The sequence below is a fragment of the Pseudomonas sp. HS-18 genome (genome assembly GCF_020401845.1).
GTDB classification, from domain to species: Bacteria; Pseudomonadota; Gammaproteobacteria; order Pseudomonadales; family Pseudomonadaceae; genus Pseudomonas; species Pseudomonas nitroreducens.
This window is the reverse complement of sequence record NZ_CP084413.1, coordinates 619,491-675,267: the sequence shown is the minus strand read 5'-3', so window position 1 is coordinate 675,267 and position 55,777 is coordinate 619,491. Positions and strand designations below refer to the sequence as shown.

At 63.4% G+C, this 55,777-nt stretch carries 55 protein-coding genes, 2 tRNA genes and 3 rRNA genes (2 of these 60 only partly in view); 13 read left to right on the top strand and 47 right to left on the bottom strand.

The window, feature by feature from the left end; all coding sequences use genetic code 11:
- The 6 genes from rrf to tyrS all read right to left on the bottom strand — a co-directional run.
- A 5S ribosomal RNA gene (rrf, locus tag LDJ84_RS03165) occupies positions 1–28 on the bottom strand; it reaches 88 nt to the left of the window's first position.
- Positions 29–162: 134 nt separating this feature from the next.
- Positions 163–3,054 (bottom strand): 23S ribosomal RNA (locus LDJ84_RS03160).
- 229 nt (positions 3,055–3,283) lie between these two features.
- Positions 3,284–3,359 (bottom strand) — tRNA-Ala (locus LDJ84_RS03155).
- Positions 3,360–3,388: 29 nt separating this feature from the next.
- Positions 3,389–3,465, bottom strand: a tRNA-Ile gene (locus tag LDJ84_RS03150).
- Positions 3,466–3,529: 64 nt separating this feature from the next.
- Positions 3,530–5,066: ribosomal RNA gene (locus LDJ84_RS03145) — 16S ribosomal RNA — on the bottom strand.
- The 16S, 23S and 5S rRNA genes sit together here with 2 tRNA genes alongside, the layout of an rRNA operon.
- Before the next feature lie 545 nt (positions 5,067–5,611).
- Entirely contained in the window at positions 5,612–6,811 is a 1,200-nt protein-coding gene (tyrS, locus tag LDJ84_RS03140; RefSeq protein WP_024763553.1) for a tyrosine--tRNA ligase, read from the bottom strand.
- 182 nt (positions 6,812–6,993) lie between these two features.
- Between tyrS and LDJ84_RS03135 the strand changes: the two genes are divergently transcribed.
- Complete coding sequence (locus LDJ84_RS03135) at positions 6,994–8,439, top strand: peptidoglycan DD-metalloendopeptidase family protein (RefSeq protein WP_065085719.1); 1,446 nt, start codon at positions 6,994–6,996, stop codon at positions 8,437–8,439.
- Between the two features lie 3 nt (positions 8,440–8,442).
- The gene (locus LDJ84_RS03130; protein WP_084359431.1) at positions 8,443–9,534 is read left to right on the top strand and encodes an anhydro-N-acetylmuramic acid kinase; all 1,092 of its coding nucleotides are present in this window, start codon (positions 8,443–8,445) and stop codon (positions 9,532–9,534) included.
- A 56-nt stretch (positions 9,535–9,590) separates the two neighbouring features.
- Here the strand turns inward: LDJ84_RS03130 and erpA are convergent, their stop codons facing one another.
- Both erpA and argC read right to left on the bottom strand, forming a co-directional pair.
- A complete protein-coding gene (gene erpA / locus LDJ84_RS03125; protein ID WP_024763556.1) occupies positions 9,591–9,941 on the bottom strand; it encodes an iron-sulfur cluster insertion protein ErpA in 351 nt (116 codons plus the stop codon).
- 135 nt (positions 9,942–10,076) lie between these two features.
- Positions 10,077–11,111, bottom strand: a complete 1,035-nt coding sequence (gene argC, locus LDJ84_RS03120) for an N-acetyl-gamma-glutamyl-phosphate reductase (RefSeq protein WP_045212607.1) — start codon at positions 11,109–11,111, stop codon at positions 10,077–10,079.
- A gap of 259 nt (positions 11,112–11,370) precedes the next feature.
- On the opposite strand from argC, the gene hemJ reads away from it, so the two are divergent.
- From hemJ to LDJ84_RS03100, 4 genes are all read left to right on the top strand, one after another.
- Positions 11,371–11,796 carry a protoporphyrinogen oxidase HemJ gene (gene hemJ, locus LDJ84_RS03115; RefSeq protein ID WP_024763558.1) on the top strand — a complete coding sequence of 142 codons (426 nt, stop codon included), beginning with the start codon at positions 11,371–11,373 and terminating at the stop codon, positions 11,794–11,796.
- A gap of 19 nt (positions 11,797–11,815) precedes the next feature.
- Positions 11,816–12,784: an NAD(P)H-dependent flavin oxidoreductase gene (locus LDJ84_RS03110; protein ID WP_024763559.1), complete on the top strand. Its 969-nt coding sequence runs from the start codon at positions 11,816–11,818 to the stop codon at positions 12,782–12,784.
- Positions 12,785–12,889: 105 nt separating this feature from the next.
- Entirely contained in the window at positions 12,890–13,987 is a 1,098-nt protein-coding gene (locus LDJ84_RS03105) for a DUF805 domain-containing protein (RefSeq protein ID WP_024763560.1), read from the top strand.
- A gap of 55 nt (positions 13,988–14,042) precedes the next feature.
- Entirely contained in the window at positions 14,043–14,831 is a 789-nt protein-coding gene (locus LDJ84_RS03100; protein WP_226045894.1) for an SDR family NAD(P)-dependent oxidoreductase, read from the top strand.
- Positions 14,832–14,837: 6 nt separating this feature from the next.
- Here LDJ84_RS03100 and LDJ84_RS03095 read toward each other — a convergent pair whose 3' ends face one another.
- Complete coding sequence (locus LDJ84_RS03095; protein ID WP_024763562.1) at positions 14,838–16,319, bottom strand: AAA family ATPase; 1,482 nt, start codon at positions 16,317–16,319, stop codon at positions 14,838–14,840.
- 93 nt (positions 16,320–16,412) lie between these two features.
- Between LDJ84_RS03095 and LDJ84_RS03090 the strand changes: the two genes are divergently transcribed.
- On the top strand, positions 16,413–16,751 hold the full coding sequence (locus LDJ84_RS03090) for a histidine triad nucleotide-binding protein (protein ID WP_024763563.1): 339 nt from the start codon (positions 16,413–16,415) through the stop codon (positions 16,749–16,751).
- A gap of 102 nt (positions 16,752–16,853) precedes the next feature.
- Complete coding sequence (coq7, locus tag LDJ84_RS03085; RefSeq protein WP_024763564.1) at positions 16,854–17,501, top strand: 2-polyprenyl-3-methyl-6-methoxy-1,4-benzoquinone monooxygenase; 648 nt, start codon at positions 16,854–16,856, stop codon at positions 17,499–17,501.
- Between the two features lie 177 nt (positions 17,502–17,678).
- On the opposite strand, the gene speD is transcribed toward coq7, so the two are convergent.
- Positions 17,679–18,473 carry an adenosylmethionine decarboxylase gene (gene speD, locus LDJ84_RS03080; protein WP_024763565.1) on the bottom strand — a complete coding sequence of 265 codons (795 nt, stop codon included), beginning with the start codon at positions 18,471–18,473 and terminating at the stop codon, positions 17,679–17,681.
- 223 nt (positions 18,474–18,696) lie between these two features.
- The gene (locus LDJ84_RS03075) at positions 18,697–19,119 is read right to left on the bottom strand and encodes an OsmC family protein (protein ID WP_015475289.1); all 423 of its coding nucleotides are present in this window, start codon (positions 19,117–19,119) and stop codon (positions 18,697–18,699) included.
- Positions 19,120–19,493: 374 nt separating this feature from the next.
- Here LDJ84_RS03075 and crp point away from each other — a divergent pair, with 374 nt between their 5' ends.
- Positions 19,494–20,141 (top strand): cAMP-activated global transcriptional regulator CRP, encoded by a 648-nt coding sequence (gene crp, locus LDJ84_RS03070; RefSeq protein WP_024763566.1) that lies wholly within the window; start codon positions 19,494–19,496, stop codon positions 20,139–20,141.
- A 68-nt stretch (positions 20,142–20,209) separates the two neighbouring features.
- Here crp and trpC read toward each other — a convergent pair whose 3' ends face one another.
- From trpC to LDJ84_RS02955, 23 genes are all read right to left on the bottom strand, one after another.
- Entirely contained in the window at positions 20,210–21,046 is an 837-nt protein-coding gene (gene trpC, locus LDJ84_RS03065; protein WP_226045893.1) for an indole-3-glycerol phosphate synthase TrpC, read from the bottom strand.
- The gene (gene trpD / locus LDJ84_RS03060) at positions 21,043–22,092 is read right to left on the bottom strand and encodes an anthranilate phosphoribosyltransferase (protein WP_054908057.1); all 1,050 of its coding nucleotides are present in this window, start codon (positions 22,090–22,092) and stop codon (positions 21,043–21,045) included. Before trpD ends, trpC begins: the two co-directional genes overlap by 4 nt.
- A complete protein-coding gene (locus LDJ84_RS03055; RefSeq protein ID WP_170857950.1) occupies positions 22,089–22,685 on the bottom strand; it encodes an aminodeoxychorismate/anthranilate synthase component II in 597 nt (198 codons plus the stop codon). The genes trpD and LDJ84_RS03055 overlap by 4 nt, the downstream gene beginning before the upstream one ends.
- Before the next feature lie 317 nt (positions 22,686–23,002).
- On the bottom strand, positions 23,003–23,254 hold the full coding sequence (locus LDJ84_RS03050) for a hypothetical protein (protein ID WP_170857951.1): 252 nt from the start codon (positions 23,252–23,254) through the stop codon (positions 23,003–23,005).
- Positions 23,251–23,607 (bottom strand): hypothetical protein, encoded by a 357-nt coding sequence (locus LDJ84_RS03045; protein ID WP_170857952.1) that lies wholly within the window; start codon positions 23,605–23,607, stop codon positions 23,251–23,253. Before LDJ84_RS03045 ends, LDJ84_RS03050 begins: the two co-directional genes overlap by 4 nt.
- Positions 23,604–24,233, bottom strand: coding sequence for a glycoside hydrolase family 19 protein (locus LDJ84_RS03040; protein ID WP_226045892.1), 630 nt, complete (start codon positions 24,231–24,233; stop codon positions 23,604–23,606). The genes LDJ84_RS03045 and LDJ84_RS03040 overlap by 4 nt, the downstream gene beginning before the upstream one ends.
- A 1-nt stretch (position 24,234) precedes the next feature.
- Positions 24,235–25,239 (bottom strand): phage late control D family protein, encoded by a 1,005-nt coding sequence (locus LDJ84_RS03035; RefSeq protein ID WP_226045891.1) that lies wholly within the window; start codon positions 25,237–25,239, stop codon positions 24,235–24,237.
- A gap of 64 nt (positions 25,240–25,303) precedes the next feature.
- Positions 25,304–25,513, bottom strand: coding sequence for a tail protein X (locus LDJ84_RS03030; protein WP_024763574.1), 210 nt, complete (start codon positions 25,511–25,513; stop codon positions 25,304–25,306).
- On the bottom strand, positions 25,485–26,390 hold the full coding sequence (locus LDJ84_RS03025; RefSeq protein ID WP_226045890.1) for a phage tail protein: 906 nt from the start codon (positions 26,388–26,390) through the stop codon (positions 25,485–25,487). Before LDJ84_RS03025 ends, LDJ84_RS03030 begins: the two co-directional genes overlap by 29 nt.
- A 9-nt stretch (positions 26,391–26,399) precedes the next feature.
- The gene (locus LDJ84_RS03020) at positions 26,400–28,355 is read right to left on the bottom strand and encodes a glycine zipper domain-containing protein (RefSeq protein ID WP_226045889.1); all 1,956 of its coding nucleotides are present in this window, start codon (positions 28,353–28,355) and stop codon (positions 26,400–26,402) included.
- A 155-nt stretch (positions 28,356–28,510) separates the two neighbouring features.
- The gene (locus tag LDJ84_RS03015; RefSeq protein ID WP_024763577.1) at positions 28,511–28,852 is read right to left on the bottom strand and encodes a phage tail assembly protein; all 342 of its coding nucleotides are present in this window, start codon (positions 28,850–28,852) and stop codon (positions 28,511–28,513) included.
- Between the two features lie 11 nt (positions 28,853–28,863).
- On the bottom strand, positions 28,864–29,367 hold the full coding sequence (locus LDJ84_RS03010; RefSeq protein WP_024763578.1) for a phage major tail tube protein: 504 nt from the start codon (positions 29,365–29,367) through the stop codon (positions 28,864–28,866).
- A 12-nt stretch (positions 29,368–29,379) separates the two neighbouring features.
- Positions 29,380–30,540, bottom strand: coding sequence for a phage tail sheath family protein (locus tag LDJ84_RS03005; RefSeq protein WP_226045888.1), 1,161 nt, complete (start codon positions 30,538–30,540; stop codon positions 29,380–29,382).
- Between the two features lie 162 nt (positions 30,541–30,702).
- Complete coding sequence (locus LDJ84_RS03000; protein WP_226045887.1) at positions 30,703–32,253, bottom strand: phage tail protein; 1,551 nt, start codon at positions 32,251–32,253, stop codon at positions 30,703–30,705.
- A complete protein-coding gene (locus tag LDJ84_RS02995) occupies positions 32,244–32,858 on the bottom strand; it encodes a phage tail protein I (RefSeq protein WP_024763581.1) in 615 nt (204 codons plus the stop codon). The genes LDJ84_RS03000 and LDJ84_RS02995 overlap by 10 nt, the downstream gene beginning before the upstream one ends.
- Positions 32,851–33,741 carry a baseplate J/gp47 family protein gene (locus LDJ84_RS02990; protein ID WP_169890112.1) on the bottom strand — a complete coding sequence of 297 codons (891 nt, stop codon included), beginning with the start codon at positions 33,739–33,741 and terminating at the stop codon, positions 32,851–32,853. Before LDJ84_RS02990 ends, LDJ84_RS02995 begins: the two co-directional genes overlap by 8 nt.
- Positions 33,738–34,064 (bottom strand): GPW/gp25 family protein, encoded by a 327-nt coding sequence (locus LDJ84_RS02985; RefSeq protein WP_024763583.1) that lies wholly within the window; start codon positions 34,062–34,064, stop codon positions 33,738–33,740. The genes LDJ84_RS02990 and LDJ84_RS02985 overlap by 4 nt, the downstream gene beginning before the upstream one ends.
- Positions 34,065–34,173: 109 nt before the next feature.
- Complete coding sequence (locus tag LDJ84_RS02980) at positions 34,174–34,737, bottom strand: phage baseplate assembly protein V (protein ID WP_024763584.1); 564 nt, start codon at positions 34,735–34,737, stop codon at positions 34,174–34,176.
- Positions 34,734–35,264, bottom strand: a complete 531-nt coding sequence (locus tag LDJ84_RS02975) for a hypothetical protein (RefSeq protein ID WP_226045886.1) — start codon at positions 35,262–35,264, stop codon at positions 34,734–34,736. Before LDJ84_RS02975 ends, LDJ84_RS02980 begins: the two co-directional genes overlap by 4 nt.
- Positions 35,265–35,281: 17 nt before the next feature.
- Entirely contained in the window at positions 35,282–35,626 is a 345-nt protein-coding gene (locus LDJ84_RS02970) for a phage holin family protein (protein WP_024763586.1), read from the bottom strand.
- 315 nt (positions 35,627–35,941) lie between these two features.
- Positions 35,942–36,415 (bottom strand): GNAT family N-acetyltransferase, encoded by a 474-nt coding sequence (locus LDJ84_RS02965; RefSeq protein ID WP_024763587.1) that lies wholly within the window; start codon positions 36,413–36,415, stop codon positions 35,942–35,944.
- 81 nt (positions 36,416–36,496) lie between these two features.
- Entirely contained in the window at positions 36,497–36,856 is a 360-nt protein-coding gene (locus LDJ84_RS02960; RefSeq protein WP_024763588.1) for a hypothetical protein, read from the bottom strand.
- Positions 36,857–36,875: 19 nt separating this feature from the next.
- Positions 36,876–37,085 (bottom strand): TraR/DksA C4-type zinc finger protein, encoded by a 210-nt coding sequence (locus LDJ84_RS02955; RefSeq protein WP_226045885.1) that lies wholly within the window; start codon positions 37,083–37,085, stop codon positions 36,876–36,878.
- Positions 37,086–37,498: 413 nt separating this feature from the next.
- On the opposite strand from LDJ84_RS02955, the gene LDJ84_RS02950 reads away from it, so the two are divergent.
- Complete coding sequence (locus LDJ84_RS02950; RefSeq protein ID WP_024763590.1) at positions 37,499–38,269, top strand: XRE family transcriptional regulator; 771 nt, start codon at positions 37,499–37,501, stop codon at positions 38,267–38,269.
- A gap of 121 nt (positions 38,270–38,390) precedes the next feature.
- Positions 38,391–38,717 carry a pyocin activator PrtN family protein gene (locus LDJ84_RS02945; RefSeq protein WP_024763591.1) on the top strand — a complete coding sequence of 109 codons (327 nt, stop codon included), beginning with the start codon at positions 38,391–38,393 and terminating at the stop codon, positions 38,715–38,717.
- A 173-nt stretch (positions 38,718–38,890) separates the two neighbouring features.
- On the opposite strand, the gene trpE is transcribed toward LDJ84_RS02945, so the two are convergent.
- From trpE to LDJ84_RS02895, 10 genes are all read right to left on the bottom strand, one after another.
- The gene (gene trpE, locus LDJ84_RS02940; RefSeq protein ID WP_226045884.1) at positions 38,891–40,384 is read right to left on the bottom strand and encodes an anthranilate synthase component I; all 1,494 of its coding nucleotides are present in this window, start codon (positions 40,382–40,384) and stop codon (positions 38,891–38,893) included.
- Between the two features lie 213 nt (positions 40,385–40,597).
- The gene (locus LDJ84_RS02935; protein ID WP_038803513.1) at positions 40,598–41,416 is read right to left on the bottom strand and encodes a phosphoglycolate phosphatase; all 819 of its coding nucleotides are present in this window, start codon (positions 41,414–41,416) and stop codon (positions 40,598–40,600) included.
- Entirely contained in the window at positions 41,416–42,090 is a 675-nt protein-coding gene (gene rpe / locus LDJ84_RS02930) for a ribulose-phosphate 3-epimerase (protein ID WP_038803512.1), read from the bottom strand. The genes LDJ84_RS02935 and rpe overlap by 1 nt, the downstream gene beginning before the upstream one ends.
- A 192-nt stretch (positions 42,091–42,282) precedes the next feature.
- A complete protein-coding gene (locus LDJ84_RS02925; RefSeq protein WP_024763592.1) occupies positions 42,283–43,110 on the bottom strand; it encodes an ABC transporter permease in 828 nt (275 codons plus the stop codon).
- A 13-nt stretch (positions 43,111–43,123) separates the two neighbouring features.
- Complete coding sequence (locus LDJ84_RS02920) at positions 43,124–44,371, bottom strand: ABC transporter permease (protein ID WP_024763593.1); 1,248 nt, start codon at positions 44,369–44,371, stop codon at positions 43,124–43,126.
- Between the two features lie 229 nt (positions 44,372–44,600).
- The gene (locus tag LDJ84_RS02915) at positions 44,601–45,650 is read right to left on the bottom strand and encodes an ABC transporter substrate-binding protein (protein WP_024763594.1); all 1,050 of its coding nucleotides are present in this window, start codon (positions 45,648–45,650) and stop codon (positions 44,601–44,603) included.
- A 68-nt stretch (positions 45,651–45,718) separates the two neighbouring features.
- On the bottom strand, positions 45,719–46,828 hold the full coding sequence (locus LDJ84_RS02910) for an ABC transporter ATP-binding protein (protein WP_024763595.1): 1,110 nt from the start codon (positions 46,826–46,828) through the stop codon (positions 45,719–45,721).
- 180 nt (positions 46,829–47,008) lie between these two features.
- A complete protein-coding gene (locus LDJ84_RS02905) occupies positions 47,009–48,046 on the bottom strand; it encodes an ABC transporter substrate-binding protein (protein WP_226045883.1) in 1,038 nt (345 codons plus the stop codon).
- Positions 48,047–48,210: 164 nt separating this feature from the next.
- On the bottom strand, positions 48,211–48,840 hold the full coding sequence (locus tag LDJ84_RS02900; protein ID WP_024763597.1) for a response regulator transcription factor: 630 nt from the start codon (positions 48,838–48,840) through the stop codon (positions 48,211–48,213).
- Between the two features lie 68 nt (positions 48,841–48,908).
- Positions 48,909–51,320: a PAS domain S-box protein gene (locus tag LDJ84_RS02895; protein WP_226045882.1), complete on the bottom strand. Its 2,412-nt coding sequence runs from the start codon at positions 51,318–51,320 to the stop codon at positions 48,909–48,911.
- A 167-nt stretch (positions 51,321–51,487) separates the two neighbouring features.
- Here LDJ84_RS02895 and LDJ84_RS02890 point away from each other — a divergent pair, with 167 nt between their 5' ends.
- Positions 51,488–52,540 (top strand): alpha/beta hydrolase family protein, encoded by a 1,053-nt coding sequence (locus LDJ84_RS02890; RefSeq protein ID WP_226045881.1) that lies wholly within the window; start codon positions 51,488–51,490, stop codon positions 52,538–52,540.
- A 1-nt stretch (position 52,541) separates the two neighbouring features.
- Here LDJ84_RS02890 and LDJ84_RS02885 read toward each other — a convergent pair whose 3' ends face one another.
- From LDJ84_RS02885 to LDJ84_RS02875, 3 genes are read right to left on the bottom strand one after another with little or no spacing between them, the layout of a single operon-like run.
- Positions 52,542–53,306 (bottom strand): DnaJ domain-containing protein, encoded by a 765-nt coding sequence (locus LDJ84_RS02885; RefSeq protein WP_065085705.1) that lies wholly within the window; start codon positions 53,304–53,306, stop codon positions 52,542–52,544.
- A 1-nt stretch (position 53,307) separates the two neighbouring features.
- Positions 53,308–53,982, bottom strand: a complete 675-nt coding sequence (murU, locus tag LDJ84_RS02880; RefSeq protein ID WP_024763601.1) for an N-acetylmuramate alpha-1-phosphate uridylyltransferase MurU — start codon at positions 53,980–53,982, stop codon at positions 53,308–53,310.
- Complete coding sequence (locus LDJ84_RS02875) at positions 53,979–55,001, bottom strand: aminoglycoside phosphotransferase family protein (protein ID WP_024763602.1); 1,023 nt, start codon at positions 54,999–55,001, stop codon at positions 53,979–53,981. Before LDJ84_RS02875 ends, murU begins: the two co-directional genes overlap by 4 nt.
- A gap of 129 nt (positions 55,002–55,130) precedes the next feature.
- Between LDJ84_RS02875 and LDJ84_RS02870 the strand changes: the two genes are divergently transcribed.
- Positions 55,131–55,777, top strand: the 5' portion of a protein-coding gene (locus LDJ84_RS02870) for an LPS-assembly protein LptD (protein WP_226045880.1). The gene runs 2,122 nt beyond the window's last position; the window shows 647 of its 2,769 coding nt (coding positions 1–647); it begins with the start codon at positions 55,131–55,133; the stop codon falls past the right edge of the window.

The window sequence follows — 55,777 nt, the reverse complement described above, 5'->3', positions numbered from 1 at the left end:
GTGGTTCCAACGCTCTATGGTCGTCAAGCAATTCTTTATGGACGCTCGTGGCACTTGCACACGCTCATCCAGATTCGGGTATGTGACAGGTATTTGCGGTTCACACGAACTTTCGGTTCGTTACGTCTTCACCGTACAACACGCAAATTGTTTGGGTGTTATATGGTCAAGCCTCACGGGCAATTAGTATCGGTTAGCTCAACGCCTCACAGCGCTTACACACCCGACCTATCAACGTCGTAGTCTTCGACGGCCCTTCAGGGGAATCAAGTTCCCAGTGAGATCTCATCTTGAGGCTAGTTTCCCGCTTAGATGCTTTCAGCGGTTATCTATTCCGAACATAGCTACCCGGCAATGCCACTGGCGTGACAACCGGAACACCAGAGGTTCGTCCACTCCGGTCCTCTCGTACTAGGAGCAGCCCCTCTCAAATCTCAAACGTCCACGGCAGATAGGGACCGAACTGTCTCACGACGTTCTAAACCCAGCTCGCGTACCACTTTAAATGGCGAACAGCCATACCCTTGGGACCGGCTTCAGCCCCAGGATGTGATGAGCCGACATCGAGGTGCCAAACACCGCCGTCGATATGAACTCTTGGGCGGTATCAGCCTGTTATCCCCGGAGTACCTTTTATCCGTTGAGCGATGGCCCTTCCATACAGAACCACCGGATCACTAAGACCTACTTTCGTACCTGCTCGACGTGTCTGTCTCGCAGTCAAGCGCGCTTTTGCCTTTATACTCTACGACCGATTTCCGACCGGTCTGAGCGCACCTTCGTACTCCTCCGTTACTCTTTAGGAGGAGACCGCCCCAGTCAAACTGCCCACCATACACTGTCCTCGATCCGGATAACGGACCAGAGTTAGAACCTCAAGCATGCCAGGGTGGTATTTCAAGGATGGCTCCACGCAGACTGGCGTCCACGCTTCAAAGCCTCCCACCTATCCTACACAAGCAGGCTCAAAGTCCAGTGCAAAGCTACAGTAAAGGTTCACGGGGTCTTTCCGTCTAGCCGCGGATACACTGCATCTTCACAGCGATTTCAATTTCACTGAGTCTCGGGTGGAGACAGCGCCGCCATCGTTACGCCATTCGTGCAGGTCGGAACTTACCCGACAAGGAATTTCGCTACCTTAGGACCGTTATAGTTACGGCCGCCGTTTACCGGGGCTTCGATCAAGAGCTTCGCTTTCGCTAACCCCATCAATTAACCTTCCGGCACCGGGCAGGCGTCACACCCTATACGTCCACTTTCGTGTTTGCAGAGTGCTGTGTTTTTAATAAACAGTCGCAGCGGCCTGGTATCTTCGACCGGCATGGGCTTACGCAGTAAATACTTCACCCTCGCCGGCGCACCTTCTCCCGAAGTTACGGTGCCATTTTGCCTAGTTCCTTCACCCGAGTTCTCTCAAGCGCCTTGGTATTCTCTACCCAACCACCTGTGTCGGTTTGGGGTACGGTTCCTAGTTACCTGAAGCTTAGAAGCTTTTCCTGGAAGCATGGCATCAACCACTTCATCATCTGAAAGATGACTCGTCATCAGCTCTCGGCATTAAGACCCCGGATTTACCTAAGATCTCTGCCTACCACCTTAAACTTGGACAACCAACGCCAAGCTGGCCTAGCCTTCTCCGTCCCTCCATCGCAGTAACTAGAAGTACAGGAATATTAACCTGTTTCCCATCGACTACGCTCTTCAGCCTCGCCTTAGGGACCGACTAACCCTGCGTCGATTAACGTTGCGCAGGAACCCTTGGTCTTTCGGCGTGGGAGTTTTTCACTCCCATTGTCGTTACTCATGTCAGCATTCGCACTTCTGATACCTCCAGCAAGCTTCTCAACTCACCTTCACAGGCTTACAGAACGCTCCTCTACCGCGCATCTTGCGATGCACCCGTAGCTTCGGTGTATGGTTTGAGCCCCGTTACATCTTCCGCGCAGGCCGACTCGACTAGTGAGCTATTACGCTTTCTTTAAAGGGTGGCTGCTTCTAAGCCAACCTCCTAGCTGTCTAAGCCTTCCCACATCGTTTACCACTTAACCATAACTTTGGGACCTTAGCTGACGGTCTGGGTTGTTTCCCTTTTCACGACGGACGTTAGCACCCGCCGTGTGTCTCCCACGCTGACACTTCCAGGTATTCGGAGTTTGCATCGGTTTGGTAAGTCGGGATGACCCCCTAGCCGAAACAGTGCTCTACCCCCTGGAGTGATACGTGAGGCGCTACCTAAATAGCTTTCGAGGAGAACCAGCTATCTCCGAGCTTGATTAGCCTTTCACTCCGATCCACAAGTCATCCCCTACCTTTTCAACGGGAGTGGGTTCGGTCCTCCAGTCAGTGTTACCTAACCTTCAACCTGCTCATGGATAGATCGCCCGGTTTCGGGTCTATACCCAGCGACTAAAACGCCCTATTAAGACTCGCTTTCGCTACGCCTTCCCTATTCGGTTAAGCTCGCCACTGAATATAAGTCGCTGACCCATTATACAAAAGGTACGCAGTCACCTAACAAAGTAGGCTCCCACTGCTTGTACGCATACGGTTTCAGGTTCTATTTCACTCCCCTCTCCGGGGTTCTTTTCGCCTTTCCCTCACGGTACTGGTTCACTATCGGTCAGTCAGTAGTATTTAGCCTTGGAGGATGGTCCCCCCATATTCAGACAAAGTTTCTCGTGCTCCGTCCTACTCGATTTCACTTCAAAGAACCTTTCACATACGGGGCTATCACCCACTATGGCCGCACTTTCCAGAGCGTTCTGTTAGATTCAAAGAAGCTTAAGGGCTAGTCCCCGTTCGCTCGCCACTACTAAGGGAATCTCGGTTGATTTCTTTTCCTCAGGGTACTTAGATGTTTCAGTTCCCCTGGTTCGCCTCTTACACCTATGTATTCAGTGCAAGATACCTGGCTTATGCCAAGTGGGTTTCCCCATTCAGAGATCTCCGGATCAAAGTCTGTTTGCCGACTCCCCGAAGCTTATCGCAGGCTACCACGTCTTTCATCGCCTCTGACTGCCAAGGCATCCACCGTATGCGCTTCTTCACTTGACCATATAACCCCAAGCAATCTGGTTATTGTCTCTAACGTGAAGACGACATTCGCCGAAAATTCGCGCTTGAACTCGCAAATTTTACCTTGACTTGAATAATCACCAGTGAAAGAGATTATTCAGTCTACTTCTATCACATACCCAAATTTTTAAAGAACGGTTCTGGCACAAAGACCAGACATCAATGTTCGTTCAACTTGAACATTCATGTCTGAGCTTTCGACGATTAATGGTGGAGCCAAGGAGGATCGAACTCCTGACCTCCTGCGTGCAAAGCAGGCGCTCTCCCAGCTGAGCTATGGCCCCTTATCGGATCAGCAGCACACCACAACAATTGGTGGGTCTGGGCAGATTCGAACTGCCGACCTCACCCTTATCAGGGGTGCGCTCTAACCAACTGAGCTACAGACCCAATCGTCTAACCAGTGAATCAAGCAATTCGTGTGGGAGCTTATGAAGAAGCTGAGATCTTCGATTAAGGAGGTGATCCAGCCGCAGGTTCCCCTACGGCTACCTTGTTACGACTTCACCCCAGTCATGAATCACTCCGTGGTAACCGTCCCCCTTGCGGTTAGACTAGCTACTTCTGGAGCAACCCACTCCCATGGTGTGACGGGCGGTGTGTACAAGGCCCGGGAACGTATTCACCGTGACATTCTGATTCACGATTACTAGCGATTCCGACTTCACGCAGTCGAGTTGCAGACTGCGATCCGGACTACGATCGGTTTTATGGGATTAGCTCCACCTCGCGGCTTGGCAACCCTCTGTACCGACCATTGTAGCACGTGTGTAGCCCTGGCCGTAAGGGCCATGATGACTTGACGTCATCCCCACCTTCCTCCGGTTTGTCACCGGCAGTCTCCTTAGAGTGCCCACCATAACGTGCTGGTAACTAAGGACAAGGGTTGCGCTCGTTACGGGACTTAACCCAACATCTCACGACACGAGCTGACGACAGCCATGCAGCACCTGTGTTCCGATTCCCGAAGGCACCCTCGCATCTCTGCAAGGTTCCGGACATGTCAAGGCCAGGTAAGGTTCTTCGCGTTGCTTCGAATTAAACCACATGCTCCACCGCTTGTGCGGGCCCCCGTCAATTCATTTGAGTTTTAACCTTGCGGCCGTACTCCCCAGGCGGTCGACTTATCGCGTTAGCTGCGCCACTAAGATCTCAAGGATCCCAACGGCTAGTCGACATCGTTTACGGCGTGGACTACCAGGGTATCTAATCCTGTTTGCTCCCCACGCTTTCGCACCTCAGTGTCAGTATCAGTCCAGGTGGTCGCCTTCGCCACTGGTGTTCCTTCCTATATCTACGCATTTCACCGCTACACAGGAAATTCCACCACCCTCTACCGTACTCTAGTCAGGCAGTTATGGATGCAGTTCCCAGGTTGAGCCCGGGGATTTCACATCCATCTTACCAAACCACCTACGCGCGCTTTACGCCCAGTAATTCCGATTAACGCTTGCACCCTTCGTATTACCGCGGCTGCTGGCACGAAGTTAGCCGGTGCTTATTCTGTTGGTAACGTCAAAACAGCAAGGTATTAACTTACTGCCCTTCCTCCCAACTTAAAGTGCTTTACAATCCGAAGACCTTCTTCACACACGCGGCATGGCTGGATCAGGCTTTCGCCCATTGTCCAATATTCCCCACTGCTGCCTCCCGTAGGAGTCTGGACCGTGTCTCAGTTCCAGTGTGACTGATCATCCTCTCAGACCAGTTACGGATCGTCGCCTTGGTAGGCCTTTACCCCACCAACTAGCTAATCCGACCTAGGCTCATCTGATAGCGCAAGGCCCGAAGGTCCCCTGCTTTCTCCCGTAGGACGTATGCGGTATTAGCGTTCCTTTCGAAACGTTGTCCCCCACTACCAGGCAGATTCCTAGGCATTACTCACCCGTCCGCCGCTGAATCCGGGAGCAAGCTCCCATCATCCGCTCGACTTGCATGTGTTAGGCCTGCCGCCAGCGTTCAATCTGAGCCATGATCAAACTCTTCAGTTCAATACTGCTTGGGTTTTGAGAAAACCCTAAACTTGGCTCAGCAATCGCATGCTCAACTTAATGAGCTAAAACTCTCGAATTCACGAGTGTTACTTGCGTTGCTGATAATCAGTCGATCACCAGTCTTACATCACAAGCACCCACACGAATTGCTTGATTCAACTTGTTAAAGAGCAGTTGGTTAAGGCTTTCGTCTCAACCGAGGCGCGCATTCTACGCTAACCTCATCTTTCGTCAAGCTTTATTTTTCGAAAATTTCTTTTCTACTCAATCGCTTGGGCTTCCGAGAAGTCAAACCTCTCATCAGCGGGACGCGCATTCTACAGCAATCAAACTCGCTGTCAAGCACCTCGGCAACCTTCTTTTCAGCTCGCTGCCGGAGCAGCTAATGAAGAGCGACAAGTGAATCACCTGCCTGATCGCCACCCCCAACCTCTAATCTCTGTAAGTACTTGATTTTCAAGTTCTTTCAGCGCTTCGTCGCTGGGAGTGGTGCGCATTATAGGGAGTTTAAATTGGTCGTCAACGACTAATTTAAACTTTCTTCACTCAGCGACCAGGGAAACACGAGCGAAGGCCTTCTTGCCGGCCTGCAGCACGTGAGTAGCGCCGACTTTGAAGACAAAGCTGCGATCCACCACGTCGCCATCCACACGCACGCCACCAGAAGACAGCAGGTCGCGAGCGACTGCAGAGTTCTTCACCAGCCCTGCCTTATTAAGGACGGCACCGATGGGCAGGTCTTCTGCCGCCGCCACTTCCACTTCCGGCAGATCTTCCGGCAACTCGCCTTCCTTAAGACGGTTACCAGCGGACTTGTGCGCCGAAGCAGCAGCTTCTTCGCCATGGAAGCGAGCGACGATCTCTTCGGCCAGCTTGATCTTGATGTCACGCGGGTTGGCGCCAGCCTCTACATCCTTGCGGAAACCATCGATCTCCTCCATGGAGCGGAAGCTGAGCAGCTCGAAGTAACGCCACATCAAGGTGTCAGGAATGGAGACCAGCTTGCTGTACATGACACCCGGCGCTTCCTGGATACCGATGTAGTTGCCCAGGGACTTGGACATCTTCTTCACGCCATCCAGACCTTCAAGCAGCGGCATGGTCAGGATGCACTGCGGCTCCTGCTCATAGGCACGCTGGAGCTCGCGCCCCATCAGCAGGTTGAATTTCTGATCGGTGCCGCCGAGCTCGACGTCCGCCCGCAGCGCTACCGAGTCGTAGCCCTGAACCAGCGGGTAAAGGAACTCGTGAATGGCGATGGACTGGTTGCTGGCATAGCGTTTGCTAAAGTCATCGCGTTCCAGCATACGAGCAACGGTGTACTGGGAAGCCAGACGAATGAAATCAGCGGGGGAAAGCTGGTCCATCCAGGTGGAATTGAACGCCACCTCGGTCTTCGCGGGGTCGAGAATCTTGAAGACCTGGGCTTTGTACGTCTCGGCGTTGTCGAGAACCTGCTCGCGAGTGAGGGGTGGACGGGTAACACTCTTACCGCTCGGGTCACCGATCATCCCAGTGAAGTCGCCGATCAGGAAGATCACCTGATGGCCCAGCTCCTGGAATTGGCGCAGCTTATTAATAAGGACGGTATGCCCCAGGTGCAGGTCAGGAGCGGTCGGGTCGAAGCCGGCCTTGATACGCAGGGGCTGGCCGCGCTTGAGCTTTTCGATCAGCTCGGCCTCCACGAGAATTTCGTCTGCTCCGCGCTTGATCAGCGCCAGCTGCTCTTCGACCGACTTCATTGCAGTTTCCTGTACGTTGCGAATTGCGAAAGGGAACCAACGATACAAGAACAGGCACTAAAAACAAGTTTTGCCCAGCGCCAGAGGACAGGACGTCAGAAGCCCGACATCAGGGTTGCTTCAGAGGGAATTTGGTTATATTTTAGGCAGTTATTTCACATTCCAAAAACACCACTCACGCCATGACGCAATCCGATCAGAAAGCGCCGTACTACCCGAAGAGCCATCTGCTGGCCGCAAGCGGTGTAGCAGCGCTCCTCAGCCTGGCTCTGCTGGTGTTCCCCTCGGCCGAGGTCGAGGCGAAGAAGACCACGCTCAATCTCGAGCTGGAAAACGGCACCGAGCAGATTCTCCAGGAAAAAGACGACCTTCGACCCGCTCCGGTCACGGAAGACGGCAGCTCCTCCCCTTTCGCGCAGATAGAAGGGCAGCCCGACAACCAGAACAGCGCCGGAAAAGACGCAGAAAAGAAGAACGATCTCGCCGATTCGAACCAGCAACCCTCCCCCTCCGCTTCCGCAGAACCTGCGTGGAAAAGCGTGACCGTGGGCAAGGGCGACACTCTTTCCAACGTGTTCGCGAAGGCCGGCCTGCCGGCGAACGCCGTGCACGACATGCTTGCCGCCAACAAGGACGCCAAGCAGTTCACCCGTCTTGATGTCGGCCAGGACGTGGACTTCCTTATCGATTCCAAGGGCGAGTTGCAGGGCCTCAAGGTCAAGCGCAGCGATCTGGAGACCATCAGCCTGGCGAAGTCTGCCAAGGGCTATGACTTCAAGCGCGACCTGGTCAAACCTTCAGTCCACGCCAACTATGCCCACGGCCGCATCGACAGCTCGCTGTTCGTCGCAGGCCGCAACGCCGGGCTGTCTCACGACCTGATCATGTCGATGGCCAACGTCCTGGGCTACGACATCGACTTCGCCCAGGATATTCGCCAGGGTGACGAGTTCGACGTGATCTACGAATCCCAGCAGGTGAAGGGCAAGCAGGTCGGCACCGGCAGTATCCTCGCGGTGCGCTTCGTCAACCGCGGCAAGGAATACACCGCGGTGCGCTACACCAACAAGCAGGGCAACACCAGCTACCTGCGCGCGGATGGCAGCAGCATGCGCAAGGCGTTCATCCGCACCCCGGTGGACTTCGCCCGTATCAGTTCGCGCTTCTCTATTGGGCGCTTCCATCCCATCCTGAACAAGATTCGAGCACACAAGGGCGTGGACTACGCAGCGCCGATCGGCACCCCGATCAAGGCGACCGGCGACGGCAAGATCCTCGAAGCCGGCCGCAAGGGTGGCTACGGTAACGCCGTGGTGATCCAGCACGGCCAGCGCTATCGCACCGTTTACGGCCACATGAGCCGCTTCGCCAAGGGCATCCGCTCCGGCGTGGCAGTGAAGCAGGGCCAGATTATCGGTTACGTCGGCATGACCGGGCTGGCCACCGGCCCGCACCTGCATTACGAGTTCCAGGTCAACGGCCAGCACGTCGATCCGCTGAGTGCCAAGCTGCCGACCGCCGACCCGCTGACCGGTCCGGAGCGCAAGCGCTTCATGGCTCAGGCGCAACCGCTGATCGCGCGCATGGACCAGGAGAAGGCAACCTTCCTGGCCCTGAACAAGCGCTGATCGATGCCGCTCTATCTGGGGGTAATGTCCGGGACCAGTCTCGATGGACTGGACATCGCCCTGATCGAGCAAGGCGCGCAGACCACTCTGCTCGCCTCCCACTACCTTCCCATGCCTGCGGCGCTGCGTGCCGATCTCCTGGCACTCTGCTCTCCCGGCCCTGACGAAATCGCCCGCAGCGCTCTCGCGGAAAACCGCTGGGTGCGTCTCGCCGCACAAGGCATCAACGACCTCTTGGCTCGCGAGAATCTGGCCGCAAGCGCCGTTCGCGCGATTGGCAGCCACGGCCAGACCATTCGCCATGAACCGCACCTGGGCTTCACCGTGCAGATCGGCAACCCGGCGCTGCTCGCCGAGCTGAGCGGCATCGATGTGGTGGCCGACTTCCGTCGTCGTGACGTCGCCGCCGGCGGCCAGGGCGCACCGCTGGTGCCCGCTTTCCACCGCGCGCTGTTCGGCAGCGATGGCCGCGAGTGCGCCATCCTAAACGTGGGCGGCTTCAGCAACGTTTCGCTGCTGAGCCCCGGCGAACCGGTTCGCGGATTCGACTGCGGCCCCGGCAACGTGCTGCTGGATGCCTGGATTCAGGAGCAGCGCGGCGAAACCTATGACCGGGACGGCGCCTGGGCTGCCAGCGGCAGCATCGATCAGGCGCTACTGCAGAAGATGCTGTCCGATGAGTTCTTTGCCGCGAAAGGCCCGAAGAGCACCGGACGCGAACGCTTCAACCTGAATTGGCTGAACGCGGTCCTGGCCAAGCACGACCCGGTCAAGGACGAAGATGTGCAGGCGACCCTGCTGGAGCTGACCGCGCAAAGCATCGCCACAGCGCTGCTGGAAGCGCAGCCCGGCTGCGAGGAAGTAGTGGTTTGCGGCGGGGGCGCCTTCAACGTCACGTTGATGCAGCGTCTGGCCGCCCATATGCCCGGCGCCAGCGTGATCAGCAGCATCGACCGCGGCGTGCCGCCAGAGTGGATGGAGGCCATGGCGTTCGCCTGGCTGGCCCACCGCTTCCTGGAGCGTGAGCCTGGCAACTGCCCGGAAGTCACGGCCGCACAAGGTCCTCGAATCCTAGGCGCGCTCTACCCCGCCTGAACCCATCCACAAACAAAAACGCCGCGCATCGGCGCGGCGTTTTCGCTTTTACGGCATCAGATCGAGAAGGACTGACCGCAGCCGCAGGTGGTCGCTGCGTTCGGGTTCTTGATGACGAACCGCGAACCTTCGAGACCTTCCTGGTAGTCCACTTCCGCACCGGCGAGATACTGGAAGCTCATCGGATCGACCACGAGGTTGACGCCGTCGCGCTCGACGATGGTGTCGTCCTCCGCGGTGTCTTCATCGAAGGTGAACCCGTACTGGAAGCCCGAACAGCCACCGCCCGTGACGAAAACCCGCAGCTTGAGGCGCGGATTGCCTTCTTCGTCGATCAGGTTCTTCACCTTGTTCGCAGCGCCTTGCGAGAACATCAGCGGAGTGGGGGTGAAGGTTTCGATGGTCATGGTGACAACTCTCCCGGCCGAAGCCGTACGTTACAACATTGCGGACTATTATCCGCTTACCCCAGAAAAACGGTCAACTAATCCGACTCATCCATTGGTCCAGATCAATCGACCGCCTTCCAGGGCAATCTTTCCTTACGGCAGCAGCGCGACGTTGGACAGGCCCAGGTGCTCGTCCAGACCGAAGAGGATGTTCATGTTCTGGATCGCCTGGCCGGACGCGCCCTTCACCAGGTTGTCGATGACCGACAGGATCACCACCAGGTCGCCACCCTGGGGACGGTGCACCGCGATGCGGCAGACGTTGGCGCCACGCACGCTGCGGGTTTCCGGATGGCTGCCAGCGGGCATCACGTCGACGAACGGCTCATTGGCGTAACGCTCTTCATAGAGCTTCTGCAGATCGACACCACGGTCAGCGACGCGTGCGTAAAGCGTCGCATGGATGCCGCGGATCATCGGGGTCAGGTGCGGCACGAAGGTCAGGCCGACATCGCCCTTGGCCGCGCGACGCAGGCCCTGGCTGATTTCCGGCAAGTGCCGGTGACCTTTCACCGAGTACGCCATCATGCTTTCGCCGGCCTCGCAGAACAGCGAGCCGACCTTGGCGCCACGACCGGCGCCGCTGACACCGGACTTGCAGTCGGCGATCAGCTGGCTGGCGTCGGCCAGGCCATTCTCCAGCAGCGGAATGAAGCCGAGTTGAGTGGCGGTCGGGTAGCAGCCGGGAACGGCGATCAGGCGTGCGGACTTGATGGCCTCACGATTCACTTCCGGCAAGCCGTAGACGGCCTCGGGCAGCAGCTCCGGCGCGCCGTGCGGCTGGCCGTACCACTTGGCCCACTCCTCGGCGTCCTGCAGGCGGAAGTCCGCGGACAGGTCGATCACCCGGGTACCGGTGGCCAGCAGTTCGCCGGCCAGCGCGTGGGCCACGCCATGGGGAGTAGCGAAGAACACCACGTCGCACTCGCCCAGACGTTTCACATCCGGCACGCTGAAGGCCAGGCCGTCGTAGTGGCCTCGCAGGTTCGGGTACATGTCGGCGACTTTCACGCCCTCCTCGGAGCGCGAGGTGATCACCTCGACGCGCGCCTGGGGATGCTGTGCCAGCAGGCGCAGCAGTTCCACGCCCGTATAACCCGTACCGCCTACGATACCGACCTTGATCATCTGCCTGTCACTCCACCTATGGGGCCAAATTCAGGGGCAGTCATGATATGAGCCACCGCCCCCGCTGAACAGAGCGAATCCGCCTGAATTGAGGGTACGCGGCGCAAGAGTTTCCGCTTTCCGATCACGGGCCTGATCGGCGCCTGGCGATACCGATTGCCGCAGTCGAACGAACTTTCCCACACTGCAGCCGCCACAGGGATGACGGCATTGCACGGCGCCACTACTATCGGCTCAACCGTGATCCGAGGACGTCCCGATGCTTTACCTGTGGTTGAAAGCCTTTCACATCATTGCCGTAGTCTGCTGGTTCGCCGGCCTCTTCTATCTCCCGCGCCTGTTCGTCTACCACGCCATGAGCGAGGACGCCGCCAGCCGCGAACGCTTCTGCGTCATGGAGCGCAAGCTGTACCGCGGCATCATGGGCCCGTCGATGATCCTCAGCATCGTCCTCGGTGCCTGGATGCTCTATCTCAACCCCGCCTGGCTGACCCAGGGCTGGATGCACGCCAAGCTCACGCTGGTGGTGCTGCTGATCGGCTACCACCACGCCTGCGGCGCCATGCTCAAGCGCTTCGCGCGTGGCGAGAACGGGCGCAGCCATGTGTTCTACCGCTGGTTCAACGAAGTGCCGGTACTGTTCCTGATCGCCATCGTGATCCTGGTGGTCGTCAAACCCTTCTGACCCCGACAAGGAGACTGTCATGTCCCTGCCCGCCCTGCTCGACCGCCGCCTGCGCATTCCCCTGGTGGCGGCACCGATGTTCCTGGTCTCCACCCCGCAACTGGTGCTGGCGTGCTGCAAGAGCGGCATCGTCGGCAGTTTCCCCGCACTGAACCAGCGCGAGAGCAGCGGTTTCAAGGCCTGGCTGGAAGAGATCGAAGCCGGGCTGGCAGCCGACCCGCAGGCAGCGCCCTATGCGGTCAACCTGATCGTCCACAACACCAATCCGCGGCTGCAGGCCGACCTGAAACTGTGCGTCGAGCACAAGGTGCCCATCGTGATCACCAGCCTGGGCGCGGTGCGCGAGGTGGTCGACGCCGTGCACAGCTATGGCGGCCTGGTGTTCCATGACGTCACCACCCGTCGCCACGCCGAGAAGGCGGCGGAAGCTGGGGTCGACGGCTTGATCGCGGTGGCCGCAGGTGCCGGCGGCCATGCCGGTACCTGGAGCCCCTTCGCGCTGGTCGCGGAGATTCGCCAGTTCTTCGACAAGACCCTGCTGCTGGCCGGCTGCATCAACCATGGCCACGAGATCCTTGCCGCCCAGGTGCTGGGCGCCGACCTCGCCTACCTCGGCACCCGCTTCATCGCCACCCGCGAAAGCGCGGCCTCGGAGGCCTACAAGCACATGCTGCTCGACGCCCGCGCCGCCGATATCATCCACACCCCTGCCGTTTCCGGCGTACCGGCCAGCTTCATGCGCCAGAGTCTGGAGGCTGCCGGCTTCGACATGCAGCGGCTGAATGACAAGGGCGCGCTCAACTACGGCGAGAAACTCAAGCCGGTGAGCGACGAGGCCAAGGCCTGGAAGACCGTGTGGTCCGCCGGCCAGGGCGTCGGCGATATCCGCGACCTGCCGGCCGTGGGCGAGCTGATCGCGCGCCTGGACCATGAATACCGCCAGGCCCTGACCCGCAGCGCCGGCCTGTCCAACCAACTGCTGGTCTGAGCTGCGGCACCGCTCACGAGATATCCGCCGAGGCCGCTTGTTGGCCTTCGGCGGCCCGATTACGCTGTAGCGATTCCAACATAGCCAGAAGACAAGGATGCCCCTATGGACCAATCCCGCTTCAAGATCGTGTTCGACGGCGCGCTGATGCCCCAGACGCCACTGGAGACCGCCAAGGAAAACCTCGCCCGCCTGTTCAAGAGCGATGCCGCGAAGATCGAAGCGCTGTTCAGCGGCCAGCCGGTCGTGCTCAAGCGCGACCTGTCCGGCGACGAGGCCGACAAGTACTTGCGCGCGCTCCATGGCGCTGGTGCCAACGCCCGCAAGGAAGCCGAAGGCGTCGCGGGCCTCAGCCTGGTGGAAACCGATGACCACCCCAGCGAAGCGACCCTGGCCGCCCGCGCGGCCGGTGAAGCGGCCAGCAATGAGCGGATGACCTGCCCCAAGTGCGGGCATGAGCAAGCCAGCGCCATCGAGTGCAGTGCCTGCGGCATCGTCATCGAGAAATACCTGGCGCGCCAGGCTGAGCTCGCAGCCAACCCGGCCCCCACCGCGGCGCCCCCCACTCCGAACACCGCAACATCGCCCTATGCGCCGCCCCAGGCACAGGTTGGCGACGACCTGCCAGAATTCGGCGAGCTGAAAGTCCGTAGCCTGTCCGGCCGGATCGGCCGCGTGCGCTACCTTGGCTGGTCAGCGGCACTGTCCTTCATCGTTTTCGGCGCCTACCTGGTCGCCAGCCTGCTGATGGCCGTTTCGCTGCCCCTGGGCGTAGCCGCCATTGCCGCGGTGGTCATTGCCGCCATGGTCTTCAGCGTGCCGATCGGCGTGCAGCGCCTGCATGACTTGGGCTGGTCCGGCTGGCTCTGGCTCGCGCTGCTGGTGCCCTTCGTCAACGTGGTCCTCAGCCTGCTGCTGCTGTTCATGCCCGGCGAGCAGTCCGCCAACCGCTTCGGTCCGCCGCCGCCGCCCAACAGCACCGGCGTCAAGGTCCTGGCCTTCTCCTGGCTGCTGTTCCCGGTGTTTGGCGGTATCCTCGCCGCCATCGCGATCCCGGCCTACCAGAGCTACATCGAGCGCGCCCAGGCTGCGCAGGCGCAGTCCCAGCAGGGCGACGAAGCTGCCGACCCGGCAGCCACCGCGGAGCCCTCCGACGGCGACTTCAGCAGTGGCGACACCGAAGGCGGCGACTCGGATCAGTAATGCAACAACCCGTGGCGGGCGTGGTCGAACGCCACCCCGCCACAGAGACTCCTGAATGCCTCGTTTTGCCCTCATCACCGGCGCCTCCAGCGGTATCGGCCTGGCCCTGGCCGAAGCCCTCGCACGTCGCGGCCAGGCGCTGATCCTGGTGGCGCGCAAGCGCGACGCGCTGGACAGCATCGCCTGCGAACTGTCCCAGCGTTTCGGGGTGGAGGTGCTATTCCGCGTCTGCGACCTCTCCGAACCGCTGCAGATATCCGGACTGCTCCACGAGTTGGAACAGAGCGGGCGGCAGATCGAACTGCTGGTGAACAACGCCGGTGTCGGCACCTCCGGCACCTTCATCGACCAGGACTGGTCCCGCGAGCAGGAACTGCTGGAGCTCAATGTGCTGGCCCTGGCGCGCCTGTGCCACGGCATCGGAGCGATGATGGAGCGCAGCGGCGGCGGGCGGATTCTCAACGTCGCCTCCATGGCGAGCCTCCTGCCCGGCCCCTGGATGAGCAGCTACTACGCCAGCAAGGCGTTCGTGCTGCACTTCTCCGAGGGGTTGCGCGAGGAGCTCAAAAGCCGTGGCATCAAGGTTTCCGTGCTCTGCCCAGGCCCAACCCGCACGGCGTTCTACCGCAACGCCGACATGCACCTGGGCAAGCTCGACAATGGCAAGCGGATCATGTCGCCCGAGGAAGTCGCCTTCCTCGCGGTGAAGGCACTGCGCCGCGCACCGGCGATCATCATCCCCGGCTGGCGCAACCGACTCTTCGCCTGCGCGGTGCGCCTGCTGCCGCGCTGGGCCCTGCGCAAGCTGGCCGGCCGGGTCAATCGCCTGGCCCTGGCCGGCTAGCCAGGTTCAGTCCGCGCGCACCGTGCGGCCATCGGCCCACGCGCGCAGGGCTGCCAACTCCTCGGCCATCACCACCGACAGCGGCGCTGTGCGGCGGATTTCCTCCAGCAGCAACGCCTGGTCCACGGACTTCTGCCGAGCCTGCGCGGCATAGAACGCGCCGACGACTGCCTGCTCGATCTCCGCACCGGAGAACCCCTCGGTGGCAGCGGCCAGCTCGCCCAGTTCGAACTGGGCGGCGTCCAATTCACGACGCTGCAGATGGATGCGGAAGATATCCTGGCGTACCTCGTCGTCCGGCAGGTCGACGAAGAACAGCTCGTCGAAGCGCCCCTTGCGCACCAGTTCCGGCGGCAGGCGCTCGATGGCGTTGGCGGTGGCGACCATGAATACCGGCGCCTTGCGCTCGGCCATCCAGGTCAACAGCGTGGCCAGAACGCGCTGGCTGACGCCATTATCCTGATCTCCGGTAGCCACGCCTTTTTCGATTTCATCCGCCCAGAGCACGCAGGGCGCCATGCTGTCCGCGAGGCGCAACGCCTCGCGCAGGTTACGCTCGGTCTCACCGAAGTACTTGTTGTAGAGGCTGCCGAAGTCCAGGCGCAGCAGTGGCAGGCCCCAAAGGCCGGCGATTGCCTTGGCCGCCAGGCTCTTGCCGCCACCCTGCACCCCCACCAGCAGCACGCCCTTGGGCAGGTCCTTGTCCTTGCCCTCGGTGAACGCGCTCTGCCGCTCGCCCAGCCAGCGCTTGAGGCTGGCCAGCCCGCCCACTTCAGCGAAACGCGCGGTATCGTGCTCGAAGCTGAGCACGCCATCGAGGTTGAGCAGCTCGAACTTGGTGCGGTTGAGCTCCGGCAGGTCTTCCTGGGTGATCGCCCCGTCATTGCAGATCACGCTGCGCGCCAGCAGCCGCGCCTCACCGTGAGTGAGTCCGCGAAGGTTCTTCACCACCTGGCGCAGCGTGCGGTTGTCCGTACGTACCCGCGCGCCCCGGTTACGCTCGCTCCAGCGGGTCGCTTCCTCGCGGACCAGCCCCACCAGTTCATCCTCGGACGGCAACGATAGGGCAAAGCGCGCCGCGAAGCGCTGGACCTCAGCGGGCAGCTTCAGTGCATGGGAAACCAGCACCACCGTGGGGCGGAAATTCCCCTCGGCCATGGCGATCTCCTTGAGCAGGCGCACGGCACGCGGGTTGTCCGCCAGATAGGGATGCAGATCGCAGAGCACATAGAGGTTCGGCTGCGGATCGGCCTTGATCAGCCGCAGGGCATTCTCCGCCTCACGGCTGTCGTCCTCGCCCAAGGGCTCGCCGCCGAACCCCAGGCGCTGCAAGCCTTCGGTCGCCGACCAGAATTGCAAGTTGAGCCCGCGCCGTACCGCCAGGCCGGTCAGGGTTTCCAGGACCCTGGGCTCGTCCCAGGATTCGATCACGATCAGTTTGACCCTGGAGTCGAGCACCAGGCCCAGGTCATGGATATCGTTCTGCACGCTCGCTCCTTGCGCTGGCCGGCCCGGAACTGGGCGCGGCGGTCGACGGCCGCTAAACTGCTGCTCCTGCCCATATGACTGGAGGTGCATTTCGTGGACTGTCTGTTCTGCAAGATCGTCGCCGGGGAAATTCCCGCGCGCAAGCTCTATGAGGATGACCAGGTCATCGCCTTCCACGACATCGGCCCGCAGGCGCCCGTGCATTTCCTGGTGATCCCGAAGAAGCACGTCTCCACCCTCAATGACCTGACCGAGGCAGACAAGCCGTTGGCCGGGCACATCCTTTTCACCGCCCAGCGGCTGGCAAAGGAGCAGGGTTGCGACGAGGGCTTCCGCGTGGTGATGAACTGCAACGACCTGGGCGGCCAGACCGTGCACCACATCCACATGCATGTGCTGGGTCAGCGCCAGATGCACTGGCCGCCGGGTTGATCGGCGCCCCGTCGATAAAAGGAAGCTGCGCGCACCTCGGCAAGACCTGTCATCCGCCATCCGGTAAACTGCCGGGCGAATGTTCCTACTCGGAGGTGCGCCATGTCCGCCGACCGTCACTACTCTCCCGCCGACCGCTTCCTGCTGCAGGCCGATGCTGCACTGCGCACCCTGCTGCCGTTCAGCGGCCATCCGGGGCGCCCGTCCCCTGCCATCGTCCAGCCCGACGCCGAGCTCAGCGAGACTGATGCCCGCCACGTGGCCGGCCTGATGCGCATCAACCACACCGGCGAAGTCTGCGCCCAGGCGCTGTACCAGGGCCAGGCGCTGACCGCCAAGCTGCCGAAGGTACGCAAGGCCATGGAGGAAGCGGCCGACGAAGAGGTCGACCATCTTGCCTGGTGTGAGCAGCGCATCCGTGAACTGGGCAGTCGTCCGAGTGTGCTCAACCCGCTCTTCTACGGGCTGTCCTTCGGCGTCGGCGCCGCCGCCGGGCTGATCAGCGACCGCGTCAGCCTGGGCTTCGTCGCCGCCACCGAAGACCAGGTGTGCAAGCATCTGGACGAACACCTGGCGGAAATCCCCGCCGAGGACCAGAAGTCCCGCGCCATCCTCGAGCAGATGCGCGAGGACGAGGAGCACCACGCCACCAGCGCCATCGAGGCTGGCGGCCTGCGCTTCCCGGCGCCGGTGAAGTTCGGCATGACGCTGTTGTCCAAGGTGATGACCAAGTCCACCTACCGGATCTGATCCGGCCGGCAAGGAAAAAGGGGCGCCCACTGGGCGCCCCTTTTTCGTTTCTACTATCGAGCGTTACGAGCGCAGGGGAGACAAGGCGGAAAGTCGGGATGAAAGCGGAGTCTGCTTGAGCAAATGAGCATTTCAGCCCGGCCTTTCAATGCCGTATCTCCCAGCGCAGTAGCTCGATCAGCGCGGCATGTTGCGCGCGTAGAAGATCTCCAGCATCTCGTGCCGAACACGCTCTTCCACCTGCTTGCGCTGCTCGGGCGAGAGATTGCTCGTGGCATCGCCGAACAGGTAGTTGTCCAGGTCGAACTCCTTGAGCAGCATCTTGGTGTGGAACAGGTTCTCCTGGTACACGTTCACGTCGGTCATCTGATAGGCCTCGTACGTGTCGTCGGAGAGGTAGTTCTGGATCGAGTTGATCTCGTGGTCGATGAAGTGCTTCCTGCCTTCCACGTCACGGGTGAAACCGCGCACGCGGTAATCCACGGTGACGATGTCCGAGTCGAACTGGTGGATGAGGTAGTTGAGCGCCTTGAGCGGCGAGATGACGCCGCAGGTCGACACATCGATATCCACACGGAAGGTCGCGATGCCTTCCACCGGATGAATCTCCGGATAGGTGTGCACGGTGATATGGCTCTTGTCGAGGTGCGCCAGGATGGTTTCCGGTAGCGGCCCCGGGGATTCCTCGATCTGGCTGTCGGTCGGGGTGACCGGCTGCTCGGAGATCAGGATGGTTACGCTGGCGCCTTGCGGATCGTAATCCTGACGGGCGATGTTCAGGATGTTTGCGCCAATGATGTCGACAACATCGGTGAGGATCTGCGTGAGACGCTCGGCATCGTACTCTTCGTCGATGTACTGCACGTAGGCCTGCTGGTCTTCAGGCGTCTCGGCGTAGCAGATGTCATAGATGTTGAAGCTCAAGGTCTTCGTCAGGTTGTTGAACCCGTGGAGCTTGAGTTTGCTTTTCACCGTGGGAGAACTCTCATCAAATGCGGCTCTGCCGCGTGGTTGAGCATGCCCGTCAGATGCGTACGGCGCACCTGCGTAGGACGGTTTACACCTCTTCGCGATGGCGATTGTGGTTTCTGGTTTCGGGCGGAAGGCCCTGAAAAAAGGTGGCGCATTATGCAGAGGTCAGGCGACCTCTGCCAGAATTTGCGCACCCTTGATGATGAAAGGATGAAGGAAGCTGTCAGCCCAGTTCCACGATTTCGTAATCGTGGGTGATCTCCACGCCGGCGCGGCCGAGCATGATCGAGGCGGAGCAGTATTTCTCGGCCGACAGTTCGACCGCACGCTTGACCTGCGCTTCCTTCAGACCACGGCCCTTGACCACGAAATGCACGTGGATCTTGGTGAACACCTTCGGGTCTTCGTCGGCGCGCTCGGCTTCGAGGAAGGCCTCACAGCTCTCCACCGGCTGACGGCCTTTCTTCAGGATGCTGACCACATCGAAGTTGGTGCAGCCACCGAGGCCGAGCAACAGCATTTCCATCGGACGCACACCCAGGTTGCGGCCGCCGGCGTCCGGCGGGCCGTCCATTACCACCACGTGGCCGCTGCCGGATTCACCGAGGAACATGGCCTCGCCCGCCCACTGGATTCGCGCTTTCATTGCAAAGAACTCCGCCGGAAAAAAGGGGCGTTAGCTTAACACAGCCCTCTAGCACGCCCACCGGGGCCTGCGGCTGTTACCCAGGTCTCATTTCCACACGGCGAGTATGCATTTATCACTTAAGCTGGCGCCGGTTTACTGGCACACTCTAGGAAATTGCCCGCACGAATGTTCCAGCTTTCCGATTGTTGGTAACACGTCGTCTGTTAAGCTCTTGCGGATTTACGTACGCGCAAGAATGCTCAGCAAGGCAATCTGCCGCCCTGCGGATCGAGGGGGATCGAGCCAGGGACGCACGGCACTACAGCTGGTCATAAAAAATCATTAGCGCCTGTTGTGCAAAGGCCACTCTTTATTCTTTCCGGGACTCGGGCATGGTAGCTATTACCCTCACACCCAAAATCAAGAACCTCGACAAGTTGCTCGCGCATTGTCATCGCCGCCGCTTCACCGCCAAGAGCACCATCATCTACGCCGGGGACCGCTGCGAGAGCCTGTTCTTCATCATCAAAGGGTCGGTCACTGTCCTGATCGAGGACGACGATGGCCGCGAGATGATCATCGGGTACCTCAACACCGGCGATTTCTTCGGGGAGATGGGGCTCTTCGAGAAGGAAGGCAGCACCGGCCAGGAGCGCAGCGCCTGGATCCGCGCCAAGACCGAATGCGAAGTCGCCGAGATCAGCTACGCGAAATTCCGCGAACTGAGCCAGCAGGATCCGGAGATTCTCTTCACCCTGGGCAGCCAGATGGCCGATCGCCTGCGCAAGACCACGCGCAAGGTCGGCGACCTGGCCTTCCTCGATGTCACCGGCCGCGTCGCCCGCACCCTGCTGGACCTGTGCCAGCAGCCCGACGCCATGACCCACCCGGACGGCATGCAGATCAAGATCACCCGCCAGGAGATCGGCCGCATCGTCGGCTGCTCCCGCGAGATGGTCGGCCGCGTGCTCAAGAGCCTGGAGGAACAGGGCCTGGTGCATGTGAAAGGCAAGACCATGGTGGTCTTCGGCACCCGCTGAAGCATCCCCAGAACGCAAAAAAGCCGGCAATCGCCGGCTTTTTTGTTGTCCTGACTCTGTAGGAGCTGTCAGTCCGGATCGGCGCCCAGCTTGACCTTGCTGCGCTCGGGGAAGAACAGGCGCTTGAGCTCGGTGCCCGGCTCGTCGGCACGCATGAAGGCTTCGCCGACCAGGAAGCCGAACACGTCACTGACTTCCATCAGCTCCACATCGGCGCGGTTGAGGATGCCGCTTTCGGTGATCACCATGCGCTCGCGCGGGATTTCCGGCAGCAGGTCCAGAGTGGTCTCCAGGCTGACTTCGAAAGTGTGCAGGTTGCGGTTGTTGATGCCGACCAACGGAGTGTCCAGGGTCTTCAGCGCGCGCTCCAGTTCCGGGGCGTCGTGCACTTCCACCAGCACGTCGAGGCCGACGTCCTTGGCCACCGAAGCTAGCTCGGCCATGCGCACGTCATCCAGCGCCGAGACGATCAGCAGGATGCAGTCGGCGCCGATGGCGCGGGCTTCCACCACCTGATACGGGTCGATCAGGAAGTCCTTGCGGATCACCGGCAGCGTGCAGGCCGCGCGGGCTTCCTTGAGGTAGGCGTCGCTGCCGAGGAAGAAATCGATGTCGGTCAGCACGGAGAGGCAGGCGGCGCCGCCCTCCTCGTAACTGCGGGCAATGCCGGCGGGGTCGAAGTTCTCGCGCAGGATACCCTTGCTCGGGGAAGCCTTCTTCACCTCGGCGATCACCGCCGGCTCACGGCGCTTGGCACGCTCCAGCAGGGCATTGGCGAAACCACGCGGGGCATCCGCGGCACGCGCCAGTTGCTCCAGCTCGGCGATGCTCACACGACTGCGGCGGTCGGCGACTTCTTCGGCCTTGCGGGCCAGGATCTTCTGCAGAACCGTCGGCACACTCACTGTGCGTTCTCCTCTCGGTAAACGGCGGTGAAGGCCGCCAGCTCTTCCATCTTCTCCCGCGCCAGCCCCGTGTGCAGGGCGTCGTGGGCCAATTGCATGCCTTCGTGCAGGCTGGTGGCCAGGTCCGCCGCATAGAGCGCGGCGCCGGCATTGAGCACGATCAGCTCGGCGGCCTTCTGCCCGGCCTCGGTCTTGCGCCGGCCAAGGGCATCACGGATCAGCTCCAGCGACTGCTGCGGGCTGTCCACGGTCAGGCCGATCAGGCTCTGGCTCTTGATGCCGAAGTCTTCCGGCTGCACTTCGTACTCGGTGACCACGCCGTCCTTCAGTTCGGCCACATGGGTCGGTGCGGCGAGGCTGAACTCGTCCAGGCCATCGCGCGAATGCACCACCAGGATGTGCTCGCTGCCCAGGCGCTTGAGTACCTCGGCCAGCGGACGGCACAGCGCCTGGCTGAACACGCCGACCACCTGGTGTTTCACACCGGCCGGGTTGGTCAGCGGGCCGAGCATGTTGAACAGGGTACGCAGGCCCAGCTCGCGGCGCGGGCCAGCAGCATGCTTCATGGCCTTGTGGTGGACCTGGGCGAACATGAAGCCGACACCGACGGTCTCGATGCAGCGCTTCACCTGGACGGGCTTGAGGTCCAGGTAGATGCCGGCCGCTTCCAGCAGGTCGGCGCTGCCGCTCTTGCCGGAGACCGCACGGTTGCCGTGCTTGGCGACTTTGCCGCCCGCCGCGGCGACGACGAAGGCCGCCGCCGAGGACACGTTGAAGATGTTCGCGCCGTCACCGCCGGTGCCGACCACGTCGACCACGTGCTTGAGGCTGTCCAGTTCGACCTGGTCAGCCAGCTCGCGCATCACCGCGACGGCGCCGACGATCTCGTCGATGGTCTCGCTCTTCATGCGCATGCCCATGAGGAACGCGCCGATCTGCGCGTCGGTGCACTGCCCGGTCATGATCTCGCGCATGACGTCCTGCATTTCCTCGGTGGACAGGTCCAACTGGTTGACCACGCGGTTGAGGGCTTCCTTGATATTCATGCGCGCACCCCGCCGGTCTGCTTGAGGAAGTTGGCCAGCATCTCGTGGCCCTGTTCGGAGAGGATCGACTCGGGGTGGAACTGCACGCCCTCGACGTTCAGCGCCTTGTGGCGCAGGCCCATGATCTCGTCGACCGAGCCGTCTTCCAGCGCCGTCCAGGCGGTGATCTCCAGGCAGTCGGGCAGCGTCTCGCGCTTGACCACCAGGGAGTGATAGCGGGTCTGCGTCAGCGGGTTGTTCAGGCCGGCGAATACACCCTGGTCCTTGTGGAACACCGGGCTGACCTTGCCGTGCATGACCTGGCGCGCCCGCACCACGTCACCACCGAAGGCCTGGCCGATGGACTGGTGGCCCAGGCACACGCCCAGCAGTGGCAGCTTGCCGGCGAAGCGTTCGATCACTTCCAGGGAAACACCCGCTTCGTTCGGGGTGCACGGACCGGGGGACAGGACGATGCGCTCGGGATTGAGCGCGGCGATCTGGTCGACGCTCAACTCATCGTTGCGAATGACGTGGATGTCGGCCTTCAACTCGGCGAAGTACTGCACCAGGTTGTAGGTGAAGGAATCGTAGTTATCGATCATCAGCAGCATGTCTGCTCGAACCTCATGATTGCACTGCTTTCGGATCGCGCCATCGTCGACACCCGTTGCGGCCTCGTAGGCTGCGCGAATCTGGCAATTATGCCAGCGGATGGGAGAAATGGACGCGTAAGAAGAGACCGGCGCTATGCCGGGAAAGAAGGAATCAGGCGCGCCAGCGCCAACGGGCGAATGCCTTGAGGAGGGAGGTGATGATGCGGGTGCGGTGGATCACGGTTGCGGTCTCGCCTAGCGATGGCCGAACAGTAGCCCAAGGCCGGGCGCCAGCGCAATACGCGCGGCGCCCCTGCCGACGAAGGTAGGACGTTTCACTGGCACGCCTGGAGGGCAGCACGCAGGCGGGTTTCGTAGGCCAGGTGTTGCTGACGTTCGGCCAGCAGCGCACGAACCTTGGTTTGCAGGTCGTCCGCCGGGCGCAGGGCGGTGGTGGCGAATCGGGGAGCTTCGATGGCCGGTGTCTGGCACGGCACCGGGATGGGAATACGGATTTCCACGGGCTTGGGTGAAGTCGCGGCGCAACCGGCGATCAACAGCGGGAAGATCAGCATGAGCACTTTCATGGCAGCAGCTCACGGTCGATCAGTTGACGAACCACCGCGCACTCTTCGCCCTCGCTGCGCTCCAGCAACAGTCGGTTTGCGGCATCTTCATGGCTTTGCGCCAGGTCACGGGCCTGGGCCAGGGCTCGCTCGGCGGCCTCCGCACGCTGGCGGGAGCTTTCAGCCAACGCGTCGAGTCGCTCGTTCTGCAGCACCAGCCGGGATTCCAGCGCCTTGCCGGCTTCGCTGCAGCGCGCCTGCTCGAGCTGCAGGCCCTGCAACTGCCCGCCATAGAAGCGCGACGCCAGCCAACCGCCGAACAGGCCACCCAGCAGGAAGCCGGCCATCCCCAGCGCCAGCCAGAAACGGCTCATCCCAGCACCTCCTGCGCACGCCGCCAGAGCAGCAAGCGCTCCTCCAGGCCATTGAGCCCGCCATTGATGCGCCGGGTAATGTCCTCGAAGCGCCCGGCGTCCGCCAGCTCGCCAAGTCCGTTGCGCTGCCACCACCAGGCGGCGGATCGACACGCCCAGCGTGGCTCCGCCAGCAGTTGCGGGCGGGCGACAAAGGGCTGTGCGAACCCTTCGCCAACCGAGCGGTAGTTGCTCCGTCCCGTCACCTGCAGCAGGCCGCGTCCACGAAAACGCCAGCCGTCGCCAGAGGCTTCGTCACCGTTTCCGTTGCGCCCGGCGTAGACGAGGTTGGCAATGCGCTCCGGCTGGTACGCCACCTCTCGCGCCAGCGCCGTGGGCGAGCCGTCGGCGCTGCGGAAGCGCCGGGGCCAGACGGCGGCCAGACGCTGGGCGCTGTAAGTCAGGCTTTCCACGCAGCGGGTCAGATGGGCACTTTCATGGCCGACCTGGGCGATGAAGGCAGCAACACGCGGCGGCGTGTCGATTCTGAATTCCCCCATGGCGGCGTCGAGTGCCGGAAGAAAAACGCCCGCGACAGGGCGGGCGTTGGGCAGGATCAGCAGCAGCTGGCGTTCGTCGATTTGCATATCAGCCGCCCTCCCCAGCCTTGCCCTTCCCCTGCGCCCCGCCGTTGCACTGCACCGTGGTGGTCCAGCCACCCGCGGAATAATGCTGGGTGACCGAGTCGATCAGGTAGCGGCCGTCGAGACCAGCCTTGAAGCCCTGCAGAACAATGGTCAGTTCGGCGAACAGATCGGCGCGACCGGGCAAGTCCAGCTGCACTTCAGCGCTGTTGCGATTGAACTCGGCCAACCGTGCCGCAGCGACGCGCCGGGCGGCTGCCTCGTCCGGCTGCGGGTGGCGGTCGCAATGCTCCGCGGCGATTTGTGAGGGTGCGTCCGGGTTGGTCACACGAACCTGCTTCTGCACGCCGTCGGCGCCGCGATAGGGCACCTTCACCGCTGCCACGACCTTGCGGTCATCCAGGGTAAAGCGGAACGAACCCACGTCCCCGCGTCCCAGCACCGGTATCTCCAGCGCCTGCCCACTGGCGCTGCGGCCAGACTGGCGCGGCTGCACCAGCAGGCAGTTGTTGGCCAGCTTAGCGGTGCAGTCGTACTGCCGGGCCAGCCGGGTGATGAAGTTGAAGTCCGACTCTCGAATCTGGTCGATGCGCGCGATCACTGTCTCGACATTGCACGCCGCGCGCCAGCCATTGCGCGCCGCGATATCCGCCACCACGTTCGCCAGGCTCATGCCTTCCCAACTGCCACTGCGGGCGGCCTTGCCCTGGCCGCGCATATCCCCGCTCTTGCCCTTGATCACCAGGTTGTCCGGCATGCCGCTGTAGGTCAGCGTATCCACCACATAGCGGCCCATGCGCGTAAGCGGGGCGCCGTCGTAGCCGAGGAAGACCTCCAGCGCCGCGCCGCGCCGGGGCAGCGTGACGGCGCCATCGCGGTCATCGATGGTGATCTGGAAGGTGTCGGACTCCAGGCCAGGCTTGTCGGTCAGTTGCAGTTCGATCAACCGGTCGCTGATCAGCGCAGTAATGTCCGCGCCGTCGGCGCTGATGCGGAAGGCAGGTTTCATAAGCCACCCTGAATGAAATGGCCCCGCCTGAGCGGGGCCTGGTTACTGAAGCGAATGCCGGTGGTCACTCCCACAAGCGCACGCTCTGGTCTGCCGGCACGAGCAGTTCCGGCAGGCGGATGATCACGCCGCCCCGTAACGGTTGAGCCTCATCGGCCAGTCCGGGATTGGCATCCAGCACGGCTTCCACGCAGCCATTGAGATGCCCGTAGCGCTGGTAGCAGAGGCGGTCCAGCAGATCGCCGTCAGCGCTTCTGACTATCGTCGTCGCCATAGCGGGTGAACTCCAGGTCGAGGGTTTGCTGACGCGGCACGCCATTGGCGAACAACGCCTCCTGCGTCTCGGTGATCTTGGTCAGGCACCAGTTGCCCAGGTCATCGCCGCGGCCGGTACCGAGATGGACCGGCTCGCTCAGCGCGGCGATGTCGCGCAGCATCCGCGGCTGGTTCCAGCCGACGCGCTGCGAGGCGTCGCCGGCACGGATGAACAGCGGCATGACCACGCCATTGAGCGTGAGCGTTTCCGGGCCCAGGCCGACGCTCTGCTGCGCGCTGCGCCGACCAAGCCGTGCCTGGTCCTTCCAGGCATAGCTGCTGGTGCGGGTCAGCCGCTGGAAGCCGGTGGTGTCGACGTTGAAGTAGTAAGTCTGCTCGGTCGACTTCAACGGGGTCATGATCAACAGGTGCTGCGGCACCTTGCACATCTGCTCGGAAGGGTCGAGCCTGGGTGCCAGCACCGAGCTTGGCAGGATGTCCTTCAGGCGCGGATCGATCTTGCCCAGCACCTTGTTCACCGCCTGGCCGGCATTGCTGATCTCTTCTCCCAGCTTCTCCACGTGCTCGTTGACCTCGGCCGCCACTTGCCTGGCCTTGTCGAGGTTCTTCTGCAGCTTTTCCTGCTCGGCCTGGGCTTTCTTCACCCCGTCCTGCAACTTGCCCTGGGCACGAACGATGCCATCGGTGACGCGCTTGAGCTTGGCGGCCGCCTCGGGCGTGACGCCGGGCAGGCCTTCGAGCGCTGCGACGCCGCTGCGAATGTGCAGCATTGCCTTGTCCACCGGTGCGGCGACCTGCTCCAGGTCGCGCCGGGCGGCCGTGGCAGCGCCCGCAATCATCCCGAGGCCGGTATTGAACTGTTCCAGATAGGTCATGGGGCCTCCCTACATGACGACGGTGTCGAACAGCGCATTGCGCTGCCTTTCCTGCTGGGCCTCAGCGATCAGCCGGCGCATTGCCGGGACCAGCTCATCCAGCAGTTGCTGCGGATTGACGATATTGCCCGCCACGTTGATGCTCACCTGCGGCGAAAAGGTCCAGCTGGCTGGAGCGTTGGCGGCCATAGCTGCGGCGACCGGAGCTGCCGGGGCCGGCGCGGCAGACTGCGATTTCGCTGCTTCGTCCGACGGACCGAACAGCGCGCCGACCCTGCCACCTATCCATTCGCCGACGGTCGCGCCGATGGCGCCGCCCACCAGCGTCCCCACGACGGGAATCGGAATCAGCGTGCCTAGCGCAGCACCTGCTGCCGCACCAATGGCCGAGCCTCCGGCCTTGCCGTAGCCGACGGCCTTCTGCGCAGGCGACTGGTCACTGGCATAGACCGAGGCAACATCGGCGATCGCCAACGCGGCATTGACCGGCCCGAAACGTCGCAAGCCCGCTCCAGCTTTCCGTACCAATCCGCCCGCCGCCCTTCCGATGCCGGAAGCACCCACGCGGCGTGCCAGGCCTGCGCCACGACGCAGGATGCCACCAGCGGCGCGACCGACACGCGAAGAGCGCACGGTTTGTGCCGCCCGGCCGAGCCATCCGGAGGCGGCTCCCGCGGCGCGTCCCAGGGTGGACCGGGCGCGCTGGAAGATACCGCCACGCGCCGCACTGCCCGAGCCGCCGGTTTTCGATTTTCCGCCGCCCTTGCCTTTGCCCTTGCCTTTCGGCCTGCCCTCGAGGAGACCGTCGCACACGCAGGCCGGCCAGTTGGTGACGAAGACATCCTGGACCTCGCGCTTGCCCCAGTTCCAGGGCATTGCATCATTGGCGTCCTCGACGAATTTCTTTGCATCGATCAGGGACTTCAGCGCCAGCAGACCACCGCCGACAAACTCCAGGGCGCCCTGATGGCTGAGCATGGCATCACCCATTCCCAGCATGGCGCCGGAAATCTTCTGCTCGCTGGCCTCCAACTGCCCCAGCGGAGATTCCTGATGTTGCTTGACGCCCTGCTGCAACAGGTCGGCCGGGGCAGCAGCCAGGGACTGCCTGGTCTGCAACAAGGCCTCAGCCTTCTGCGAGGCTCCTGGCCGCAACGAGGCCAGTCTGCCAAGCAGATCGCGGCTGAACAGCTCGACCGACGGCGCTTCCTTCTGACCACGCCACGCCACTGCACTCAACGCACGCTCCAGATCGGCGGCATTGTTGATGCCCCCCTTCTGCTGCAGGGCGCTGATCAGCTGTGCCGTCGTTTGCATCGACACGCCCTGCCCCTGGGCGAACCTGGCCGCCACCGGCAACATCGTGTCCATATCGCGGAGCGGCACCTCGCTCTCGGCCATCGCCTGCGCCAGGTCCAGCACCTTTTCGCGGGGCATCGCAGCAGCATCCGCCGCCATCACAACGCGCTTGCCCAATGCCGCCTCGGCGACCGGGTCGTAGGGTTGCCCTGCCGCTTCGCGAACCTGCATCAGACGCCCACGAAACGCGAGGCTCGCGCTCAGGGAAGATCGCGCGACATCACCGACAGAGTTCAGCTCGGACAACGACTTTGTCGCCGTTTCCATTCGCTGCCAATCGTTCGCCGGTGCGCTCGCCGCTGGCGCTACACCGACGGTGATTTTCGGCAAGCGAACCTCTGCCGGCCGCAGCCCCAGCAGATCGATGATCCGTCGCAGCGCCAGCCTGGTTTCCCCCGCGTTGCGCTCACTGGCGCGATGGCGGATATCCTGATTGTCCAGAACGGCATCGATGCCATCCACCAGCGTGCGCATGGGCAGACTTGCATCCAGTTTTCCAACGAGGGTTCCCAGGCGCACGGCGGAGTCCGTTATCACCCGGCCGAGCGTGCTGCCCAGACCGACGACAGCCGCCACCAGCACGTCCGGCTTTTCACTCATTTCCATTTCACTCGCCCTCTGACGACATTCGTCACTTCAACGACAAGGGAGCGCCGGTCACCCGACGCTCCGCGAGGGCGAACTAGCCCGCCTCGTCCCCCAGCCACCAACGCAGGTCGCTGAGGGTCATGCACTCCAGTTCGCCGGCCGTGAAGCCCGACTCAGTCGCCAGTCGCCGCGCCAGCTGGCGCATCAGCGCGAAGCTCATCGTCGTCCTCTCGCACCAGGCGAAAGTAGGCGTGTTGCAGGCGCTGGTAATCGCTGAGCTTGAGCCCCTCCAGGTCCTGACGGCTGACCTGCACCAGCGAGGCGAACAGTTGCAGCTCGCGCTCCTCGTCATCACTGGCCACCTTGCTGGCCAGGCGGATGTCACGCACGGTCGGCGCACGCAGGGTGAGGACGTCCACATCGACGCCGTTGCAGGAGGTCGGACGGGACAGCTTCACCACCGCCGCGTCCTCGGAAAGGCTCAGCCACGCGGGCTGTTTGACAGAGTCTTGCATCACGGCTCTCCTCAGACGCCCAGGTCGTTACGCATGGCGGCGAGCTGGTCGACGCCGTCGATCTTGCGCACCGAGTTGGCCGGGTCGATCTCGAACATCTCGCGGCCCTCGACTTCCAGCTTGTAGTAGGTGACCGCCACGCTGTAGGTACAGGCGGCCAGGTCGCCGGCTTTCCAGTCGCCCGGGTTGATCTCCTTGAGCAGGCCTCGGACGGTGGCGACCACCGGAACGGTGCCGCCCTTCTGGGTCTTGAAGGAGCCGCGGAAGGTGCCGTTGAATGCTCCCTGGTCGCTCAGGCCGAAAAACTTCATGGCCTCGCGGCGCGCTCCGTTGGTGGTGAACTTTGCCTCCATGGCCTCCAGGCCGACGTCGAGCAGGACCGGAGCGTCCATGCCTCCGGCACGGTACTCCTGGGTCTTCACCTTGAGGGTCGGCAGGGTCAGGGAGGGCACGTCACCGGCAAAGCTGACGCCGTCGACGAAGAGGTTGGTGTTGGTGAGGATCTGCGGAATCATCTGGGGTTCTCCTTAAGCTGCGTCCAGGACTTCGGTGAGCCACTGATCGGTCACCTCGACGCGGAAGTTGGGGTTCTCGGCAGGCGGTACATCGGTGAAGCGGATGTTCCAGTACACCTTGCCCTGGGCCAGTTGGCTGGCGGTGTTGAGTTCCGGGTCGGCATAGACCTCGAAGTCGATCACCGCGCCCTGGTTCTTCAGGTCGCGCATGAAGGCCTGCAGGCCCTCGGTGACGTCCTTCACGTAGGTCTTGGTGATGCCGCGGTCGACCGCCCACTTGTGCCCGGCGAGGATCGCGTCCATCACCATGTCCATGGTCCGCACGCGGGTCACGAAGGCCCACTTGGCGTCGCTGGAGAGGGTGCGGTTGCCCCACAGGCGGTAGCCGTCGTCGCGGATGATGGTGGTGATGTTGGCGTTGTTGAGCAGGTTGGCGCGGCAGGTCTCGTCGCCGTCGAGGAACTCGATGGGGCGGCCGGTGCCGGTGATGCCGAGCAGTTCCTTGTTCGACGGCGAGGACCAGAAGCCGTACTGGCTGTCGGTCCAGGCGAACAGCGCGGCGGCGTTGGCGGATGCCGGTGCGTCAACGGTGGCGCTGCTGGCGGTGTCCCAGTACTGCACGCCCGGATCGACCAGGTAGATGCGCTTGCTGCCGAACTCTTCGGCGTAGGCGATCGCCGCCTCGTCGGTGGTGTTGGGGCCGTCGACGATGGCGATGGCGCGCAGCTTCTCGGCCAGCGCGCCCATGGCGGTGCCGACCGCCTGGGTGGCGGAATGCTTCGGCGCGATCAGCAGGCGCGGCTGGGCGTTGAAGCGCGACTTGCCATCGAGCAGCGCCTGCAGGCCGGTACGCTGGCCGGCTTCGGTGACGCTGCCGATGATCGCGGAAGTCAGCTGTGCGGCATCCTCGACTTTCGCCACGCCCACCGCCACGACCACCGCGGCGGACTGGGTGAAGATGGCGGTGCAGGACTTGTAGATGGCCGATGCGGTACCGAAGGCGGCGGCCGCTTCACGCAGGTTGGTGAGCAGCACGGGCATGTCCGCCTGGGCAGTCAGCTTGGCATCGGGGGTGAAGGTATCCACCAGGCCGATGATCGAGGACGACGGCAGCGCAATGGTGCGCGCACCGACGTCGACATTGGTCACGGTGACGCCGTGAAAGAAGCTCATAGGGTTTTCTCCAGACATAAAAAAACCGCCGGGAGGCGGTTGGGTGGTTTGCCCATTCAACGAAGGTGAGGGCGGTTTTTCGAACAAGTAATGGATGATTTTGTGAGTCCTCATCGCGCCAAGATTGGATCAATGAAGACAACGCTCCGGTGAGACCTGTAACTAGATGCCCACTGCGAACCAACGGAAAGTCACAATTCCTGGCACAACCAAGTCTCCCGAGTTCATATACACCTTGCCTGCTCTGTAGACGACGAACTGGGAGTTGGTTATGGGGGACGCTCCTACCGGAATACAGCTGTTTCCTGCATCACACGCGATAACCTGGAAACAGGTGGAGGGAAACGGGAGTGTGAATGGGAAGTTGCCAGACGATGCCCCTTGGGCAATTGCAGCATTGCCCCACTGAACGATCAGGCCGCTGGGGAGCTTCTGATAGCCGTTGGCTTGAAGAAGCGATCCGAAGGCTGCAGAGCTACCAAGCTGTATACCGCCCCACGCATACCAGGAGGTCCCGCCGACATAAGCAACTGTAATAGTGTCACCGCCGCCCAGGACGAACGTGCGGGCCGTACCGTTACCTACGCCGTACAAACTCTGTCCGGCAGATGCCTGCACAGTCACGACCCCATTACCCGCATTATTGATCTGGAACGTAGCCCCTACCGCCTCGGAGGTGCCAATTGGCAGAGTTACACTGATAGTGTTTCCGCAGTTGATAATTTGGCCAGCCAAATCAAGCGTCAGGACGCGGGTCGTGTTGACACTAACCTGATTGGAATAGTTGCCAATCGCACGCTGCACGAACTCAGTTGTCGAGAGGCTGGTGTCTTTATCGAACTGGGGTGGTGTCGGTGCCGATGGATTGCCCGTAAATACAGGTGAAGCCAGCCGAGCCAACCCGTTGGTAATGTTCTGAAACGTCAGCGCAGTAGTGCCAAGTACAATGACGCCATCGCTCACCAACTGCCAAACGCTGTCAGCCTGTGCGACACCGCTCTCCACCGTCACTGTAAGGCCGGGCGTCACTTCACTGATGTCGTCAGCATCCGTCGCTCGTTTCCAGGTTCCGACGACAACGACATAGATACCATTGTCGGCTGCATTGCTCTGGTTCTTCACCAACACTCGGTCACCGACTGCCAGCGCGATGCCATCCACCGTCTGCAATCCGCTCAGCGTAATACTCGCGGTAGTGGCCGCCCGCACGGACTGCTTGTAGTCCAACCGATTCAGCGCCGTGACAATGGAATTATCCACATACTCCCGCGTCGCCAACACCACACTCGGATCGATCTTCAGCTCCACCGACGCGGCGTTGCTGACGATCAGTACGATGCGCACGGTCTGGGTGCGGCCGCTGCCTTCGGCCAGTTGCGGTTTATAGGAGGGCGCGCAGTTGGCGTAGGCGATCAGCGCGCCGGCTTCGTCGTACAGGCCCATCTCGCGGATCCACCAGCCACCCACGTCCTCGGGGATGACCTGTTCGGCGATGATCTGCGAGCTGTTCGCCGGGTCGACACTCAGCCGGTTCAGCGGCGCACGACGGACTTCGTTGACCAGAGTCGTGCGGCTGGCATCGGGCGTCGGTACGTTGCCGCCGCCGTCGCCGACGGCGAGCTGGGTGATTTTCAGGGAGGTGCCCAGCGCAGTGGCATTCGCCAGCTTGCCGGCACCGATCGTGGTGAGTAGTGCGTAGTAGGTTACTGCCATGGGTAGACACTCAAGCTATCGATGGTGTGCTCCCGGCCCGGCAAGCCGTGGCTGCCGATCGCTTCGATCACATCCGGGAGGTAGGGGTAGACGGTGACGATGTCGCCGTCGTATTGCCCGGAGCCGACGGTGATCCGCCCCTGGGATTCCAGGCTGATATCCAGCCCGATGAGGTGCCGCGTGAGCGGCTTGGCGTCCTCGATCAGACGCTCCACCTCCTGGTACATTTCTTCGCTGATACCGCTGTCGAGTACGCCGATGCGCAGGCGGAAGGTGCCCGGCTCGCCCATGGGCGAGCCCTGCCACCACTCGATGATCTCGATCAGGTAACCCAGCGGCTCGATCACCCGCCGGAGCGCGGCGATGGTTCCCTTGTGCTGATGGATGCGGAACGCAGCGGCCACCGCCTTGCGCTTCACCGCCTCGTTCCAGGCCGGATCCCAGCGATCCACCGACCAGGCCCAGGCGAGATACGGCAGCAGCGCGACCGGGCAGCGTTGCGGGTCCATCAGCTCGCGCAGCGGCACCGGCAGGTCGCCGACCTGCACATCGGCCAGCGCACGCTCCAGCGGCGTCGAGTTGATCGGCAGCAGGCGGCTACTCATCGGAGCCACCGACGCGGATCTGGTAGCCGCTGCAATAGGCCGCCTGGGTGGAGTCGAGCACCACGTCGGCTGCCGGCTTCGCCAGTTCGACACGCTGCACGCCTTCCACATGCAGGGCGGCAAACAGCGCGCTACGACGGATATCCCGGCCGATGCGGCGCTGGGTAGCGATGTAGCTCTGCAGCGAAGCCTCGGCAGCCTGCTGGATCAGCTCGGCCTCCGGCCCCGGGTAGATGTAGAGCACGGCATCGACCTGGTAAGGCACGATGGCGGCGGACTGCACCGTGAGGCGGTCGCCTACCGGGCGCACATCCTCATCGTTCAGAGCCGTGCGCACCGCCTGGAGCAGCTCTTCCGAGGCAGCGCCGTTGCCCTCGGAAGACAGCACGCTGACCAGTGCTTCGCACGGCTGCGGGCTGACCGCCGAGACATCGGCGATACGCCCGTCGGCGCCGAGCGCGAAGGCCACATAGGCGTTGCGCGGGCCGGCCACCGAAAGCTGATCGAAGGCCAACTGGGTGCGGTTGCGCAGCGAGTCGTCGCCCTCCAGCACGGCCGGTGTCGGCGGCGAGGTGGTGGCGTCCGCCTGCTGGATCACCAGGCGCTTGACGTTGTAACCGGCGGCCAGTTGATCGAGGTCGCCCTGGGTCGCGTAGCCGAGCATCACGGCACGGGCGGCGTCGTTGATCCGGGCGCGCAGCAGCAGCTCCCGGTAGGCCGCCAACTCCAGCAGCTTGACCACCGGATCGGACTCCAGCGCGGCGCTCCAGGCCTCCCCCATGGCACCGCGGAAATCCGCCAGCAGCTCGTCATAGAGGCTCTCGTAGTCGAGGTTTTCCACCACTTCCGGGGCGGGCAACTGGGACAGGTCGATGAGGCTCATGCCGCCACCTCCAGACCGACTTCGTCCCCCAGATAGATGCCGCGCAAGCGCAGCGAAACGCGGCCGCCCATCACCGCCGTCACCTGCACGGAACTCAGGCGCAGGCGCGGCTCCCAGCGGCCGATGGCGCGGGCCACTTCCGCCTGCACCGCGCCCTTCCAGCCCTCGGTCACCGGCAGGTCGACCATGCGCCGCAGGCGACTGCCGTACTCGGGGCGCATGCGTCGACTGCCCAGCGGCGTACCGAGGATGTCCTCGATGGATTGTTTCAGGTGTGCCAGCCCACTGAGCGGCTGACCGTTGCGCCGATCCATGCCGATCATGGCCGCGCCCTCCGCCACTCAGGGTGCGCACAGGATTCTTTGCCCATGGCAGGTCTCCAGAAATGCAAAGGCCCGCACATGGCGGGCCCGGGTTGATGATCGACTGTCGTCAGTGGGTGTGGTGATTGCTGTTGCCGGCGGTGTCCATGATCGAGCCGGTGCTGCTGATATTGCCGTTCACCGTCAGCGCGCCCTTGATGTTCACCGGCCCGGTCAGCTGGATGCTCGCGGCAGAGACGGTCACCGCACCCGGATCGATCACCACCTGGGTGCCACCGACCTTCACCGTTGCACTGCCGGCAGGCAGTTGCAGGTCGTAGCGATGTGCCTGCCAGTCGTAGCTCAGCACCGCGCCATCGGGGAAATGCCAGCTCTCCACCTCACCGCGATTGTTCGGTGCAGCCGCTGCCGCCCCGAACAAGCCGGGCACGAAGGTGCCCATCGCGGCCATGCCTGACGGGCTCAGCAATACGCCCTGCTCGCCCAGGCTCGGCGCGCGCCAGTGCCGAGCGGCACCAGCGGCCTGTGCGTGCCAGCGCACCCAGGCGCTGGTCCACTCGCCGGACCGCACGCGTACCCGCGCCGCCGCCAGGTCCACCGCTACCACCTCGCATGGCATGACCAGCGCAGCCAGCATGCGGTCGTGCTCGGCACTCACGTAGTCCTGGTTCATTGCAGCGCTCCAGGATCGAAGTAGTCGTCCTCATGGCCGGGACCGGTCTCGGGTTCGAACCCCAGCACCAGGCTGCCCGGCGGCTGGTCTTCCCACGGCCATTCCGTTTCACCGAGCAATACCGGTTGCTGCCACTCGACCAGCCACGCCCGGCACGTCGCCAGCGCAGGACTTTCGCTGTCCGGCTGGGCCTGGATGAAGCTGACCGGCTCCAGTTCCAGCCCCCAGTTCTGGGCGCGCAATAGCATGGCCAGCGCGGCGACGTTGCGCAGTGCAAAGGCCTCGGCTTGCGCGTCATCCCTTGCTACCAGAATGCGCGCCTGGAGTCGGCAGACCAGTGCGGTCTGCCCATTGCCGGGATCACGGCCGGGTAGCAGGCCGGCGTACTCCAGCGCCAGCGCAGGAAGTGTCGCCGGCGCTTGCTTGAGTGGGCCACGCAGAAAGGCGCCGATCTCGGTCAGTCGCGTGGATAGCGCCTGCTCCACCGTGTCGAGCAGCAGGGCGAGGGTCAAAGGTTGTTCGGACATGTCGTCTCCTTGAAGCATCACTCTTGTCCGCGTTCGCTCGGCGGCAGTTCGCAGACGCCCAGGCGCTTCGCCGCCCAGCGTTCATAAAGGCCGACGGCGATCTCCGCACCGGCCGCCGCGGTCAGGCTGCCGATGGCCGCAGCGAGGGTCAGCGAGGCGCCGCAGGCCATGGCCAGGAACATCACCGCCATGCCGCAGACGATGGAAGCGCCGGAACGCAGCGCCAGGCGTCGCAGCAATCGCCAGCCGCCCAGGCCCGCCTTGTCGGCGCGCCACATTTCACCGCTGATGCCGCCCGCAACCGCAAGCAGGATCAGCCCCCACAAAGGCACGTCGGCCAGGGTCTGAGGTTCGTTGCCCATTGGCTCACCTTGGATAAAGACGCCCGCGAACGGGCGAAACCGGCGGCTATCAGCCGGCCGGGGATCACTGCCGGCAAGCTCGCCGGCCGCCCGCCGAATCGGCGGTTCAAAAAACGCGGGCATGAAAAAGCCCGGCGCTGAGACCGGGCTTTTCGGGGTTTCGCGTTGTGCTCCCTGGGGACGCACCTTTACAAGAATGACTACTTTTTACCCCCCGATTCCCGCCGGAACAAGGCTTCTTAGGGAATGCGCTGCAATACGCAGATGACACACCGTAATGTGCTGCCGAAACGCCGAAATCCAGCGTCTGAAATTTCAGAGCACCTTGCTCATCAGCACGGTGGTAAAGCCGCTGTGCCACTCCTCATCCGGGTAGAAATCGACCTCCGCATAGCCCTGCTTGCCATAGAAAGCGCGCGCCTGCTGGTTGAAGGTGTCGGTCTCCAGCCGGGCCCGGGCGAAACCTGCTGCGCGGATATTCCGCTCCGCGTGATCCAGCAACACAGCACCAATGCCACGGCGCTGCTGGCCGGGTGAGACGTGCAGGGCATCGATGAAGTCGTCGCGCCAATCGAGCAGGCCGACGATCTCGCCATCGATGCAGGCGACCTGGAAATGCGGCAGGCGCTCGCGCACATAGGCGACGGTATGTGCGGAAGACTCGAAGCGCGCGATGGCTTGGGCACTGAGCGCGGGCTTCCAGGTGGCTTCATAGGTTTCGCCGAGGATGCGCAGGATGGCATCGGTGTCGGACGGTTCAGCGCGGCGGAGAAGAATAGGCGTTTTCATGGGGCGCGAGCATAGCTCAAGGCACCCCAGGAAAAGCACGAAGCCCGGCGCAGGGCCGGGCTTCGGAAGGGCAGGAAGGATTCAGGCAGCGCGGCGCATCAGCCGCGACTGGATGCTCTGGTGCGCCACATGCAGGCGCAGGTAGAAGGTGTTGCGGCTGCAGCGGCAGTGCCGGTACTTCTGTGCGGCTTCGCTGTCGCGGTTGAGGTAGTGCTCGGTGACGACGTCCTTCTGCTCGTCCGGCAACTGGTTGATGATCAGGTCCAGTTCGGCGACGCGATCGAGGATCACCTTGCTGCCCCGGGTACCGCGGATCATTTCGCCCCTGTTGGCAATCATCATCGCCAGCAGGTTGCCCCCCGCGTAACCACCGCCGGCGCTACCCGGATTGTGCATTTCCTCGGCCCAGAGCTTGAGCATTTCATCGATTGGCTTGATCACGGCATTGCTCCCTGGCGGCTCAGTGCCGCCGCTCCAGTTCGTCCATTGCCTGGCAGTCGATGCAGCGCGTACAGCCCGGCGCGGCCAGTCGACGTGCGGGTGGAATATCGTCGCCGCAGTCTTCGCAATACTCGGAGGAGCTGACCGCCAGGCGGGAACGGCGGCTGTGCAGCAGGTCTTCGATCCGGTCGAGCACCAGATCGTTGGCGTAGTCAGCGATATCAGCCACGACGCACCTCCGTATCGACGGCGGGTGCGCAATGCCTGGCGTGTTGCAGGTGTTGATTCATGAAGGTCCTCCTGGCGACCTGCCCTCCGTGGTCGCCGAGCCTTCGGTCGGCCTGTGGTGGTCAGTCGCGATCTGTTCGTCGCGGACGCCTGACCATCGTGGCGGCGTCCCTTGCCGGTGCGCGGGCAGCACCTCCCTGGCCTGCCCGCGCCCTCCAGCCTGCCCGGCGCATCGCGCTTCGCAGGCAACCCGCGGCGCCCTTGCCGCGGAGAGGGGGAAGCCGTTCGCCTCCCTTCAGCCGAACCGGTATTCATCGCTTCGGTCGGCTGCTGGCTTTATGATTACAACCATGGCTATATTTAGTCAACACCAAAGCTATTTACAGCCTACAACCCAGGAGGTAGAGTGCCCCCATGGAAAACTCACCCTCATCGACGCTGGCAGACCGCCTCAAACAGGCGATGGCCTCGCGTAACCTGAAACAGGAAACCCTGGCCGAAGCCGCCGGGGTTTCGCAGAACACCATCCACAAGCTGACCTCGGGCAAGGCGCAGAGCACGCGCAAGCTGATCGAGATCGCCAGCGCCCTGGGCGTCTCGCCGACCTGGCTGGCGACCGGAGAAGGCTCGCCGGCGGCCACCACCAGCGCGCCGGTAGTGCGCCCGGCCGATGGCAGCCCGCTGCGGCTGGAACCGCTGCACCCATGGGATAGCGACACACCGTTGGACGAGGACGAAGTGGAACTACGCCTGTACAAGGAAGTGGAACTGGCGGCTGGCGCCGGCCGCACCGCGGTGCGCGAGATAGAGGGGCGCAAGCTGCGTTTCTCGTACGCCACCTTGCGCGCTGCGGGGGTCGACCCGGCGGCGGCGATCTGCGCCCAGCTCACCGGCAACAGCATGGAGCCGCTGATCATGGATGGCTCCACCATCGGCATCGACACGGCCACCACGCACATCACCGACGGTGAGATCTACGCCCTGGAACACGAGGGTATGCTGCGGGTGAAGTTCGTCTATCGCCTGCCTGGCGGCGGCATCCGCCTGCGCAGCTTCAACCGCGATGAATACCCTGACGAGGAGTACCCGGCGGAGCAGTTCGACGGCGGGCAGATCCGCATGATCGGCTGGGTGTTCTGGTGGTCGACGGTACGCCATCGCCGCGCACCGACCCTGGTTCGCTGAGCGTCGCCTGCCGGTCATGAACCCCGCTTCGGCGGGGTTTTCTCTGCGCGGCGATTGAAAATAAATACAACCTTTGCTATATTTTCTCCTGTCGCCACCACCATCGGAACAGGAGAGTCCCATGCAGTCGACCACCGATATTCGCCCCGCCCCGCGCCCGGAGACGGTGAGCCTGGTCTATCAGATCTTCGGGGACGTCCTGGTGCCGCTGGAGCAGGTGCGCGAGCGCTGGTTCCGCAACCTGAACCGGGAGAATTTCAGCAAGGCATTGTCCTGCGGGCGCATCGCCCTGCCGGTGACCACGCTGGATGACAGCCACAAGGCGATGCAGTACGTCGCGGTGGATCATCTGGCGGCTTATGTGGAAGAGCGCTCGCAGAAGGCCGATGCCGCGTTGGCCCAGCGCAAGGCGGGCTTGCAGGTGGTGGAGGCGCGGCAGGCAGGTTAAGTCCCAGCGTGCGATGCATCATCTGCTGTGCCATTAGGGCGCTTCGGCGCGGGGATCAGCCCTCTCCTCAAGGGAGAGTGGCAGTCTGGAGTCGACAGTAAGTCACTTAGGCAAGCGGCAATCACAAAAGTAAAAGCCCCGCCGAAGCGGGGCTTTTTCAGTCAATCAGCAACTCAATCGCGACCATGCGCCTTGGCAGTGTGCTCGGCCAGCGCGACGGCGCGGAACATGGCGCGGCGCTTGTTGATGGTTTCTTCCCACTCTGCCGCCGGCACCGAGTCGGCGACGATACCGCCGCCGGCCTGCACGTGGAGTTCGCCGTTCTTGATCACCGCGGTGCGAATGGCGATGGCGGTATCCATGTTGCCGTTCCACGCGAGATAGCCCACGGCGCCGCCGTAGACGCCACGCTTGACCGGCTCCAGCTCGTCGATGATTTCCATGGCGCGGATTTTCGGTGCGCCGGACAGGGTGCCGGCCGGCAGGATGGCGCGCAGGGCGTCCATTGCCGAGAGCTCCGGCTTGAGCTGGCCGTTCACGTTGGACACGATATGCATGACGTTGGAGTAGCGCTCGATCACCATCTGCTCGGTGACCTTCACGCTGCCGGTCTGCGACACGCGACCGACGTCGTTGCGGCCCAGGTCGATGAGCATCAGGTGCTCGGCGATTTCCTTGGCGTCGGACAGCAGGTCTTCTTCCAGCGCGCGGTCGGCCTCTTCGGTCGCGCCACGCGGGCGGGTGCCGGCGATCGGGCGAACGGTGACTTCGCCATCTTCGACGCGCACCAAGACTTCCGGCGAGCTGCCGACGACATGGAAGTCGCCGAAGTTGAAGAAGTACATGTACGGCGTCGGGTTGAAGCAGCGCAGCGCGCGGTAAAGGTCGATGGGCGCAGCGCTGAAGTCGATGGACATGCGCTGCGACGGTACGACCTGCATGCAGTCACCGGCGAGGATGTATTCCTTCACGGTATCCACCGCCCGCTCGTAGTCCTCGCGGGTGAAGCTGGCGCGGAATTGCGGCTCCGGGGCGTTGACGGCGCTGAAGTCCAGGCCGCGGCGCGGAGTGATCGGCTGGCGCAGGCGCTCCAGCAGCTCGTCCAGTTGCGCCAGGCCCTTGTCGTAGGCATCGGCCTGGGCCGGGTCAGCGAGGACGATCGGGTGCATCTTGCCGGCGAGGTTGTCGAACACCACCACCGCGTCGGAGACCATCAGCAGGATGTCCGGATTGTTCAGCGGATCGGGATTCGGGCACTGCGCCAGGCGCTGCTCGACATAGCGCACGCAGTCATAGCCGAAGTAACCCACCAGGCCGCCGTTGAAGCGCGGCAGGCCGGCGATGGTCGGCACGCGGTAGCGATCCTTGAACGCTTCGACGAAGGCCAGCGGGTCGGCACATTCGAAGCTCTCGGTCTCGACGCCGTCGACCTTGATGCTCGCCTGGTGGCCGTAGACGCGCAGCACGGTGCGGCTGGGCAGGCCGATGATCGAGTAGCGACCCCACTTCTCGCCGCCCTGCACGGATTCGAGCAGGTAGGTGTTCGGACCGTCGGCGAGCTTGAGGTAGATCGACAGCGGTGTGTCGAAGTCGGCAAGGGTTTCGCAGGTCAGAGGAATGCGGTTGTAGCCTTCGGCGGCCAGGCGCTGGAATTCTTCGCGGGTCATGATCAGCCTCGTGGAATAAGAGCCTGTTTAGGATCTCGCGAGCTAGAGCGGAACAAGGCGAAATCGCTTGAGAGAGCGGAGTTTACACGCAGTAAATGAGCATCTCGAAAGCGATTTCAACGCAGTGCCGCCGACGCGCAGCAGATAGTAAACGGGCTCTGAGGGGGAAACGGACTTGGGTGCACACACGCCGGTCGTACCGGCCAAAGGATGTCAGGCGCGCCAGCGCCAGCGGGCCAGGGCCTTGATGACTTTCATCCAGAGTGTGTGGGGAGCCGTTTCCACGGTGCTGTCTCGCTGAGCGGGTTTTGAAGCGGAGTCGGGCAACACTATCGCTTTGCCCGAGTCGAAGCAAGGCAGCAGATGGCGCAGGTCGTCGAGCACCAGCGTCGGGGTTTCTTCGGCAATGGGGCGGCCGTGGTTGTAGCCGTAGCTCAGGCCAACGCTGCGCACGCCGGCGGCCTTGGCCGCAAGGATGTCGTTGCGCGAGTCGCCGACGAACAGCGCCTGCTCTGCCGATACACCGGCCATCTTCATTACGAACAGCAGCGCGGCCGGGTCGGGCTTCTGCTGCGGCAGGGTGTCGCCGCCGATGATCCAGCGGAAGAACTTGCCCAGCTTCATCTCGTCCAGCAGCGGGCCGACGAAGCGCTCGGGCTTGTTGGTGATCAGCGCCAGCTCGACGCCGCGCTTCTTCAGCCACTTCAGCGTCTCGATGACGCCGGGGTAGACCACGGTCAACGCGTGGCTGTCGGCGTAGGCGTCCATGAAGAGTTCCAGCGCGCGCTCGGTGTCTTCCTCGCTGACACTTTCATGCTCGATGTCGCCCGCCAGGGCGCGGCGCACCAGCACGCGCGCGCCGTTGCCGACCCAGTGACGCACGGCGTCCAGGCCGGCCGGCTGGCGCCCGAGCGCCAGCAGCATCTTGTCCACCGCCGCGGCGAGGTCGGGGACCGAGTCCACCAGGGTGCCGTCCAGGTCGAACATCACCAGACGCGGCAGCCCGGCGAACGGCAGTTGTGCAGCGCTCATCACTGGCGCGCCTGCGCCAGCTCGGCATGCATGGCGCGAATGACCTCGGCGTAGTCCGGTGCGTTGAAGATGGCGGAACCGGCGACGAAGGTGTCGGCGCCAGCAGCGGCGATCTCGCGGATGTTCTTAACGTTCACCCCGCCGTCGATTTCCAGGCGGATATCGCGTCCGGAAGCGTCGATCAGCGCGCGGGCTTCACGCAGCTTGTCGAGGGTGCCGGGGATGAACTTCTGCCCGCCGAAGCCGGGGTTCACGCTCATCAGCAGGACCATGTCGATCTTGTCCATCACGTACTTCAGCGCGTCCAGCGGGGTGGCCGGGTTGAATACCAGCCCGGCCTTGCAGCCACCGTCCTTGATCAGTTGCAGGGAGCGGTCGATGTGCTGGGTGGCTTCGGGGTGGAAGGTGATGTAGGTGGCGCCGGCTTCGATGAAGTCGCCGATGATGCGATCCACCGGGGAAACCATCAGGTGCACGTCGATAGGCGCGGTGACGCCGTACTTGCGCAGGGCCGTACAGACCATCGGGCCGATGGTCAGGTTCGGCACGTAGTGGTTGTCCATCACATCGAAGTGGACGATGTCGGCGCCGGCGGCGAGCACCTTGTCGACGTCCTCGCCCAGACGGGCGAAATCGGCGGACAGGATCGACGGAGCGATGGCGTAGGGTTGCATGGCACACCTCTGTGGGCGGAAATCACGGATGGCGCGCATTGTAGCCGCTCGGACGGCTGGAAGGGGACTGGGCCGATAGTCGATGCCGAGCGGGGCAAGCCCAGGCGGAAATTCAGGCAAAAAAAAATCGCGGACCGGTCCCGCCGCCGTGGGTGAGCACGGCGACGGGAACGTCCGCGAAACACTGTGAACTCAGGAAGTCGGGGCGGTACGCAGTTTCTCGCTGCGGCCGCGCAGCCACTCGAGGGTCAGCAGGAGCAGGACGGAGAAACCGATCAGCAGGGTCGCCGCGGCGGCGATGGTCGGGCTGAGGTTCTCGCGGATGCCGCTGAACATCTGACGCGGCAGGGTGGCCTGCTCGGGGCCGGCAAGGAACAGGGTCACCACGACTTCATCGAAGGACGTGGCGAAGGCGAACAGCGCACCGGAAATCACGCCGGGAGCGATCAGCGGCAGGGTGACCTTGAAGAAGGTCAGCACCGGCGGCGCGCCCAGGCTGGCGGCGGCGCGCACCAGGTTGTAGTTGAAGCCCTGCAGGGTCGCCGACACGGTGATGATGACGAAGGGCACACCGAGCACCGCGTGGACGATGATCAACGAGATATAGCTGTTGCCCAGGCCCAGCGGCGCGAAGAACAGGTAGCTGGCCACGCCGATGATCACCACCGGCACGACCATCGGCGAGATCACCAGGCTCATGATCAGCGCCTTGCCGCGGAAGTCGCCGCGGGTCAGGCCAATTGACGCCAGGGTGCCGAAGACCATCGCCAGCACGGTGGCCGCCGGGGCGACGATGATGCTGTTGGTCAGCGCGCGCATCCACTCGGCAGAGTTGAAGAAGTCGGCGTACCAGCGCAGGGAGAAGCCCTGCAGCGGGTAGACCAGGAAGGTGCCGGAGTTGAACGACAGCGGCACGATGACCAGTACCGGCAGCACCAGGAACAGCAGGATCAGGCCGCAGAGGATGCGCAGGGTGTAGAACCACACGCGCTCGATCGGGGACATGTAGGGGCTCAGCATCTTCTTCTCCTCATCAGCCCAGGCGCAGGCGGCTCGCGCCCACCAGCCAGCCATAGATCACATAGAGCACCAGGGTGGCGAACAGCAGCAGGCCGCCCAGGGCCGTGGCCATGCCCCAGTTGATGGTGGTGTTGGTGTAGAAGGCGACGAAGTAGCTGACCATCTGGTCGTTCGGGCTGCCCAGCAGCGCCGGGGTGATGTAGTAGCCGATCGACAGGATGAACACCAGCAGGCAACCGGCGCCGACACCGGCCACGGTCTGCGGGAAGTACACCTTCCAGAAGCTGGCGAACGGGTGGCAGCCCAGGGAAATCGCGGCGCGCATGTAGCTGGGGGAAATGCCCTTCATCACGCTGTAGATCGGCAGGATCATGAACGGCAGCATGATGTGCACCATGGAGATGTACACGCCGGTGCGGTTGAACACGAGCTGCAGCGGCTGGTCGATCAGGCCCATCTTCAGCAGCGCGCCGTTGATCAGGCCGCCCGACTGCAGCAGCACGATCCACGCAGCGACGCGCACCAGGATCGAGGTCCAGAACGGCAGCAGCACCATGATCATCAGCAGGTTGGACTTGCGCGTCGGCAGGATCGCCAGCAGGTAGGCCAGCGGGTAGGCCAGCGCCAGGCAGATCAGGGTGATCACCGCGCCCATCCAGAAGGTGCGGGCGAAGATGTCCAGGTAGATCGACTGGTCAGGCGTGGCGCGGGCAATCTCGCCCAGGTCGTCGATGCGGTGATCGAGCGCCGCCAGCAGGTAATAGGGCGTGACGGAGCTGGCGTTGCGGCGGATCGCCTGCCAGTAGGCCGGGTCGCCCCAGCGCTCGTCGAGGGCTTCCATGGCGTCCTTGTACGACGCCGGCTGCTCCTTGAACGGCAGCGCGCGGGCAGTCTTGGACAGCAGGCTGCGGTAACCGGCCAGCTCCATGTTCAGGCGCTTGGACAGGTCACCGATGGTCTGGTTCTTGCGCGCAGCGACCAGGTCTTCGCTCAGCGCCTTGTACACCGCGTCCGAGGGCAGCGATTTGCCGTCCCATTCAGCGATGGCATTGACCGTCAGCGGCATCGCGCCGACGACCTCGGGGTTGTTCACGCTCTTGTAGAGCAGCGCCGCAATGGGCACCAGGAAGGTCAGCAGCAGGAAGACCAGCAGGGGCAGCACCAGCGCCTGGGACTTCAGACGGTTCATCCGCTCCGCGCGCGCCAGGCGCTGCTTGAGGGTGGGGCCGGCGACCTCGTTCAGAGACACAGCGGTGGCCATAGCGAACTCCGGTAAAACAGGCCGCCTTAGGAGCGGCCAAGGTGTGGTGTCAGGAGGAGCCGCCGCGAGGGGGAACGGCGGCTCCGGTCCGTCGCGGCTCGGGCAGCCGCGACGGTTAGGACGTTACGCGAGTCGTCGACAAAACTGAGCGAAGCGGTTCTGGCTAGGCGCCTGGCTGCAGACAGTACCCGGCCAGGCAACAACGCCAGAACAGTTTTGCCGGCGACTCTTACTTGGCAGCCCAGGCGTTGAAGCGCTGCTCCAGCTGCTCGCCGTAGTCAGCCCAGAAGGTCACGTCCATGCCCACCTGGCCCTGCATGTTTTCCGGGGTGGTCGGCATGTCTTTCAGCAGGTCCTTACTCAGCAGCGGTACGGCGTTCTTGTTGACCGGGCCGTAGGCGATGTTCTCGGAGTAGGTCTTCTGCTGCTCGGGCTGGACCGAGAAGGCGATGAACTTCAGGCTCTCGTCCTTCTTCTTGGCGCCTTTGGGGATGGCCCAGGCGTCGAAGTCGTAGATGCCGCCGTTCCAGACGATCTTCAGGTTGCTCTCTTTCTGCACGGCGGCGATGCGGCCGTTGTAGGCAGAGCTCATGACCACGTCACCGGAGGCGAGGTACTGCGGCGGCTGGGCGCCGGCTTCCCACCACTGGATGTTCGGCTTGATCTGGTCGAGTTTCTTGAAGGCGCGGTCCTGGCCTTCTTTGGTGGCCAGCACCTTGTAGACGTCCTTGGGCGCGACACCGTCGGCCATCAGGGCGAATTCCAGGGTGTACTTGGCGCCCTTGCGCAGGCCGCGCTTGCCCGGGAATTTCTGGGTGTCCCAGAAATCGGCCCAACTGGTCGGCGCGCTCTTCAGTTTGTCGGCGTTGTAGGCCAGCACGGTGGACCAGACGAAGAAGCCGACGCCGCAGTTGCTGACGGCGCCCGGCACATAGTCTTCGGCCTTGCCGAGGATGGCCGGGTCGATTTCTTCGAACAGGCCTTCGTCACAGCCGCGGGCCAGTTCCGGCGATTCGACTTCCACCAGGTCCCAGGAGACGCTGTTGGTGTCGACCATGGCCTTCACCTTGGCCATCTCGCCGTTGTATTCGCCGGCGACGATCTTGTTGCCGGTGGATTTTTCGTAGGGCTCGTAGAACGCCTTCACCTGGGCGTTCTTGTTGGCACCGCCGAAGGACACCACGGTCAGGTCGGTGGCGGCCATGGACTGGGCCGCAAAGGCCACGCCCAGAGTCAGCGCTGCGAGTTTGAGCCCCGATGCTTTCAAGGACTTCGACATTATTGTTGTCTCCACAGTGTGCAGTTTGTTTTTCTTGGATGCGTCCGGGAGTGGCCGGTCCGCTTTCGTTACGCCGCGGACAGAGGGTCGAGCGCGCGGACGTGCTCGACTTCCCAGCCCAGCGGAACCACGTCGCCAACACTGAGCGCGGGATCGAGCTCGGCGATCGGCTGTTTGACGAAGAAATCGGTACGGCCGCAGACCTCCAGGCGAATGCGCACGTGGTCGCCCAGGTAGATGAATTCGGCGACACGGCCGGAGAAGCGGTTCACGCAGTTTTCACTGTGGCCGTTGAGGCGCACGCGCTCTGGGCGGATCGACAGGCTGACGGTGTCGCCGACATTGCCGACGTTGACCGCCAGCGCCTCGACCTTCTCGCCACGGGCCAGGCCAACGGTGCAGCGGTCGCCATCGCGGGCCTGGAGCTGGCCGGCGATGCGGTTGTTCTCGCCAATGAAGTTGGCGACGAAGGAGTTGCGCGGGTGCTCGTAGAGCTCGGCCGGCGGGGCGATCTGCTGGATCTCGCCCTGGTGGAACACGGCCACGCGGTCGGACATGGTCAGGGCTTCGCCCTGGTCGTGGGTCACGTAGACCACGGTCACGCCCAGGCGCTGGTGGATGTGCTTGATCTCCATCTGCATGTGTTCACGCAGCTGTTTATCCAGCGCACCCAGGGGTTCGTCCATCAGCACCAGTTGCGGCTCGAAGACCAGCGCGCGGGCCAGGGCCACACGTTGCTGCTGGCCACCGGAAAGCTGGGCGGGATAACGGCCGGCGAAGGTGTCGAGCTGGACCATCGACAGCGCACGCTTCACGCGCTCGCTGACGTCGGTCTTGCTCATGCCACGCACGGAGAGCGGGAAGGCCAGGTTCTCGGCCACCGTCATGTGCGGGAACAGCGCATAGTTCTGGAACACCATGCCGATGTCGCGCTTGTGCGGGGGGACGTTGTTGATGGCGCGGCCGGCGAGCTGGATTTCACCGGCGGTAGGAGTTTCGAAACCGGCCAGCATCATCAGGCTGGTGGTCTTGCCGGAACCGGACGGCCCCAGCAGTGTCAGGAATTCGCCTTTGCGAATGTCCAGATTGAGGTCCTTCACGATGAGGGATTCGCCGTCGTAGCTCTTCTGCACGCCACGGAAACTCACCAGCACATCGTTTGCCTGATTCTCGGCCATCACCGCACCTTTGTTTTTTTGTAAATGCCGTTGATCTCAAGCCTAGAGAAGCTGGACCCGCGCGCAAATCGGGCGGTATGAGAGATTGCTATAAGGCTTAGAGAGGATGCTTTGTAGGGATCGCCCTACAAAAATCAGGGAAACCAACTGCCGACCAGCTATTGGTCGGCAGTCTGCGGATCAGCGCTTGGCCCAGGCCTGGAAGCGCTTCTCCAGCGCATCGCCGTGCTCGGCCCAGAACGCCACGTCCATGCCGACGGCATTGGCGATGTTCTGCGGCGCGGTCGGCAGGTTGGCAGCCACGTCCGGCGCCAGCAGCTCCACCGCCTTGCGGTTGGTCGGGCCGTAGGAAATGTTTTCGGCGAAGGCCTTCTGCTGTTGCGGCTGGCCGGCGAAGTTGACGAATTGCTCGGCCAGTTCCTTCTTGAACACGCCCGAGGGCAGCGCCCAGAAATCGAAGTCGTAGATACCGCCGGCCCAGACCATGCGGAAGCCCTTCTGCTCGCCCTGCGCGGCGGCAATCCGGCCGTTGTAGGCGGAGCTCATCACCACGGTGCCGTCGGCGAGATCACGGACCGGGTCCTGCCCGGATTTCCACCAGTTGATGTTCGGCTTCAGTTCGTCGAGCTTGCGGAAGGCGCGATCCACTCCGTCATTGGTCGCGAGCACCTTGTAGACGTCCCTGGGCGAGACACCATCGGCCATCAGGGCGAATTCCAGGCTGTACTTCGCGCCCCAGCGCAGGCCGCGCTTGCCGGGGAATTTCTTCGTGTCCCAGAAATCCGCCCAACTGCTGGGCGTGCCCTGCAGCTTGTTCTGGTTGTAGGCCAGCAGCGTGGTCCAGACGAAGATGCCGACGCCGCATGGCTGCACTGCGCCGGGAACGAAATCGGCGGTGTTGCCCAGGGTCTTGGGGTCAAGCTTCATGAACAGCCCTTCCTCGCAGCCGCGCGCGAGTTCGGGGGCCTCGACTTCCACCACGTCCCAGGACACGTGGCTGATTTCCACCATGCGCTTGAGCTTGGCCAGGTCGCCGTTGTAGGAGCCGTGGACGACGGCGTTGCCGGTCACTTCCTTGAACGGTTTGTAGAAGGCCGCCTCCTGGGCTTCCTTGTTCGCGCCACCGAAGGAAATCACCGTAACGTAGTCCGCCAGCGCCGGCATCGCAGCGCTCCCCAGCAGGCCGAACAGCAGCCCTCCCCTTACCGCTCGCAACATCTTCTTCTCCTTGTTATCACGACGTACCGCATGAAGCGGGCAATGATTCCCTGCCTCACGCCCGCTAGATAGACGGTTTGTTACAGAAATCGGACACGTCGCACAGAGTGAAGGGAAAATTCAGCGAGCCATCTGCCGCAGATCAAACCGGCGGCACGGGTCGGTCAGACGAGCTTGTGCTCCATGGCGTAGCGCACCAGATCGGCCACCGAGTTGGCATTGAGTTTCTGCATCAGCCGCGCCTTGTGGGTACTGATGGTCTTGCTGCTGACCGCCAGTTGCTGGGCGATCTCGTTGACGCCCTCGCCGTGCACCAGGCGCTCGAACACCGAGAACTCGCGCTCGGAAAGCAGCGCATGGGGCGGCCGCGAATCGGTGAGGCCGACTTCGAAGACCATGCGGTCGGCGAGGTCCGGGTCGATGTAGCGGCCACCGCTGGCGACCTTGCGGATCGCCGTGAGCAGCAGCGCCGGGTCGCTGTCCTTGGTGGCGTAGCCAGCGGCGCCGACCTTCAGCGCGCGGGCGACCATCTGCACCTCGTCGTGCATCGACAACATCAGGATCGCCGGCGGATTGTTCAACGCGCGGATACGCGGGATGGCCTCAAGGCCGTTGACGCCGGGCATCGAGATATCCAGCAGGACCACTTCGCAGGGGGTCTGGCGCAGGTTCTCGAGCAGTTGCTCACCATTGGTGGCCTCGCCGACCACCTGCAGGTCCTTGGCCATGCCGATCAGTTGCTTGATGCCCTCGCGCACGATCGTATGGTCTTCCGCCACCAGCACTCGAATCACTGCCCTTCCTCCCGCTTCGCACTTGTCATTGTCATTGTCGTTATCGATGCCGATGCCGTTGTCCCCGGTTAGGCGCTTCGGGAGCGCAGCGGCACCCGGATCCACAGCGTGGTGCCCTCCCCAGGCTGGCTGTCGATCTGCAGGGTGCCGCCGAACATCAGCACCCGCTCGCGCATACCCACCAGGCCGAAGGAAACACCCTGGCGCGTGGCCTGCGGATCGAAGCCCACGCCGTCATCGGCGATACGCAGGCACAGCTCGCTGCCCTCGACGCTCAGCTGCAGTTCCACAGTATGCGCCTGGGCATGGCGCATCACATTGGTCAGCGCCTCCTGGAGGATGCGGAACAGTCCGATGGCCTTGGCGTCCGACAGCTCCGGCGGGTTCTCCGGCACCTCCACCAGGCAGGGAATCTGCGTGCGCGATTCGAAGCGGCGCGCCTGCCACTCCACCGCCGAACCGATGCCGGCATCAAGGATCGGCGGGCGCAGCGCAGTGGCCACATCGCGCACCAGCTGGAACAACTGGGCGATAAGACGCTTCATGTTATCCAGGCGCTCGCGCAGGCCCGCGTCCAGTTCGCCATAGGCCAGTTCGCACATCGAGGTTTCCAGCTTCAGCACGGTAAGCACCTGGCCCAGTTCATCGTGCACCTCGCGGGCGATGCGTGCTTTCTCCTCCTCCCGCACGCTCTCCAGATGCGCCGAGAGCTCGCGCAGTTGCGCGCGGGAATCCTGCAGTTCGAGTTCAATCTGCTTATGCTCGGTGATGTCCCAGACCACGCCGTCCCAGGCCGAACGACCGTCGTCCAGGGTCCGCACCGTCGCCTTGATGTCGACCCAACGTGGCTCGTTGCTGCGGGTGAGGATGCGGCCCTGCCACAGCCAGTTGCGCCGGCCCTCTACTGCCTCGAGCTGGCTGGCGAGATAGCCTTCGCGCTCGGACGGGTGCACCAGGCCCATGATGCCCAGGCCGCTTTCGCGCAGGTAACCGGGCGAGTAACCCAGCGAGGTTTCGCTGCCGCCAGTGATGAAGCTGATGTAGGCGAAATCGGAGTCATCGTCCGGCGCATTGGGCTCCAGGCGGAACACCAGCCCCGGCACGTTGGCGGCGATGCCCTGCAGGCGGGCCTCGCTCTCTTCCAGCGCAGCGCGGGCGCGGCGGCGCTCGGTGACGTCGCTGAGGAAGACCAGCAGGTACTCCGAATCACCGAAGCGCAGGAAGCTCAGCGAGACGTCGGCCGGCAGCCATTGGCCGTCGGCGCGCAGGCAGCGGGTTTCGAAGCTCAGCGGAGCTTCGTCGGCGTTGCGCGCACGGCGCCAGAGGTTGAGCCAGCGGTCCATGTTTAGCGTCGGCTCGAAGTCTGCCAGCGGCCGATCCACCACGGCGCCCGCGGCATAACCGAGCAGCTCCTCGGCGGCGCGGTTGGCGTAGCGCACATGGCTGTCCCAGTTGACCCAGAGGATGCCGACGGTGCTGCTGTCGATGGCGAACTGGGTCAGGCGCAATGCCTGCTCGGCGGCCTGGCGCAGTTCGATGTCGCGGCGTGCCGCCAGCAGGCGCGACTCCAATGCACGGTGCTGCCGACGCAGCCAGAGCAGCGCAGCAACGGCGAACAAAAGCAGCAGGCCGAGCAGGATGCAGAGGTTCTGCCAGAAGCCGGGCGAGGAGCCCAGACGCGGGTAGGTCGGTTGCAGCCAGCGTTCGTGGAGCTGGTCGAGGTCCTTGGCCGGCACCGCGCGCAGGGCCGCGTCGATGATCCCGGCCAATTCCGGCAAGCCGCGCCGCGTCGCCACGCGCAGCAATTGCGGATAGCCGATGTCGGCCACCACCCAGAGGCCGGTGAATTCGGTTTCGCGGGTCAGCCGCGCCAGCTGCGCCTCATCGATCACCGCGTAATTGGCCTCGCGGCCCAGCACCTTGCGCAGCACTTCGCGGTCGCTGTCGACGATCTGCAGGGTCAAGCCCGAATAGGTACTGCGCAGGTACTCCACCACCGGGCCGGGCCCCCGCACAGAGACCGATTCGCCCTCGCGCAGGTTGTCCAGCTCCACGGACGTACCGCTGCGGCGGTCGCCCACCACCAGCCGCGGTACGCGCAGATAGGGATCGGAGAACAGCCAGTCGCGAAGGGTCGAGGGCGTCTGGCTGACGCCGGGTGCCAGGTCGATTTCGCCGCTGTGCACGGCTCGCTCCAACGCGGCCTGGTCCGGGTAGGTGTGCCACTCGAGGCTGACCCCCATGGCCTTGGCCAGCCATTCCAGCAATTCCACGTTGGCCCCGGAGAGCTGCTGCAGCCGGCGATCCTGTTGCACATAGGGCGCCTCCAGTACGGCGCCCACGCGCAGTTGCGGATGCTCGGCAAGCCAGGCGCGCTGCGCTTCGTCCAGCGCCAGTGGCGGCACGGCGGTTTCCGCCACGGCCAGCAGCGGCAGGCACAGGAACCACGCCAGGCAGGCTTTCCAGAACACACGACTCATGCCGACAACACCATGGGTTTCACTCGGGTCAAAGCAAAGGGCCGGCATACCTTACCGCAACCCCGGTTGAACCCGGCACGCCTGCGCCTGACAAAGCTAATACAAGCCGCTAGGCTGGCCGCACTCGCGCCCCGCCGCGTGCTGCCCGCCAGACAGGGATATCACCGATGCCGCATTTGTCTCGACCGACGCTTCTCGCCCTTTGCCTGACCCTCGGCCTGTCGCCGCTGGGCATCAGTCGGGCCGAAGATGCCAAGCAAGCCACCGACGAAAAACCGGCCACGGCACCGGTGGTGCGCCAGGCAGTGAACGAGCGCAGCCAGGATGAAGCCAACGGTCTGGTGCGCCAACTCCCAGAAAGTGAGCGGCAGGAACTCAAGGCCGGTGACGAAACCTTCCTTGCCCTCTGGCTTCCCGCCAATACCGCCGACGCGCAAGGCGCTGTGATCCTCATCCCCGGCGATGGCGAAAGTGCCGACTGGCCGGTAGCGATCAGTCCGTTACGGCGCAAGCTGCCCGATGCCGGCTGGCAGACTCTGGCCATCACGCTGCCCGACCCGCAGAGCACCGCGCCAATTCCACGCCCGAAGGAATCGCCCGACAAGGCCAGCGCCGATACCGACGCCTCCGCCGCCGACAGCGCCAGCAAGCCGGAAGTGAAAGGTAGCCAAGGCAGCGCGACGCCTACTCCGGAAAGCACCGCCGAGACCGGCAGTGCAGAACCCGCCCAGGCCAGCCCGGAAGCCCCGCCACCGCCCACCGACCCGGTGGAACTGCGCAAGGCCCACGCCGAACGGGTGCTGTCCCGCGTCCAGGCAGCGGTCGAGCTGGCGCAGCAGCACAAACCCAGGACCATCGTCCTGCTTGGTCACGGTACGGGCGCCTATTGGGCCACTCGCTACCTGGGCGAGCGCGCACCGGCGGACATCAAGAACCTGCTGCTGGTGGCGCCGGAGATGCCGCGCGACTTCAAACCGTCGCTGGACGAGACCGTCCCCTTGCTGAACCTCGCCACCGGCGATTTCTACTACAAGGACAAGTCAACCGATGTAGCGGCAGCCAAACTGCGCCTGCAAGCGAGCAAGCGGCAGAAAGCCCCCAACTATGTGCAGATCGGCATGAGCGCCCTGCCAGCCGACCTAGGCACCGAGCAGGAGCAACTTTACCGGCGCATCCGCGGCTGGCTGTCGATGCACCTGGAGCCCATCGAGCAGCCCTGAGTCAGCGGAAGCCGCGACGCTGGCGCACCAGCAGGTAGGCCGCCTGGATCTCGCGGGTCTTGTTGGTCGCCGCAGCAATCCGCTCGGGGCTGGCACCCATGCCTTCGAGCTTGTCCGGGTGGTTCTGGCTGATCAGCTTGCGGTAGGCGCGCTTGATCTCCTCCGGCTCGCTCTCTGCCGTCACGCCCAGCAGTCGCAGCGCTCCGGTATAGGATTCGCGCGGAGTAGCCGGCGGCTTGGGCGGCTCGGCACCGGACGACATCGCCAACACCCTGGAGCGAGAAAGCCCCAGTGAATCGCCCCACTGCAGCAGCAGGTTCTTCTGCGCAGCGTTCGGCGCGCCGCCCGCCCAGACCATGCGCCAACACGCCTGTATCAGCCCTTCGGCAGTGGCCTCCTGGCCCTGCCGCTGGCGCAAGCCGACGTCGAGCAACTCTCCCCCCAGCTTGCCGCGACCGAAGGCATCGATGGCCTGGCGACGGGCCTTGTCATCCAGTTGCAGACGCTGCATTTCAGAACGCGCCTGCTGGATGTGCGCATCGACCACGCGACCGCGGCTCTTGGCCAGACGGCCGAGCAGCAGGAAGAGCAACTCCTGGTCACCGACCCGAGGACCACCGCGCAACTGCTCCAGCAGCCCCCGCCAGGTGCGCTGCTTCAGGCGCCGGTCGAGCACCTGGCCCAGCAACGCACCGAGCATGGCGCCCGGAATGCTCGCCAATGCCCATCCGGCGATGACGCCCACCAGGGTCCCCGGCCAGAACACCTCAGCCCTCCGCCAACTGGCGTTCGACATCTGCCAGGCGCTCGTGGGTGCCGACATCGATCCAGCGGCCACGATGGTGCACGCCACTCACGCGCCCTGCTTCCATCGCCTGGCGCAGCAGCGGCGCCAGCTTGAACGCGCCGGGCTGGCAGCCGTCGAACAGCTGCGGACGTAGAATGGCGATGCCGCTGTAGGTCAGGCTCGGCTGGCCTTCGCGGTAGTCACTGACGCGACCGTCATGCAGGCAGAAATCACCCCGAGCGTGGTGGCCGGGATTGTCCACCAGCACCAGGTGCGCCAGGTCGCCCTCGGCCAGCGCACCGTGCAGGCTTGCGTAATCGAAGTCGGTCCAGATGTCACCGTTGGCGATGACGAAGGCGTCGTCGCCCAGCAGAGGCAGCGCCTTGACGATGCCGCCGCCAGTTTCCAGCGGCTCGCCTTCGGACGAGTAGCGGATGCTCACGCCAAAGGGCGCGCCATCACCCAGGTGGTCTTCGATCTGCTGGCCGAGCCAGGCGTGGTTGATCACCAGCTGATCGAAGCCGGCCTGGCGCAACGCCCGCAACTGGTACTCGATCAGCGGCACGCCGCCAGCGCGCACCAGCGGCTTGGGTGTGTGCAGGGTCAGCGGGCGCAGGCGCTCGCCCTTGCCCGCGGCGAGGATCATGGCCTTCATGCGGGGTGGGTCTCGTCTTTGGGCAGGCTGGCCAGCAGCGCGGCGAGGTCGCCCAACTCCGGCCGGCGCGCGATGACGCTTTCCAGGTAGCGGAAGAAGCGTGGCACATCGCCCAGGTAGCGAGGCTTGCCATCGCGATGGCAGATGCGCGCGAAGATGCCGATCACCTTCAGATGACGCTGGGCACCCATCAGGTCGCTGGCGCGGAAGAAGGTCTCGAAGTTCTCCGGCAGCGGAATACCGGCTGCCTGGGCCTTGCGCCAGTAGCGCGAGAGGCCGTCGTGGACGCGCGGTTCCGGCCAACTGAGGAAGGCGTCCTTATAAAGGCAGGTCACGTCGTAGGTCACCGGACCGTAGACCGCATCCTGGAAATCGAGGATGCCGGGGTTCGGCTCGCTGAGCATCAGGTTGCGCGGCATGTAGTCGCGGTGCACCAGTACGCGCGGCTGCGCCAGGGCGCTGCGGACCAGCAGGTCGCAGGTGCGCTCCCAGCGAGCGAGTTGCTCGCCCTCCAGGGTCACGCCCAGATGGCGCTGCAGGTACCAGTCGGGGAACAACTGCAGCTCGCGGCGCAACAGGGCTTCGTCGTAGGCAGGCAGGCGCTGGGCGACATCGACCTGCTGGAAGGCCACCAGGGCATCCAGGGCGTTCTCGAACAGTTCCTCGGCATTCTGCGCAGTGAGCACATCCAGGTAAGTCTGACGCCCGAGATCATCGAGCAGCAGGAATCCCTGCTCGACATCCTCGGCCAGAATCTTCGGAACGTGCACGCCGGCCTCGGCCAGCAGGCCGGCGACCTTGATGAAGGGCCGGCAGTCTTCCTGGGGCGGTGGCGCGTCCATCACGATCAGGCTGCGGCCGGCGCCCTGCCAGCGAAAATAACGGCGGAAACTGGCGTCGCTGCTGGCCGCAGTGAGGCTGGCCTCGGGCACCTGCCCCCAGCCTTGCACGTTGAACACTGCGGGCAAACTCAAGTCCAACCAGCGGATCATCTGCTGGTAACGAGCATCCTCGGTCATTTTTCGGGGTTCTCCACGGCGCTAGCCGTTGCGCGGGTCATGCTTTATTATCCAGCATCTTTTTGAGCCCATCGATAGGCGTGCGGCCCGTTTTGGGCTGAAGGCTCGCAGGAAGCCCGGATTAACAAGATGGCAGTGAATTTCCCCGTGTTCCGTAGAAAATTCCCCTTACTGGTGACCGGTGGCCTGCTGGCTATCCAACCGCTCGCCACTGTGACCGCGGCGCCCGGCGAGCAGTTCGCCTGCCAGCCCTCCGCATCCGGCGCCTGGGACTGCTCCTCGCAGAACAGCGCCAGCACAGTACCGCGCCCACAGCATGGGGCCACCTCCGTCAGCGCTGGCGGCACGGCCGCGAGCAGCTCGAAGTCCTCGGGCAGCTCGAGCAGCGCCGCTGGCGAAGAGCCGAAACAACTGGTCACCGAGTCCGGCGGCCGCGGCCTGAAGTCGCGCAGCAGCGACTACAGCCACCTCGACTGGATCCCCCGCGACAAGCTCACCGCTGCCCAACAGGCCGAAATGGGCCCGTACTGCAGCGGCGCCTATGTCGAGCCGGTACGTCCAGGCATGAACGACAAGACGCCGAACGACGAGGCCCCGACCTACGTTTCGGCGAAGGTTTCCCGCTACGAGCAGGAAAAGCAGGTCGCCACCCTCGCGGGTAACGTGGTCCTGCGCCAGGGCAGCATGCAGGTGGAGGCCGACGAGGCCAACCTGCACCAGGCCGAGAATCGCGGTGAACTGGTCGGCAACGTCAAGCTACGCGACAACGGCGCGCT

Coding starts and splice junctions, on each gene's coding strand:
- tyrS (WP_024763553.1), bottom strand. CDS start 6,811: ATGAAGTCGGTCGAAGAGCAGCTGGCGCTGATCAAGCGCGGAGCAGAC.
- LDJ84_RS03135 (WP_065085719.1), top strand. CDS start 6,994: ATGACGCAATCCGATCAGAAAGCGCCGTACTACCCGAAGAGCCATCTG.
- LDJ84_RS03130 (WP_084359431.1), top strand. CDS start 8,443: ATGCCGCTCTATCTGGGGGTAATGTCCGGGACCAGTCTCGATGGACTG.
- erpA (WP_024763556.1), bottom strand. CDS start 9,941: ATGACCATCGAAACCTTCACCCCCACTCCGCTGATGTTCTCGCAAGGC.
- argC (WP_045212607.1), bottom strand. CDS start 11,111: ATGATCAAGGTCGGTATCGTAGGCGGTACGGGTTATACGGGCGTGGAA.
- hemJ (WP_024763558.1), top strand. CDS start 11,371: ATGCTTTACCTGTGGTTGAAAGCCTTTCACATCATTGCCGTAGTCTGC.
- LDJ84_RS03110 (WP_024763559.1), top strand. CDS start 11,816: ATGTCCCTGCCCGCCCTGCTCGACCGCCGCCTGCGCATTCCCCTGGTG.
- LDJ84_RS03105 (WP_024763560.1), top strand. CDS start 12,890: ATGGACCAATCCCGCTTCAAGATCGTGTTCGACGGCGCGCTGATGCCC.
- LDJ84_RS03100 (WP_226045894.1), top strand. CDS start 14,043: ATGCCTCGTTTTGCCCTCATCACCGGCGCCTCCAGCGGTATCGGCCTG.
- coq7 (WP_024763564.1), top strand. CDS start 16,854: ATGTCCGCCGACCGTCACTACTCTCCCGCCGACCGCTTCCTGCTGCAG.
- LDJ84_RS03075 (WP_015475289.1), bottom strand. CDS start 19,119: ATGAAAGCGCGAATCCAGTGGGCGGGCGAGGCCATGTTCCTCGGTGAA.
- crp (WP_024763566.1), top strand. CDS start 19,494: ATGGTAGCTATTACCCTCACACCCAAAATCAAGAACCTCGACAAGTTG.
- trpD (WP_054908057.1), bottom strand. CDS start 22,092: ATGAATATCAAGGAAGCCCTCAACCGCGTGGTCAACCAGTTGGACCTG.
- LDJ84_RS03055 (WP_170857950.1), bottom strand. CDS start 22,685: ATGCTGCTGATGATCGATAACTACGATTCCTTCACCTACAACCTGGTG.
- LDJ84_RS03050 (WP_170857951.1), bottom strand. CDS start 23,254: ATGAAAGTGCTCATGCTGATCTTCCCGCTGTTGATCGCCGGTTGCGCC.
- LDJ84_RS03045 (WP_170857952.1), bottom strand. CDS start 23,607: ATGAGCCGTTTCTGGCTGGCGCTGGGGATGGCCGGCTTCCTGCTGGGT.
- LDJ84_RS03040 (WP_226045892.1), bottom strand. CDS start 24,233: ATGCAAATCGACGAACGCCAGCTGCTGCTGATCCTGCCCAACGCCCGC.
- LDJ84_RS03035 (WP_226045891.1), bottom strand. CDS start 25,239: ATGAAACCTGCCTTCCGCATCAGCGCCGACGGCGCGGACATTACTGCG.
- LDJ84_RS03030 (WP_024763574.1), bottom strand. CDS start 25,513: ATGGCGACGACGATAGTCAGAAGCGCTGACGGCGATCTGCTGGACCGC.
- LDJ84_RS03025 (WP_226045890.1), bottom strand. CDS start 26,390: ATGACCTATCTGGAACAGTTCAATACCGGCCTCGGGATGATTGCGGGC.
- LDJ84_RS03020 (WP_226045889.1), bottom strand. CDS start 28,355: ATGGAAATGAGTGAAAAGCCGGACGTGCTGGTGGCGGCTGTCGTCGGT.
- LDJ84_RS03015 (WP_024763577.1), bottom strand. CDS start 28,852: ATGCAAGACTCTGTCAAACAGCCCGCGTGGCTGAGCCTTTCCGAGGAC.
- LDJ84_RS03010 (WP_024763578.1), bottom strand. CDS start 29,367: ATGATTCCGCAGATCCTCACCAACACCAACCTCTTCGTCGACGGCGTC.
- LDJ84_RS03005 (WP_226045888.1), bottom strand. CDS start 30,540: ATGAGCTTCTTTCACGGCGTCACCGTGACCAATGTCGACGTCGGTGCG.
- LDJ84_RS03000 (WP_226045887.1), bottom strand. CDS start 32,253: ATGGCAGTAACCTACTACGCACTACTCACCACGATCGGTGCCGGCAAG.
- LDJ84_RS02995 (WP_024763581.1), bottom strand. CDS start 32,858: ATGAGTAGCCGCCTGCTGCCGATCAACTCGACGCCGCTGGAGCGTGCG.
- LDJ84_RS02990 (WP_169890112.1), bottom strand. CDS start 33,741: ATGAGCCTCATCGACCTGTCCCAGTTGCCCGCCCCGGAAGTGGTGGAA.
- LDJ84_RS02985 (WP_024763583.1), bottom strand. CDS start 34,064: ATGATCGGCATGGATCGGCGCAACGGTCAGCCGCTCAGTGGGCTGGCA.
- LDJ84_RS02980 (WP_024763584.1), bottom strand. CDS start 34,737: ATGAACCAGGACTACGTGAGTGCCGAGCACGACCGCATGCTGGCTGCG.
- LDJ84_RS02975 (WP_226045886.1), bottom strand. CDS start 35,264: ATGTCCGAACAACCTTTGACCCTCGCCCTGCTGCTCGACACGGTGGAG.
- LDJ84_RS02970 (WP_024763586.1), bottom strand. CDS start 35,626: ATGGGCAACGAACCTCAGACCCTGGCCGACGTGCCTTTGTGGGGGCTG.
- LDJ84_RS02965 (WP_024763587.1), bottom strand. CDS start 36,415: ATGAAAACGCCTATTCTTCTCCGCCGCGCTGAACCGTCCGACACCGAT.
- LDJ84_RS02950 (WP_024763590.1), top strand. CDS start 37,499: ATGGAAAACTCACCCTCATCGACGCTGGCAGACCGCCTCAAACAGGCG.
- LDJ84_RS02945 (WP_024763591.1), top strand. CDS start 38,391: ATGCAGTCGACCACCGATATTCGCCCCGCCCCGCGCCCGGAGACGGTG.
- trpE (WP_226045884.1), bottom strand. CDS start 40,384: ATGACCCGCGAAGAATTCCAGCGCCTGGCCGCCGAAGGCTACAACCGC.
- LDJ84_RS02935 (WP_038803513.1), bottom strand. CDS start 41,416: ATGAGCGCTGCACAACTGCCGTTCGCCGGGCTGCCGCGTCTGGTGATG.
- rpe (WP_038803512.1), bottom strand. CDS start 42,090: ATGCAACCCTACGCCATCGCTCCGTCGATCCTGTCCGCCGATTTCGCC.
- LDJ84_RS02925 (WP_024763592.1), bottom strand. CDS start 43,110: ATGCTGAGCCCCTACATGTCCCCGATCGAGCGCGTGTGGTTCTACACC.
- LDJ84_RS02920 (WP_024763593.1), bottom strand. CDS start 44,371: ATGGCCACCGCTGTGTCTCTGAACGAGGTCGCCGGCCCCACCCTCAAG.
- LDJ84_RS02915 (WP_024763594.1), bottom strand. CDS start 45,650: ATGTCGAAGTCCTTGAAAGCATCGGGGCTCAAACTCGCAGCGCTGACT.
- LDJ84_RS02910 (WP_024763595.1), bottom strand. CDS start 46,828: ATGGCCGAGAATCAGGCAAACGATGTGCTGGTGAGTTTCCGTGGCGTG.
- LDJ84_RS02905 (WP_226045883.1), bottom strand. CDS start 48,046: ATGTTGCGAGCGGTAAGGGGAGGGCTGCTGTTCGGCCTGCTGGGGAGC.
- LDJ84_RS02895 (WP_226045882.1), bottom strand. CDS start 51,320: ATGAGTCGTGTGTTCTGGAAAGCCTGCCTGGCGTGGTTCCTGTGCCTG.
- LDJ84_RS02890 (WP_226045881.1), top strand. CDS start 51,488: ATGCCGCATTTGTCTCGACCGACGCTTCTCGCCCTTTGCCTGACCCTC.
- murU (WP_024763601.1), bottom strand. CDS start 53,982: ATGAAGGCCATGATCCTCGCCGCGGGCAAGGGCGAGCGCCTGCGCCCG.
- LDJ84_RS02875 (WP_024763602.1), bottom strand. CDS start 55,001: ATGACCGAGGATGCTCGTTACCAGCAGATGATCCGCTGGTTGGACTTG.